General features: G+C 72.5%; 50 protein-coding genes (1 of these 50 cut by a window edge). 30 read left to right on the top strand and 20 right to left on the bottom strand.

From position 1 onward, the window contains the following. Positions 1-2520 carry the 5' portion of an FtsK/SpoIIIE domain-containing protein gene (locus AMA02S_RS08255; protein ID WP_067454230.1) on the bottom strand. 2007 nt of this gene lie to the left of the window's left edge, so only the first 2520 of its 4527 coding nucleotides appear in the window; it begins with the start codon at positions 2518-2520; the stop codon falls past the left edge of the window. Positions 2521-2623: 103 nt separating this feature from the next. Then, positions 2624-3541 (bottom strand): NAD-dependent epimerase/dehydratase family protein, encoded by a 918-nt coding sequence (locus AMA02S_RS08250; protein WP_067454226.1) that lies wholly within the window; start codon positions 3539-3541, stop codon positions 2624-2626. A gap of 125 nt (positions 3542-3666) precedes the next feature. Between AMA02S_RS08250 and AMA02S_RS08245 the strand changes: the two genes are divergently transcribed. The 11 genes from AMA02S_RS08245 (at position 3667) to AMA02S_RS08195 (ending at position 14475) form a co-directional block, all read left to right on the top strand. After that, positions 3667-4383 (top strand): TetR/AcrR family transcriptional regulator, encoded by a 717-nt coding sequence (locus AMA02S_RS08245; protein WP_067454223.1) that lies wholly within the window; start codon positions 3667-3669, stop codon positions 4381-4383. 230 nt (positions 4384-4613) lie between these two features. After that, complete coding sequence (locus AMA02S_RS08240; RefSeq protein ID WP_067454222.1) at positions 4614-5465, top strand: CpaB family protein; 852 nt, start codon at positions 4614-4616, stop codon at positions 5463-5465. Between the two features lie 2 nt (positions 5466-5467). Further along, positions 5468-6439: a hypothetical protein gene (locus tag AMA02S_RS08235; protein ID WP_067454218.1), complete on the top strand. Its 972-nt coding sequence runs from the start codon at positions 5468-5470 to the stop codon at positions 6437-6439. Further along, positions 6440-7738 (top strand): TadA family conjugal transfer-associated ATPase, encoded by a 1299-nt coding sequence (locus tag AMA02S_RS08230; RefSeq protein ID WP_067454215.1) that lies wholly within the window; start codon positions 6440-6442, stop codon positions 7736-7738. A 40-nt stretch (positions 7739-7778) separates the two neighbouring features. Then, positions 7779-8699 carry a type II secretion system F family protein gene (locus AMA02S_RS08225; RefSeq protein ID WP_067454210.1) on the top strand — a complete coding sequence of 307 codons (921 nt, stop codon included), beginning with the start codon at positions 7779-7781 and terminating at the stop codon, positions 8697-8699. Continuing rightward, positions 8696-9613 carry a type II secretion system F family protein gene (locus tag AMA02S_RS08220; protein WP_157430469.1) on the top strand — a complete coding sequence of 306 codons (918 nt, stop codon included), beginning with the start codon at positions 8696-8698 and terminating at the stop codon, positions 9611-9613. The genes AMA02S_RS08225 and AMA02S_RS08220 overlap by 4 nt, the downstream gene beginning before the upstream one ends. Positions 9614-9662: 49 nt before the next feature. Continuing rightward, entirely contained in the window at positions 9663-9884 is a 222-nt protein-coding gene (locus AMA02S_RS08215; RefSeq protein WP_067454206.1) for a hypothetical protein, read from the top strand. Between the two features lie 5 nt (positions 9885-9889). Further along, positions 9890-10348, top strand: coding sequence for a TadE/TadG family type IV pilus assembly protein (locus AMA02S_RS08210; protein WP_067454201.1), 459 nt, complete (start codon positions 9890-9892; stop codon positions 10346-10348). Next, positions 10345-10800 carry a TadE/TadG family type IV pilus assembly protein gene (locus AMA02S_RS08205; RefSeq protein WP_245667404.1) on the top strand — a complete coding sequence of 152 codons (456 nt, stop codon included), beginning with the start codon at positions 10345-10347 and terminating at the stop codon, positions 10798-10800. Before AMA02S_RS08210 ends, AMA02S_RS08205 begins: the two co-directional genes overlap by 4 nt. Further along, a complete protein-coding gene (locus tag AMA02S_RS08200; RefSeq protein WP_245667403.1) occupies positions 10797-11294 on the top strand; it encodes a TadE/TadG family type IV pilus assembly protein in 498 nt (165 codons plus the stop codon). The genes AMA02S_RS08205 and AMA02S_RS08200 overlap by 4 nt, the downstream gene beginning before the upstream one ends. Further along, entirely contained in the window at positions 11254-14475 is a 3222-nt protein-coding gene (locus tag AMA02S_RS08195) for a bacterial transcriptional activator domain-containing protein (protein ID WP_245667402.1), read from the top strand. The genes AMA02S_RS08200 and AMA02S_RS08195 overlap by 41 nt, the downstream gene beginning before the upstream one ends. A 46-nt stretch (positions 14476-14521) precedes the next feature. Here AMA02S_RS08195 and AMA02S_RS08190 read toward each other — a convergent pair whose 3' ends face one another. The 4 genes from AMA02S_RS08190 to AMA02S_RS08175 form a co-directional block, all read right to left on the bottom strand. Then, entirely contained in the window at positions 14522-15748 is a 1227-nt protein-coding gene (locus tag AMA02S_RS08190) for a YncE family protein (protein ID WP_067454196.1), read from the bottom strand. Between the two features lie 123 nt (positions 15749-15871). Further along, positions 15872-16933: an NYN domain-containing protein gene (locus AMA02S_RS08185; protein WP_067454193.1), complete on the bottom strand. Its 1062-nt coding sequence runs from the start codon at positions 16931-16933 to the stop codon at positions 15872-15874. Positions 16934-17036: 103 nt separating this feature from the next. Further along, complete coding sequence (locus tag AMA02S_RS08180) at positions 17037-17321, bottom strand: acyl-CoA carboxylase subunit epsilon (RefSeq protein WP_067454190.1); 285 nt, start codon at positions 17319-17321, stop codon at positions 17037-17039. Then, on the bottom strand, positions 17302-18894 hold the full coding sequence (locus AMA02S_RS08175) for an acyl-CoA carboxylase subunit beta (protein WP_084264869.1): 1593 nt from the start codon (positions 18892-18894) through the stop codon (positions 17302-17304). Before AMA02S_RS08175 ends, AMA02S_RS08180 begins: the two co-directional genes overlap by 20 nt. A gap of 124 nt (positions 18895-19018) precedes the next feature. Here AMA02S_RS08175 and AMA02S_RS08170 point away from each other — a divergent pair, with 124 nt between their 5' ends. Then, positions 19019-21616, top strand: a complete 2598-nt coding sequence (locus AMA02S_RS08170) for a phosphoenolpyruvate carboxylase (protein WP_067454180.1) — start codon at positions 19019-19021, stop codon at positions 21614-21616. Here AMA02S_RS08170 and AMA02S_RS08165 read toward each other — a convergent pair. After that, the gene (locus AMA02S_RS08165; RefSeq protein ID WP_067454176.1) at positions 21613-22383 is read right to left on the bottom strand and encodes an enoyl-CoA hydratase/isomerase family protein; all 771 of its coding nucleotides are present in this window, start codon (positions 22381-22383) and stop codon (positions 21613-21615) included. The two genes, AMA02S_RS08170 and AMA02S_RS08165, sit on opposite strands and share 4 nt — an antisense overlap. Before the next feature lie 339 nt (positions 22384-22722). Here AMA02S_RS08165 and AMA02S_RS08160 point away from each other — a divergent pair, with 339 nt between their 5' ends. Beyond that, the gene (locus AMA02S_RS08160; RefSeq protein WP_218004888.1) at positions 22723-23574 is read left to right on the top strand and encodes a biotin--[acetyl-CoA-carboxylase] ligase; all 852 of its coding nucleotides are present in this window, start codon (positions 22723-22725) and stop codon (positions 23572-23574) included. A gap of 108 nt (positions 23575-23682) precedes the next feature. Further along, positions 23683-24711 (top strand): adenylate/guanylate cyclase domain-containing protein, encoded by a 1029-nt coding sequence (locus tag AMA02S_RS08155; protein ID WP_067454168.1) that lies wholly within the window; start codon positions 23683-23685, stop codon positions 24709-24711. A 237-nt stretch (positions 24712-24948) separates the two neighbouring features. Here AMA02S_RS08155 and bfr read toward each other — a convergent pair whose 3' ends face one another. Together bfr and AMA02S_RS08145 are read right to left on the bottom strand one after the other, a co-directional pair. Continuing rightward, complete coding sequence (bfr, locus tag AMA02S_RS08150; protein WP_067454163.1) at positions 24949-25446, bottom strand: bacterioferritin; 498 nt, start codon at positions 25444-25446, stop codon at positions 24949-24951. A 106-nt stretch (positions 25447-25552) separates the two neighbouring features. After that, complete coding sequence (locus AMA02S_RS08145) at positions 25553-25858, bottom strand: (2Fe-2S)-binding protein (RefSeq protein WP_067454160.1); 306 nt, start codon at positions 25856-25858, stop codon at positions 25553-25555. Between the two features lie 193 nt (positions 25859-26051). On the opposite strand from AMA02S_RS08145, the gene glgX reads away from it, so the two are divergent. The 5 genes from glgX (at position 26052) to AMA02S_RS08120 (ending at position 34563) form a co-directional block, all read left to right on the top strand. After that, positions 26052-28259: a glycogen debranching protein GlgX gene (gene glgX, locus AMA02S_RS08140; RefSeq protein ID WP_067454157.1), complete on the top strand. Its 2208-nt coding sequence runs from the start codon at positions 26052-26054 to the stop codon at positions 28257-28259. A gap of 70 nt (positions 28260-28329) precedes the next feature. Continuing rightward, positions 28330-30594: a malto-oligosyltrehalose synthase gene (treY, locus tag AMA02S_RS08135; RefSeq protein WP_067454710.1), complete on the top strand. Its 2265-nt coding sequence runs from the start codon at positions 28330-28332 to the stop codon at positions 30592-30594. A gap of 2 nt (positions 30595-30596) precedes the next feature. After that, entirely contained in the window at positions 30597-32369 is a 1773-nt protein-coding gene (treZ, locus tag AMA02S_RS08130) for a malto-oligosyltrehalose trehalohydrolase (protein ID WP_067454153.1), read from the top strand. Positions 32370-32520: 151 nt separating this feature from the next. Then, positions 32521-33192, top strand: a complete 672-nt coding sequence (locus AMA02S_RS08125) for a response regulator transcription factor (protein ID WP_026402549.1) — start codon at positions 32521-32523, stop codon at positions 33190-33192. A gap of 96 nt (positions 33193-33288) precedes the next feature. Beyond that, positions 33289-34563: an ATP-binding protein gene (locus AMA02S_RS08120; RefSeq protein WP_067454150.1), complete on the top strand. Its 1275-nt coding sequence runs from the start codon at positions 33289-33291 to the stop codon at positions 34561-34563. A gap of 15 nt (positions 34564-34578) precedes the next feature. On the opposite strand, the gene AMA02S_RS08115 is transcribed toward AMA02S_RS08120, so the two are convergent. Then, complete coding sequence (locus AMA02S_RS08115) at positions 34579-35238, bottom strand: GtrA family protein (RefSeq protein WP_084264867.1); 660 nt, start codon at positions 35236-35238, stop codon at positions 34579-34581. Between the two features lie 240 nt (positions 35239-35478). Between AMA02S_RS08115 and AMA02S_RS08110 the strand changes: the two genes are divergently transcribed. The 3 genes from AMA02S_RS08110 to AMA02S_RS08100 all read left to right on the top strand — a co-directional run bounded on the left by AMA02S_RS08110 (position 35479) and on the right by AMA02S_RS08100 (position 38371). Further along, positions 35479-36627, top strand: coding sequence for a 5-(carboxyamino)imidazole ribonucleotide synthase (locus AMA02S_RS08110; protein WP_084264914.1), 1149 nt, complete (start codon positions 35479-35481; stop codon positions 36625-36627). Then, positions 36627-37118, top strand: a complete 492-nt coding sequence (gene purE, locus AMA02S_RS08105) for a 5-(carboxyamino)imidazole ribonucleotide mutase (RefSeq protein ID WP_067454147.1) — start codon at positions 36627-36629, stop codon at positions 37116-37118. The genes AMA02S_RS08110 and purE overlap by 1 nt, the downstream gene beginning before the upstream one ends. A gap of 134 nt (positions 37119-37252) precedes the next feature. Beyond that, on the top strand, positions 37253-38371 hold the full coding sequence (locus AMA02S_RS08100) for a methyltransferase domain-containing protein (RefSeq protein ID WP_245667401.1): 1119 nt from the start codon (positions 37253-37255) through the stop codon (positions 38369-38371). A 49-nt stretch (positions 38372-38420) separates the two neighbouring features. Here AMA02S_RS08100 and AMA02S_RS08095 read toward each other — a convergent pair whose 3' ends face one another. The 4 genes from AMA02S_RS08095 to AMA02S_RS08080 form a co-directional block, all read right to left on the bottom strand. Further along, positions 38421-39800 carry a UDP-glucose dehydrogenase family protein gene (locus AMA02S_RS08095; protein WP_218004887.1) on the bottom strand — a complete coding sequence of 460 codons (1380 nt, stop codon included), beginning with the start codon at positions 39798-39800 and terminating at the stop codon, positions 38421-38423. Between the two features lie 187 nt (positions 39801-39987). Further along, positions 39988-40488, bottom strand: a complete 501-nt coding sequence (locus tag AMA02S_RS43240; protein ID WP_067454138.1) for a hypothetical protein — start codon at positions 40486-40488, stop codon at positions 39988-39990. 102 nt (positions 40489-40590) lie between these two features. Then, a complete protein-coding gene (locus AMA02S_RS08085) occupies positions 40591-41379 on the bottom strand; it encodes a thioesterase family protein (RefSeq protein ID WP_218004886.1) in 789 nt (262 codons plus the stop codon). A 38-nt stretch (positions 41380-41417) separates the two neighbouring features. Beyond that, a complete protein-coding gene (locus AMA02S_RS08080) occupies positions 41418-43082 on the bottom strand; it encodes an LCP family protein (RefSeq protein ID WP_067454130.1) in 1665 nt (554 codons plus the stop codon). Between the two features lie 250 nt (positions 43083-43332). Here AMA02S_RS08080 and AMA02S_RS08075 point away from each other — a divergent pair, with 250 nt between their 5' ends. After that, the gene (locus tag AMA02S_RS08075; RefSeq protein WP_084264865.1) at positions 43333-44403 is read left to right on the top strand and encodes a glycosyltransferase family 2 protein; all 1071 of its coding nucleotides are present in this window, start codon (positions 43333-43335) and stop codon (positions 44401-44403) included. Between the two features lie 96 nt (positions 44404-44499). Then, a complete protein-coding gene (locus AMA02S_RS08070) occupies positions 44500-45324 on the top strand; it encodes a hypothetical protein (RefSeq protein WP_067454126.1) in 825 nt (274 codons plus the stop codon). 7 nt (positions 45325-45331) lie between these two features. Here AMA02S_RS08070 and AMA02S_RS08065 read toward each other — a convergent pair whose 3' ends face one another. Then, positions 45332-46084, bottom strand: coding sequence for a glycerophosphodiester phosphodiesterase (locus tag AMA02S_RS08065; protein ID WP_067454122.1), 753 nt, complete (start codon positions 46082-46084; stop codon positions 45332-45334). Further along, entirely contained in the window at positions 46081-46812 is a 732-nt protein-coding gene (ispD, locus tag AMA02S_RS08060; RefSeq protein ID WP_067454119.1) for a 2-C-methyl-D-erythritol 4-phosphate cytidylyltransferase, read from the bottom strand. The genes AMA02S_RS08065 and ispD overlap by 4 nt, the downstream gene beginning before the upstream one ends. 84 nt (positions 46813-46896) lie before the next feature. Here ispD and AMA02S_RS44005 point away from each other — a divergent pair, with 84 nt between their 5' ends. The 5 genes from AMA02S_RS44005 to AMA02S_RS08035 all read left to right on the top strand — a co-directional run bounded on the left by AMA02S_RS44005 (position 46897) and on the right by AMA02S_RS08035 (position 51199). Beyond that, positions 46897-47586, top strand: coding sequence for a DUF5941 domain-containing protein (locus AMA02S_RS44005; protein ID WP_245667400.1), 690 nt, complete (start codon positions 46897-46899; stop codon positions 47584-47586). After that, positions 47583-48326 carry a phosphocholine cytidylyltransferase family protein gene (locus tag AMA02S_RS08050; protein WP_067454117.1) on the top strand — a complete coding sequence of 248 codons (744 nt, stop codon included), beginning with the start codon at positions 47583-47585 and terminating at the stop codon, positions 48324-48326. The genes AMA02S_RS44005 and AMA02S_RS08050 overlap by 4 nt, the downstream gene beginning before the upstream one ends. Positions 48327-48400: 74 nt before the next feature. Beyond that, positions 48401-49474 carry an iron-containing alcohol dehydrogenase family protein gene (locus AMA02S_RS08045; protein WP_067454114.1) on the top strand — a complete coding sequence of 358 codons (1074 nt, stop codon included), beginning with the start codon at positions 48401-48403 and terminating at the stop codon, positions 49472-49474. After that, entirely contained in the window at positions 49464-50321 is an 858-nt protein-coding gene (locus AMA02S_RS08040) for a CDP-alcohol phosphatidyltransferase family protein (RefSeq protein WP_084264863.1), read from the top strand. The genes AMA02S_RS08045 and AMA02S_RS08040 overlap by 11 nt, the downstream gene beginning before the upstream one ends. Then, entirely contained in the window at positions 50318-51199 is an 882-nt protein-coding gene (locus tag AMA02S_RS08035) for a glycosyltransferase family 2 protein (protein ID WP_439951587.1), read from the top strand. The genes AMA02S_RS08040 and AMA02S_RS08035 overlap by 4 nt, the downstream gene beginning before the upstream one ends. A 14-nt stretch (positions 51200-51213) precedes the next feature. Here AMA02S_RS08035 and AMA02S_RS08030 read toward each other — a convergent pair whose 3' ends face one another. The 4 genes from AMA02S_RS08030 to AMA02S_RS08015 form a co-directional block, all read right to left on the bottom strand. Beyond that, entirely contained in the window at positions 51214-51864 is a 651-nt protein-coding gene (locus tag AMA02S_RS08030) for a TetR/AcrR family transcriptional regulator (protein WP_067454111.1), read from the bottom strand. 207 nt (positions 51865-52071) lie between these two features. After that, positions 52072-54525, bottom strand: a complete 2454-nt coding sequence (locus AMA02S_RS08025) for a HelD family protein (protein WP_067454108.1) — start codon at positions 54523-54525, stop codon at positions 52072-52074. Positions 54526-54910: 385 nt separating this feature from the next. Further along, positions 54911-55387: an SRPBCC family protein gene (locus AMA02S_RS08020; protein WP_067454105.1), complete on the bottom strand. Its 477-nt coding sequence runs from the start codon at positions 55385-55387 to the stop codon at positions 54911-54913. A gap of 32 nt (positions 55388-55419) precedes the next feature. Beyond that, on the bottom strand, positions 55420-56010 hold the full coding sequence (locus tag AMA02S_RS08015) for an HD domain-containing protein (protein ID WP_067454102.1): 591 nt from the start codon (positions 56008-56010) through the stop codon (positions 55420-55422). 119 nt (positions 56011-56129) lie between these two features. On the opposite strand from AMA02S_RS08015, the gene AMA02S_RS08010 reads away from it, so the two are divergent. Next, on the top strand, positions 56130-57472 hold a 1343-nt coding region (locus AMA02S_RS08010; protein ID WP_067454099.1), incomplete at its 3' end, for an outer membrane protein assembly factor BamB family protein.

Here is a 57472-nt window from a genome sequence, read left to right as displayed (position 1 = left end):
CAGGATCAGGTGGACGCCGAGGGAACGGCCGCGGCGTCCGATGTCGACCAGGCCGGTGAGGAAGTCGGGCAGGTCGGTGACCATCGCGGCGAACTCGTCGATGACGAGGACGAGCCGCGGCATCGAGGGCAGGGCCTGGTGGGGAGGGGTTGCCGCCGGTAGGTCGTGGTAGTCGTCGATGTCCTTGGCGCCGTAATGGAGGAGAACCTCCTCGCGGCGCCGCAGTTCGGCGGCGAGCGATTCGAGCGCGCGCTCTGTCGCGTGCCCGTCCAGGTCGGTGACCATACCGACGACGTGGGGGAGGCGCGCGCAGTCCTTGAACGCGGCACCGCCCTTGTAGTCGATGAGGACGAACGTCATCTCGTCCGGACGGTTCGCCACGGCCAGGGACGCGATGAGGGTCTGGAGCAGTTCGGACTTGCCCGCGCCCGTGGTTCCCGCGATGAGCCCGTGGGGTCCGTCGGCGCGCAGGTCGATCTGGTACGCCTGCTGGGAACGGCCTGGGCGGTTACCTGTGCCCAGCCCGATCGGCACCCGGGTGGCCCGGCCGTGCGTGCGCGTCCAGGATCGGATGATGTGTTCGGCGGTGGGTTCGGGCATGTCGAGCAGGTCGAGGAGCCGTACCTGAGCGGGAATCGACTCTTCGGCATCCTCGCGGGAGACGTCCCGGACGGGCGCCAGCGCGCGCGCCACCCGGTCGGTCCAGGACGGGGATACCTGGTCGGCGAGCACTGGCCCCAGGACGTCCAGCCCCTGGCCACGAAGGTGGATGTAGGAGGAGTACTGCGGATCCCAGGCGGCGACCGCGGTGCACTCCTCAGGCAGGAGCCGTTCCTCGTCGTCGACGCAGATGGCGTACAGGCCGTACTCGGATCCGCGTGAGAGCAGCATGGGCATGCCGGGGATGCGGCGTAGGGTGCGCGCGCCGTCCAGCACGATCAGGATGTTGTACGGGACGTGGTCGGCGGGCTTTCCCTGGCCGAAGAACTGGGACTGGGCCTGCGCGGCCCGGCGGCGTTCGGTCACGCGGATCGTCAGCTCGGTGACGCGGTGCGCGATCGAGTCGGGGTCGGTGCCGACGAGGGCCACGCACTCCTCGCCCTCGCGCGGCGCGCAGTGCGGCAGCCAGCGCACCCAGTTCCATTCCTCGCCCGACTCCGGGTCGGCGGACAGCACGATGATGGCCAGGTCACGGGGGCTGTGCAGGGCGGCGGCCTGGGCGACGAGCCAGCGGGCCAGGGCGCGGGACGTGCGGCGCGGGCCGGTCACGCCGAGGACGCCCAGCTCGGCCAGCGGCAGCGCCACCGGAACCTGCCGTGCCGCCGGGACGGGCACGTCCCCCGACAGTTCGATGCGGGCGGGCAGGTCGGCGAGGCCGAGCCGCAGGTGGAGCGCGTCGGGGTCGCCGCGGCGCCGCTCCCACAGGCGCCGCCGCGGGCCGGTCGCGGTGAGCAGCACCTCGGCGGGATCGGGATGCAGGGCGCGTCGTTCGGCCTGGTCCTCGCGCCGCAGCCGGTCCAGCTCGCCGTCGAACTCCCCGGTCTTGCGGTGGTACTCCTTGAGCGCCTTCTTGTACGACTTGCGTCCGTGCAGCCGGTCGCCGATCCACTCGCCGACCGTCATCACCGGCCAGGCCAGCGCGAACAGCGCCCACCACCACTGGCCCATCGCGAACGCCATGACGAGCCCGAACACCGAGAACAGGATCGCGCCGAACAGCCGGAGCCGTTCCCTCGGGTTGCGTTCGGGACGCTTGGGGACCTCCAGCCGCCGGACGTGGTGCCCGGGATTCAGCCGAGGCGGGCGGTTGAAAGCGAGACCGCCCTCGGGCAGCGGCTCCAGGTGGGTGTCGGGTGCGGCGCTCGGGGCGAGGGTGAGGACGCTGGAGCCGACCGCCAGCATTCCTCCGGACGGCCAGTCCGCCGGCGCCGTCAGCGGCTCGCCGTCCAGGGCCGCGCGTGTCATCGCGGACGCCTCGACCTGGACGCGGTCGACCCCGACCGTGATCCGCAGCGAGCGGGCGGGGACGGCCGGGTCGTCCAGCCGGACGTCCACGTCGTCCCCGAAGCCGATCGTGCTGACGCCGAGCCCCAGCCGGTGCACTGACCCGGCGGCGGGGCCGCCGACGACGCGCACCTCCACCAGTCCGGTCGGTTCCGCGCGGACGGTCGCGGCGGCGCCGCGCTGCTCGACCGCGACGATCGCGCCGTCACGCAGTTCCTTGACGGCGAGGGCCTGCGGGTCGAGCATCCGGCCGTCCACCCACAGGGCCTTGCGTGGGCCTGCCGACGTTGCAGGGGAGGCCGAGGGCGCCGACGGCGCGGCGGCTTTGGCGAAGCGCGGCGGCACTGCGGGTGGCCCTGGGGGCGGCGCTGTGTGCGGCGTTGCGGCGAGCGGTGCCCGCCCGTCGAGCGCGGCCGACAGCGACCGCGCGATCCCGTCCACGCTGACCTCGGAGTCCACGGTGACCACGACGTCGCGCGGCCCGCCGCCGGTCAGCGCCGTGAAAGAGATCCGCATCCGAACCCTCCTTGTGCGCCGCCGTCGTGGACGGCGCTGCCGTCCGTGCCAGCTTAATTACCCGGGCCCCTCAGCCCCGGCGAACGGCGCGGCCGGGCCGTTTTCAGGACGCGGCGATGATCGACTTTAGGGCCGTGTCCAGCGGTGTAGGTGCCATGCCGAACGTTGTCTCGAATGCCGTGGAGTCGAGGACGTACGGATTGTCGAACTGGTAGCGCGTCTCACGAAGTTCTCGCAACAGCGGCGAGATCGTGCCCATCGCGGTGAACAGGGGACGTGGCAGCGTGCGGATACGCGGCGCGGGGGCGCCGGCGAGCGCGCAGAGCCGCTCGGCCACCTCCCGCGTCGACACGGCGGGCCCGGTGGGGATGTGCCAGGGCCGGCCCCATGCGCGCGCGTCGGTCCCGGCGATGGCGAGGGCCTCGGCCACGTCCGGCAGGTACGTCCAGGCGTGCGGGACGGACGGGTCGCTCAGGTACGTCACCCGCTCGCCGGCCAGCAGCGGTTTCACGAACCGCACGTCGCCGATGTACGCCTGGTCGCTGCTGCCGGGGCCGTAGTAGTCGGAGCCGCGCAGTTCGGTCGCGCGCACCCGTCCCGCCTGGTGCGCGGCCAGTGCGTCCTGCCACATCTTCGCGCGGACGCGTCCCTTCGTGCCGGTCGCCGCAAGGGGAAGGTCCTCGGTCATGGGCCGGTCCACCGGCCCGTAGCCGTACAGGCAGCCCAGGGTCACCAGGACGGCGCCGGTCTGCTCCGCCGCGCCAAGGAACGAGGCCGCCATCGGCGGCCAGTCCTGTGCCCAGCGGTGCAGCTTGGGGTTGACACAGTTGTAGATGGCATCGGCGCCCCTGGCGATCGCGACGAGCCGAGCCCGGTCGGCGACGTCGGCGGCGACCCGCTCCGTCCCGTCCGGGCCCGACCCGGACCGGGACACGACGATCACGTCGTGCCCGCGCGTGGTGAGCCGTTCGGCCAGGTGCGCGCCGACCTGCCCGGCACCGACGATCACGTGCATGCCCATGGCGGGCTCCTCTCCTCCGTTGCGCAGCACAGTGCTCCGCGATGAGAGCAATGCTCTCTCTAAAGAGCAGTGTTCGTCAAGAGCAGTGCTCTCGGGTCGTCTCGGTGCTCTGCTAGCGTCGCGTCATGAACGCAGGTCGGACGGCACGGGAACGGGTACGGGCGGAGCTGGTCCGGGAGATCATCACGATCGCCCGGGGGCAGCTGGCGACCGCGGGCGCGGCGGGCCTGTCGCTGCGCGCGGTCGCCCGCGAGATGGGCATGGTCTCCTCGGCGATCTACCGCTACTTCCCCAGCCGCGACGACCTGCTCACCGCCCTGATCATCGACGCCTACAACGCGGTCGGCGAGGCCGTCGAGCGCGCCGACGCGCAGGCCCTCGCCAGGGGCGACGGGTTCCCGGAGCGGTGGCTCGGGGTGTGCCGGACCATCCGGGAATGGGCCTTGGCGCACCCGCACGAGTACGCGCTGCTGAACGGGTCGCCGGTGCCCGGGTACAAGGCGCCCCAGGACACCGTGCCCGCCGCCCTCCGCGACACGGTCGTGCTCGCGCGCATCGTGACCGATGCCCATGAGGCGGGGGCGCTGGAACCGGAAGGACCGTGCCCGGAGATGACCGATGCGCTGGCCGAGGACCTCCAGCGCGCGAGGAACGCCGTCCAGATGAATGTCCCGGACGAGGTGGTGGTGCGCGCGTTGACGGCATGGGCCGGTCTGTACGGGACGGTGAGCTTCGAATTGTTCGGGCAATTCAACAACGTGATCGACGCCCGCGCCGCCTACTTTGATCACGCCATGGTGCTTCTCGGCCGGCTCGTCGGCTTGAAGTTCACAGTTTTCTGAGAGATGTCATCTCCGTCGCGAATGTGGTCAGTGACACATGTGACTGGTGGTAAGTGGTGAAGTGACCGGGAGAGTCCCAGGTCATCGCTCTGGCGCGCGTTACGGGACCGCTTCACCTCACCGAATCCATTGACGTGGCCTCATCCGTCCCGCAAGCATGGATCGCCCGGTGATGCGGACGGCTCGCGGTGCGAGGTCCGCGGGGGCGGGAAGGAGTTCGGGGCGAGCGTATGAAGTCCAACCAGCCGACCGTCGCGGCGGGCCCATCCGGCGGCACAGCGGGGCTGGGCCGGTCCGGACTCGGCACCTCAGGCGGGCAGCGGCTTCCCACGTCCCCGCGCGAACGCAAGCCGGCCCTGGCCGCGCTCGCGGTGCTGCTCATCCTCGGCGGCGCGCTCGCCAGCGCCTACCTCGTGATGGCCAGCGGCCAGCGGGTGTCGGCGATCCGGATCGCGCAGCCGGTCGCCGCCGGGCAGCGCATCCCGGCCGGCGCACTCGAAGAAGTCCAGGTCGGCGACACCGGCATCCAGTACATCAACTGGACGGAACGGCAGAACGTCGGCAAGTACTACGCGGCCGTCCCGCTGGTCAAGGGTGCGCTGCTGACCAACTCCATGATCAGCCGGGCCGACGACGCCGCCAAGGGCCGGCTCGTCGTCGGGCTCGCGCTCAAGCCGGGGCAGTTCCCCGCCGACGGCGTCGACGTCGGCAAGCGGGTGACGCTGTACGCGGTCGGCGGCGGTACGGGCGGCGGCCCCCGCGCCGGGACGGTCCTGTCCGCGGACGCCATCGTGATCGGCATGGGCCGGGGCGGCAGCGGACGGCTGCGCTCCGACCAGACGACCGTGGACGTGGCCGTCCTGCCGGCGGACGCGCCGCTGCTCACCCAGGCCGCCTCCGCCGGGTCGGTCGCGCTCGCCCTCGTCCCGGACGGGACGAAGGTCGCCGCGCCGCCGCCCGGCGCGCAGGGCAAGCAGGGCGGCCAGTCACCGCCCGCCACCGGGGAGAGCCCACCACAGTCGCCCGTGACACCGAACCCGGGCACGGGAGGCGCGCAGAATCCCGGGACGGGCGGGAACTGACCGTGGCTCTCATCGCGCTCGCGGCCGACAAGGGGGCGCCGGGCGTCACCACCGCCGCGGTGGCCCTCGGCGCCGTGTGGCCGCGTCCCGTGCTGGTCGCCGAGTGCGACCAGGCCGGCGGCGACCTGGTGTACCGGCTGCCCGCCGCGGCGCCCGCCGACGACGCGCAGGACAAGGACGGCGGGATGCTCAACCCGTCCCGCGGGCTGCTCAGCCTCGCCGCGACCGCCCGCCGCGGGCTGCGGCCCGAGCAGGTCGCCGAGCACTGCCAGCGGCTGGTCGGCGGTCTCGACGTGCTCGTCGGGATCACCAACGCCGAGCAGGCGCAGGCCATGACGTGGCTGTGGGGGCCGCTCGGCCGCGCGTTCACCGGCCTCGGCACCGTCGACGTGATCGCCGACTGCGGTCGCCTCGGCGCCGACACACCGCTGACCGAACTGCTGCGCGAAGCGGACCTCGTCGTCCTGCTGACGCGCGCCACCCTGGAGCAGGTCGCGCACCTGCGCGAGCGGGTCGCCGCGCTGACCGCCGAGTTGCGCGGCGGGCCGCCGGTCGGCGTGCTCGTGCTGGCCGACCCGCGCGACTTCCGCGGCTCGATCGCCGAGGTCGACCGGATCGTCGCCGGCGCGGTGCACCGTGCCCAGCCGACGGACGGCGAGCCCACCGGCCCGCCGCCCGCCCCGGTCACCGTTCTCGGCGGGCTGGCGCTCGACCCGAAGGGCGCCGAGCTGCTGTCCGGGCGCTGGGGCGGCCGGCTGGACCGTTCGCTGCTGATCCGCTCCGCCCGCGAGGTCGCCGGCGACCTGGTCGGACGGCTCCGGCCCGCGCCCGCCGTCCCGTACGGCGCCGCCCCCGGGCGTCCATCCGAGACCGGACCGCAGGCGCACCCCGCCGCGCCTCCGCCGCCCGCCGGGCGGGTCGCCGGCGGCGGGCAGGTCGCGGCGGGCGGGCGGCACGAGAAGGGGGAGCGGTAGGTGGACCACGGCCTCGTCAAACGGCTCCGCCAGGAGGTCGGCGACCGGCTGGCCCAGCAGCGCCGCATGGACGCCGCGCACAACCTGCCGCCGATGACCGGCGAGGACGAGCGGCAGTTCGCCCGCGCGCTCATCGGCCAGGTGCTGGAGGAGTTCGCGCGCGGCGAGATCACCTCCGGACGCCGGCCGCCGAACGCCGAGGAGGAAGAGGCGCTCGCGGCGGGCGTGCACGCGGCGCTGTTCGGTGTCGGACGGCTCCAGCCGCTGCTGGAGGACCCCGAGATCGAGAACATCGACATCAACGGCTGCGACCGGGTGTTCATCGGCTACGCCGACGGCCGCGAGGTGATGGGCGAGCCCGTCGCCGAGAGCGACGAGGAACTGGTCGAGCTGATCCAGATCCTCGCCGCCTACAGCGGGCTGTCCTCGCGGCCCTTCGACACCGCGAACCCGCAGCTCGACCTGCGGCTGCCGGACGGATCGCGGCTCTCGGCCGTCATGGACGTGACCCTGCGCCCCGCGCTGTCCATCCGGCGGGCGCGCCTCGGCAAGGTGTTCCTCGCCGACCTGGTCGGCAACGGCACCTTCTCCCCGGAGATCGGCCAGTTCTTCCGCGCCGCCGTCAACGCCCGCAAGAACATCATGATCGCCGGGGCGACGAACGCGGGCAAGACGACGCTGCTGCGCGCCGTCGCCAACGAGATCCCGCCGCACGAACGGCTCATCACCGTCGAGCGGGCGATGGAGCTCGGCCTAGACGCCTTCCCCGAACTGCACCCGAACTGCGTGGCGTTCGAGCAGCGGCTCCCGAACTCCGAGGGGCAGGGCGCCATCTCGATGGCGGAGCTGGTGCGCCGGTCGCTGCGCATGAACCCGTCCCGGGTGATCGTCGGTGAGGTGCTCGGCGACGAGATCGTCACGATGCTGAACGCGATGACGCAGGGCAACGACGGGTCCCTGTCGACGATCCACGCCAACTCCTCGGTGGAGGTCTTCAACCGCGTCGCCACGTACGCGATCCAGTCGGAGGAGCGGCTGCCGGTCGAGGCGACGCACATGCTGATCGCGGGCGCGATCGACTTCGTGGTGTTCATCGAGAAGCGCAACGAGTACGTCTCCGGCGGGCGCCTGCGCCGCTACGTCGCGAGCATCCGGGAGGTCACGGGCGTGGACGGCCGGGTGCTGTCGTCGGAGGTGTTCGCGCTGGGCCCGGAGGGGCACGCCGTTCCCGCCGCGCCGATCGCCTGCGCCGCCGAGCTCGCCGAGTACGGCTACGACCCGTCCGGGGGTGTCTGGTGAGGCCCCCGGCAGCCGTCCACCAGGCGAGCGGAGGCCGCTGATGTACGCGCCGGACGTGCTGCTCGCCATCGTCGCGGGCGCCGTGGCCGGCGGCGGGATCCTGCTGCTGGTCCTCGCCCTGCGCGGCCTCCCGCCGCGCTCCCGGCCGGTGCGCGGGCGCAGCCGCGAGGATCTGGTCCGTACGCTCAGCACCCGCACCGCCGTCGCGATCATCGCGGGGACGGCGGTGCTGGTGGTGACCCGCTGGCCGATCGCCGCCGCCGGGTCGGGCGCGCTCGTCCTCGGCTGGAACGGCCTGGCGGGGGGCGCCGCCGAGGAGCGCCGGGGCATGGCGCGGCTGGAGGCCCTCGCCGCCTGGACGGAGTCGCTGCGCGACACCATCGCGGGCGCGGTCGGGCTGGAGCAGGCCATCCCCTCCTCGCAGCGCGCCGCTGCCCCCGCCCTCCAGCAGCCGCTGCGCGGGCTCGTCGACCGGCTGCACACCCGCGTCCCGATGCCGGAGGCGCTGCGCCGCTTCGCCGACGACCTCGACGACCCGTCCGCCGACCTGGTGATCGCCGCGCTGGTCCTGAACGCCAAGCTCCGCGGCCCCGGGCTGCGCGACATGCTCGGCGCGCTCGCGAACTCCGCCCGCGCCGAGCTGGACATGCGCCGCCGCGTCGAGGCCGACCGGCGCTCCACCCGCCGCAGCGTCCGCATCGTCGTCGGCGTCTCCGTCGGCACCGCGCTCGGCCTCGCCGTGTTCAACCACTCCTACGTCGAGCCGTACGACGACTTTCTCGGACAGCTCGTCCTGTGCGTCGTCGTCGCCCTGTACGCGGCGGCGTTCCTGTGGCTGCGGCGCCTGGCGAAGTACGAGCTGCCCGGACGGTTCCTCAGCGGGCCCCGCAAGGAGCAGCCCGGCGTGCCCGGTGAGGTGCCGAGCACGGTCGCCGGCTGGCAGGGCGGAGGCGGCTCGTGACGGGCGCGATGCTCGCGGGCGCCGTCGTCGGCGCCGGCCTCTACCTGCTCGTGCGGGCGCTGTTCCCGGCGCGTCCCGGCCTCGCCGCGCGGATGGCCGCCTTCGACGCCGCCCGCCGCCGCGACCTCGAAGAGGCGCAGGCCGGACGGGTGTCGCCGACGCTGGAGCGCGTCGGCGGGATGCGTGCGAAGGTCGGGCGGGAGCTGGTGCGGTTCTGCGAGGCGCGCGGCTGGAGGCTGCGCTCGATCCGCGCCGACCTCGCCATCACCGAGCGGTCCCTGGAGGGATTCCTCGCCACCAAGTTCCTGCTGCCCGCCGGCGCGCTGCTGTTCATTCCGCTGATCGTCGCCTGGTTCGCGCTGCTCGGCCTCGGCTCGTCCGTCCAGCTCCCGGCGTGGGTGGGGCTGCTGTTCGCCGTGCTGTTCTTCTTCTTTCCCGACCTGCAACTCCGGCAGGACGCGCAGGCCCGTCGGCAGGACTTCCGGCACGTCGTCGGCGCGTTCCTCGACCTGGTGTCGATGAACCTGGCGGGTGGGCGCGGTGTCCCCGAGGCGCTGATGACCGCCTCGAACGTCGGTGAGGGCTGGGCCATGCACCGCATCCGCGACGCGCTCGGCAACGCCCGCATCACCGGACAGACCCCCTGGCAGGCGCTTGGCCGGCTCGGCGACGAGCTGGATATCTCCGAGCTGCGCGACCTCGCCGGGGCGCTCGCCCTCGTCGCCGACGACGGCGCTCAGGTCCGCAAGTCGCTGGCCGCCCGCGCCGCGTCGATGCGCAGCCGCGAGCTGTCGGAACTGGAGGGCAAGGCCGGCGAGCGCTCCCAGTCGATGCTCGTCGCGCAGCTGTTCCTGTGCGCCGGCTTCCTGATCTTCCTGGCCTACCCGGCCCTGATGAGGGTGCTCGCCTCATGATCCGCCCCGATCCCGCCGTACCCGCCACAATCCTCCTGGAGGTGCCACGATGAGTCCGCTCAACCCCCTGAACGACCCGTCCGTCGTCTACCTGCGAGCCGTGCTCGGCGCCCGGCTGGCGCGGCTGCGCTCCGCGCAGGAGCGGAGCCGCGGCGCGTCCGCGATCGAATGGGCGATCATCACCGCGATCCTGGCGCTCATCGCGATCACGATCGGCGCGGTGATCCAGAAGAAGATCACCGAGAAGGCCGACAGCATCAAGACGGGCTGACCGGGATGCGGCCCCGCGAGCCCACCCGGCCGCCGCTGCGGAAGCGGATCCGATCCGACGCCGGGGTGTCGTCGATGGAGTGGGCGCTGCTCACGCCGATCCTCATCTTCGTCATGCTCGCCGTCGTGCAGTTCGCGATGGTCTACCACGCGCGGCACGTCGCGCTGGCCGCCGCGCAGTCGGGCGCCCGCGTCGCGCGGACCCAGCCGGTCGGCACCGGGTGGCAGGATCAGGCCGCCGCGAAGGCCACCAACGACGTCCGCAAGGTCGGCCCGAACCTGCTCGGCGGCCTCCAGGTGCGGACCGGCGAGGCCGACGACGAGCGCTGGGTGGAGGTGAGCGGCGAGGCGGTACGCGTCATACCGTTCATGACGTTCCACGTGTCGCAGCGCTCGCGCGGCCCGATCGAATGCTTCCGCCCGGACGTCGGGGACGGTATCGCCTGCCAGGAGGCGGCGCGGTGAGACTGTGCCGGGCGACGCGCGAGCGCGGCTCGATGTCGCTGGAGATGGTGCTGGTCACCCCCCTGTTCGTCGCCTTCCTGCTGTTCCTCGCCGGCGCCGGACGGATGGTGGACGCGCAGAGCCAGGTGGACGGCGCGGCCCGGGACGCGGTGCGCGCCGCGTCCATCGCCCGCAGCGCCCCGTCCGCGCAGGATCTCGCGGGCGAGGCCGCCAGAGCGGGCCTTCAGGGGCACGACTGGTGCTCGGGCGGCCCGACCGTCGTGACCGACGTCGGCGACTGGGGCCCCGGCGGGCGCGTCGAGGTGACGATCACCTGCGACGTCGACCTCGGCGACCTGTCGTTCATCGGCCTGCCCGGCACCAAGCGGCTTCAGGGGCACGCGCTCGCGCCGATCGACACCTTCACCTTCCGGGGCACCGGTCCCGGCGAGGGCGAGGACGATCCGGAATGACCCGGGGACTCCGCCACCTGCCCGCGGCCCGTCTCGGCCCGCGCCTCGCCGTGCGCCTCGCTGTGCGGCTCGCCGCGTCCGGCCGCGACCGTGGCTCCGTCGCGATGTACGTCGTGCTGTTCACCCCCGTCGTGTTCATGCTGGCGGGCCTGCTCGTGGACGGCGGCCTCGCGATCCACGCCCGGCAGCGCGCCGCCGACATGGCCGAGCAGGCCGCCCGCGCGGGCGCCAACGAGATCGACACCGACGCGCTGCGCGATACCGGCAAGCCCGTCCTCGCGCCCGACCGGGCCCGCGCCGCCGCCTGCGCCATGCTGGCCTCCTACCGCGACCAGATCGCCGGATCCGAATGCGACGCGGACGGGCAGGAGGTCGCCGTCACCGTCGAGATCCGGGTCGAGCCGCAGTTCCTCGGCATCATCCCGGGCTTCGGCGACTTTCAGATGACCTCCAGTGCCACGGCCCATCCCGTCACGGGAGGGGACGACCGATGACTCGCGTGTCTACGATTGGGGCGGCGACGTCCAGGCACCGGCGAACGGCGGGGACGCGATGGTGACACGGCATGGGCAGAGGACCCCGGTACGGGTGAAGGGGCGCCGCGGCCCGCGCGACGTGATGGCCGGCCTCGGCGCGGTCGCGGCGCTGGCCGCGCTGATCGGCGGCGTCCCGTACGCGCTGCTGACGCTCTTCGGATCACCGGTCCCCGGCGGCATCCCCGCCGCGTCCGACCTCACGCACCGGCTCGGGCCCGGGTCGCTCATCACGATCCTGGTCGCGCTGGTGTGGCTCGCCTGGGTGCAGCTCACGCTCTGCGTGATCGTCGAGGTGTACGCGGGGATCCGCGGTGTCGGGGTGCCCGCGCGGGTGCCGCTCGCGGGCGGCACGCAGTCGCTCGTCCACCGGCTCGTCGTCACGGCGTTGCTGCTGTTCACCGCCACGTCCGTGATCATGCCGGCGCTCTCGGGCGGCAAGCTGTCGCAGCACCGGCCCGTCCAGGCGCAGGCGCAGCCCATGGTGCACTCGCAGCAGTTCGTCCGGGTCCAGGACGCGCCGGTGAACCCCTCCGTCGCGGTGCCCGACACCGCGACCGAGCCGCTTACCGCGAGCCCGGCGGAGAAGGGACGCACCACCAAGATCTACCGGGTGCAGCCGCCGGAAGGCCGCCACCACGAGAGCCTGTGGGAGATCGCCGAGAAGTGCCTCGGGGACGGGCGCCGCTACAAGGAGATCCACTCCCTCAACAAGGGCCGGGTACAGCCCGACGGCAGCAAGCTCAGCATCGCCAGCCTGATCCGCCCCGGCTGGGTCCTGGAAATGCCCGCGGACGCCAAGGGCGCGAAGGTCGTGCCCGTCAAGGACCTCGACGAGTACTACCGCTACGGGCACGCCGTCCCCGACCGGGACCCCGCCCCTTCGAGGCCGGCGCCCACCAAACCCGGTCCCGCCCAGCCGGGACCTGCGCAGCCCGCTCCCTCGGCACCGGCACCCTCCCAACCCGCCCCGTCCAAGCCGGCACCGTCCAAGCCCGCGCCTTCGCCGGAACGGCCACCCGCCTCCCAGACCCCGGCGCCCCAGTCGCCCGCCCCGCGGACGCCGGCGCCCCACACTCCCGCGCCGCAGGTCCCGGCGCCGCAGCAGTCCCAGCACGAGGCCCCGCCGAACAAGCAGGAGCCCGCGCACCCGCCCGCACGCGGCGGCTCCAACGGGCCGTCCGGCGAGATGAACGGCGGCGCGAAGGACGGCGGCGCCTCCGTGCCCGGCCGCGACACCGCCGACGAGGAACAGGCCCTCCCGTTCGACTTCGGCTGGCAGCACGGGCTCGCGGCGGCATCGCTGCTCGCCGCCGGGCTGCTCACCGTGCTCGGGCGCCGCCGCCGCGCCCAGATGTGGAACCGTGCGTTCGGGCACATGATCGTCCGGCCGGAGGGCGAGGCGGCCGAGACCGAACGGGCGCTGCGGCTCGGCGCCGACGACGACGCCGCCCGCCTCCTCGACCTCGGGCTGCGGCACCTGTCGAAGTCCATGGCCGCCGGCGGCCGGGCGCTGCCCACCATCTACGGGGTGCATCTCGGCCGCGAGAGCCTCGACCTGTGGATCGCCCCCGCCGACCGGAACCCGCCCGCGCCCTGGCAGGCGTTCGACGACGGCCAGGTGTGGCGGCTCCACGCCGACGCACTGGACGGCATCGAGGCGTCCGACCCCGCCCTCGGCACGGGCGACGTCCTCGCCCCCTACCCCGGGCTCGTGTCCATCGGCACGAACGACAACGGCCGGATCCTGGTCGACCTGGAGGCCGCGCACGGCCTGATCGCGCTGCGCGGCCCCGCGGACACCCGCCGCGCCGCGCTCGCCGCGATAGCGCTGGAGCTGGCCACCAACCGCTGGTCCGACCACATGCGGATCACGCTCGTCGGGTTCGGCGCCGAGTTCGGCGAGGGGCTCGCGGAGATCGCGCCCGACCGGATCCGGGCCGTCCCGACGCTCGCGGACGCGCTGCCGGAGCTGGAGGGGCGCAGCGAGGAGGTGCGCCAGGCCCTCGCCGCCTCCGGCGTCGACTCCGTGCTCACCGGCCGCTGCCGGGGCGTGTTCGGCGAGGCGTGGATGCCGCACTACCTGATCATGGCGGACCGGCCGTCCGAACAGGAGGCCGACCGGCTGGTCGCGCTGGCGCGCACCGGCACCCGGATGGCGGCGGGCTACCTCGCCCCCGGTGAGGTGCAGGGCGCCACCTGGACGTGGGAGGTCGACGACGAGGGACGGCTGCACGCCGGTGTACTGGGCTTCCAGGTGGACGCGCAGCTCGTCGGTGAACCGCAGTACCGCGGCGTGTTCGAGCTGTTCCGGACGGCGGGCCGGCTCGATCCGGTGCCGCTGCCCGAGTCGGCGGTCAGCGCCGAGCCACCGACCGCGCAGCAGTCGTCCGCCGACATCCGGCTGCTCGGCCCGATCGAGGTCGAGGCGCCCGGCCCGATGGACGAGGGCCGCCGCGCGCTGTGCACCGAGGTGCTGGTCTACCTCGCGGCCCACCCGAACGGCGTGCACCCGACGGTGCTCGGCGGCGCGATCTGGCCCCGCGGCGTGACGGCGGGCGTCCGCGACGCCTGCGTGGCGCGCGTGTCGGACTGGCTCGGCCGGGACGCACGCGGCCGCCCGAACCTGTACTACGACGACCGGGGCCGGATCAAGCTCGGCTCGGAGGTGCGGGTCGACCTCGCGGCGTTCCGGTGGCTGATCTGGCGGTCGGCGGCCGAGCCCGCGTCCGAGGCGGCCTACCTGTCCTACGCGCTGGACCTGGTCCGCGGCCCGCTGCTGGCCGACCGGCCGCGCGGCCACTACGCGTGGCTCGCCTCGCACGAACTGGAGTACGAGGCGGCGGCACGGGTCGTGGACGTCGCGCACCGGCTCGTCGTGGTGCGGCTGGACGAGGGCGACGCCCGTGGCGCGGTCGGTGCCGCTCGCGCCGGGCTGCGGCTGGCACCCGAGGACGAGGGCCTCTGGCGCGACCTGCTCCGCGCCACCCACGCGACCGGCGACCTGGCGCAGGTCCAGGTGGTGGCAAGCGAGCTGCGAAGCCGCATCGCCCGCGACCCCCTGCTCGACCAACTCCAGCCCGAGACAGAGACCCTGATGGAGGAACTTCTCCCCGACTGGCACCAGGTAGGTTCCCGCTGACCCGAGCCCCCTTGGGCCGGGATTGCAGTAGACACAGCCGGGATGACTATCTGTACAGCCCAGTGCCGCCCAGGGAGTAGCGGCCTGGCTGGGGGTGGACGATCAGTCCGGACGGATGGCCGCCCACCCACACCTTGCGGAGGACGCGGCCGGTTCGGGTGGACAGGGCGTAGACCATCCCGGCGGCGTCGGCCAGCCACAGCGCCGTCCCATCGGAGGAGACGCCGCCGGGAACCGGCGATCCGCCGCGCGGCAGCGGCCAGTGCTCGGTGACCCGGCGCGCGCCGAACGCGACGGTGGCCACCGTGCCGCCGCCCACGACGAACAGGCGGCGCGCGTCCCTGCTGATCGCGAGGCCCCGCGCCCCCGGCGAGGTCGGCACGAAGCCGGGCCGGGCGGAGCGCCGCGCGTTCACGACCCACACTCCGCCCCGGACCGGGTCGGCCACGAAGAACACGGTGCCGTCGGGCGACAGCCGCAGGTCACCGGGACGGGAGCCCCGGGGCAGCCGGAGCGTTCCGGCGACGCGTCGTCTCGCCACGTCCACGCGGACGAGCCGCCCGGCCGGGCCGCAGCTCGCCACCAGGAACGCCCCGTCGGGGGAGAAGTCGGCGTGTTCCGCGGCGCACGGTAGCGGCACCGACGCGCGGGGCAGCATCGTACGCGGGTCGCGGACGTCGAGGCGGCGCTCCCGGCCGGCGAGGAGCAGCGCGTCCCGCCCGTCCGGGGTGAAGTAGAGCCCCTCCGGGCCGGTGACGCCGAGCGGGCGCCCCCGCCGGCCGCTGCGCGGGCCGACCGGTACGAGTGTCCCGTGCAGGGGGTCGGCCGCCCACAGCCGCCGCAGGTCCCAGGACGGGACGACCCGGGACGCCGCCGGTCCCGTGCTGAGCCGGCGCACGACCCGCGCCGTTCGCGGGTCGATGACGTCGATGACCCGCCCGTTCGCGACGTACAGCCGCGCGGGTATGCCCCGTGCCACCGGCGCGATCATTCCCGCCCCCGTCGCGGCGTAGACGGGCCCGTCCGCCGGCGTCACCGTCGGTTCGCCGCCGCCCGGTGGCGGCGCGGGCACCTGCGGGTTCAGCGAGGGCGCCGCTCCGGCGGGCGGGCGCGGGCTGAAGTAGGGTGCGGCCCCGCCCAGCCCCGCCACCGGCTCGTCCGCGGATCCCTCCCCGGGCGGGTGGAACGGGACGGGCGACTCGCACCCGGTCAGCGTCAGGGCCAGGGCGAGCGGGATCGCGGTGGCACCTGCCCGTCGTCCACGAGGTCGCATGCGCGGTCTCCCCCCATCACGGCGGGGACTGTACCGACAGTCGACTCCACGTGTCCGCGGCATTGCAAAACGTGTCAACGCACTAGACCTGGGGCAGGTGCGGCGCCGAGCGCGCCCGTGCGGTCAGTCGGACTTGCCGATGCCGATGCCGAACTCGCGGTAGACGCGCTCCCAGAAGCCGTCCCGCAGCCAGGTTCGGGCCTCCTGGTAGGGGCGCAGTGAGCCGCCGAGCTCCTTCTCGGCCTCGATCAGCAGCTCCTTGTCGATCACCGGCGGCAGTATCGGTCCGGGCAGCAGGTCGCGGATGTTGTCCCGGCCCCGCTCGAAGATCCACTTTTGGGCGACGTGCTCGCCGATCTCCAGCATGTGGTTGCGGTCGGGGCCGAGCTTGCCGTCGGAGGTGGCGGCCGCCGCGGAGTTCATCGAGGCGGCCACGGTCGCGGGCGTGACCTGCCCGCCGCCGACGGGGACGGCGGTGCGGACGGTGGCGGGCGCCGGCGTCGGCTTGACCGGCGGCTTGCCCGCGAACACCTGCGACGGGGACGGGACAGGACTCGCCCGGTGCGCGGCGGCGGCGTCGCGGACGGCGGCGGCGGTGCCCGGAGCGGGGACGGGCAGCACCTTGGCCTTGGTGAAGTAGGGGCGCAGGAAGTCGGCGGGCAGCACCTCGACCGTGTCGGACTCCCAGACCAGCCATTCGGCCTGGTTGGAGCCGTGCGTCGGCTCCACCCCCCACAGGTGCACGCGGACGCCGTACCGTTGCGCGGCCTCGACGGCGGGCAGCATGTCCTCGTCGCCGGCCAGCAGCACCGCGTCGGTGATCGCGCGGTGCCGGGCGAGGGCCTCAAGATCGGCGCGCAGTTGGGCGTCCACGCCCTTCTGCTGGCCCTGCGCGTTCAGGTTCCCCAGCCGCAGTTTCACCAGCGGCAGGTTGGCGATCACACGCTGGTCCACCGTCGGCTGCCGCTTGGGCGCCGCGTCGAACCAGTAGACGCGGAGCAGCTCACCGAGCAATTGGTCGTCCGCGTGGCTGGTCAGCGCCTTGATCAGCTTTTCGGCGGCGACACGGTACTCCCGCCGGGAACCACAGCCCAGCAGCAGCGCCCCAGAAGCCGCGTAAAGGTATCCCGCGTCGACGAATATGGCGTATCGCGCGGGCTGTGGGACGAACTCCGAGGTGGCCATGGCCTTTCACCTTATTCGTGCAGAGCCCTCTGCTGGGCGCGAACCACGGTTAGATGTCCCTCGGTGCGTCCCTCTGGCACCCCTCGGCGGTGCCCTGAGCAGGTCAGCGGGGGAGGCCACCGGCGCGCCAGGCGCCGGGTCCGCGCGGGCGGATCGTGTCCGACGCGGCGTGCCGGACGAGCCGGGAGCGGTCGGCCCACCGCGACGTTCTCGGCGTGTCGGCGCCCTCGCGGGCCGCGGCGGCCGCGCGGGCCCGCGCGGTCAGCACCGCGACGAGCGCCGCGATCTCCTCGGGCGCCGGGTCGCCCCGCACGACCTCAAGGAATGGCTTCTTCTCGGTCACCAGCGTTCCTCCTGGGAGGGCCCGGTCAGAGCGGGATGTTCCCATGCTTCTTGGGTGGCAGGGTCGTGCGCTTCTCCCGCAGCGCCCGCAGCGCCCGGACGATCTGGCCGCGTGTCTCGGACGGCTTGATCACGTTGTCGATGTAGCCGCGCTCGGCCGCGATGTAGGGGTTGGCGAGGGTGTCCTCGTACTCGGTGATCAGTTCGGCGCGGCGGGCGTCGGCGTCGTCCGCGGCGGCGAGCTCGCGCCGGTACAGGATGTTGACGGCGCCCTGCGCGCCCATCACCGCGATCTGCGCGGTCGGCCACGCCAGGTTGATGTCGGCGCCGAGGTGCTTGGAGCCCATGACGTCGTACGCGCCGCCGTACGCCTTCCGTGTGATCACGGTGACGAGCGGGACGGTCGCCTCCGCGTAGGCGTACAGGAGTTTCGCGCCGCGCCGGATGATCCCGTTCCACTCCTGGTCGGTGCCGGGCAGGAAGCCGGGCACGTCCACGAAGGTCAGCACGGGGACGTTGAAGGCGTCGCAGGTCCGGACGAACCGGGCGGCCTTCTCGGACGCGTCGATGTCGAGCGTCCCGGCGTACTGCATCGGCTGGTTCGCCACGACACCGACCGAATGGCCCTCGACCCGCCCGAACCCGACGATGATGTTGGGCGCGAACTGCTCCTGGACCTCCAGGAACTCGCCGTCGTCCAGCACGTGCTCGATGGCGGTGTGCATGTCGTACGGCTGGTTCGGCGAGTCGGGGATGAGGGAGTCGAGCTCCTCGTCCAGCTCGGACGGGTCCGCCGGCGTGCCGAACGCGGGCGCGTCGGACAGGTTGTTGGACGGCAGGTACGACAGCAGCGCCTTGACGTACTCGATCGCGTCGTCCTCGTCCGAGCCCTGGTAGTGGGCCACGCCGGACTTGGAGTTGTGCGAGTGCGCGCCGCCCAGTTCCTCCATGGTCACCTCCTCGCCGGTGACCGTCTTGATGACGTCCGGCCCGGTGATGAACATGTGGGACGTCTGGTCGACCATGACGATGAAGTCGGTGATCGCCGGGGAGTACACGGCGCCGCCCGCGCAGGGCCCCATGACCAGGGAGATCTGCGGGATCACACCGGACGCGTGCACGTTGCGCTTGAAGATCTCGGCGTACAGGCCGAGCGCGACCACGCCCTCCTGGATCCGTGCGCCGCCGGAGTCGTTGATGCCGACGACCGGGCAGCCGGTCTTCAGTGCGTGGTCCATGACCTTGCAGATCTTCTCGCCGAAGACCTCGCCGAGCGAGCCCCCCGAGACGGTGAAGTCCTGGCTGAACACCGCGACCGGACGCCCGTCGACCGTGCCGTGGCCGGTGACCACGCCGTCGCCGTACGGGCGGCTCTTCTCCATCCCGAAGTTGGTGGAGCGGTGCCGCGCCAGCTCGTCGAACTCGACGAACGAGCCGGGGTCCAGCAGCGCGTCGATCCGCTCCCGGGCCGTCATCTTGCCCTTGGCGTGCTGCTTCTCGACCGCGCGGGCGGATCCGGCGTGCACGGCCTCGTACCGGCGCCGCTCCAGGTCCGCGATCTTTCCCGCCGTGGTGTGGACGTCGTAGTCCACGGCGGGCTCAGGGGCTTCCATCGCCATGCGGGTCAGGGTAACCGCCCGCTGATGGCGGACACGCGGCCGGGGTCCGCCCTGACCGGCACGGTTGCCTGCTCACTACGCTGGGCGCGTGGCTACGAAGACGCGTGACACCTTCCGGCAGGACATGCCCGAACCGCTCCGCCGCGACGTGCGCCTGCTGGGCGCGATGCTCGGCGACGGACTGGTGGAGTACGGCGGCAAGGAACTGCTGGACGACGTCGAGCGGCTCCGCCGCGCGGTGATCGCCGCGCGCCGGGGCGAGACGGGCATCGAGGAGGTCGCCGCGCTCGTCGACGGCTGGAGCCTGGAACGTGCCGGCCAGGTCGCGCGGGCGTTCACCGTGTACTTCCACCTGACGAACCTCGCCGAGGAACACCACCGCATCCGGACCTTGCGGGAACGTGACACCGGCGGCACCGTCCCCGGCTCGGTCGCCGAGGCCGTGGCGGAGGTCCGCGCCTCGGTGGACGGTCCGGACGGCGACGGGCGGCTCGACGACGTCATCGAGGGCCTGGAGTTCCGGCCCGTCTTCACCGCGCACCCCACCGAGGCCCGCCGCCGCGCCGTCGTCACCGCCATCCAGCGGATCAGCGACCTGCTCGCCGACCTGGACGCGGAGCCCGGCGCGGGCGAGCGCGAGGAGATCGAGCGGTGCCTCCGCGAGGAGATCGACCTGCTGTGGCGGACGGCCCTGCGCCGCGACGCCCAGATGGACCCCCTGGACGAGGTCCGCACCGCGATGGCCGCGTTCGACGAGACGATCTTCCGGGTCGTCCCGCACATCTACCGTGCCCTGGACCGCGCGCTGGACGGCGACGACACCGGCACCCGCCCGCCGAAGGCCCGCCCCTACCTGCGGTTCGGGAGCTGGATCGGCGGTGACCGGGACGGCAATCCCTACGTCACCGCGCAGGTCACCCGCGACGCGATCATGATCCAGGCCGACCACGTGCTGCGCGCCCTGGAGACGACCTGCGCCCGGATCGGGCGGGAGCTGACCGTCCACGAGAGCACGACTCCCGCCTCGTCCGCCCTGCGCGACGCCCTCGCCGCCGCCCGCACCGCCCAGCCCGACCGCATCGGTGAGCTGGCCAAGCGGTCACCGGGCGAACCGCACCGCCAGCTCCTCCTGCTCGCCGCCACCCGGATCGCCGCGACCCGCGAGCGCGACGCCGACCTGGCGTACGCCTCCCCGGACGAACTGCTGACCGACCTGCGCACCGTCCAGGAGTCCCTCGCGGAGGCCGGCGCCGTCCGCCAGGCGTACGGACGCGTCCAGCAACTCATCTGGCAGGTCGAGACGTTCGGCTTCCACCTCGCCGAACTGGAGATCCGCCAGCACTCGGACCTGCACGCCAAGGCCCTGGCCGAACTGGACACCGAGCACAGCGAAACGACCCAGGAGATCCTCGAAACCCTCCGCGTCGTCGCCTGGATCCAGCGGCGCTTCGGCGTCCGGGCCTGCCACCGCTACATCGTCTCCTTCACCCGCTCCGCCGACGACATCGCCAACGTGCACGCCCTGGCGGCCTCCCTCGGCGACGGCGCACCCGTCCTGGACGTCATCCCCCTGTTCGAGACCGGCGAGGACCTGGAACATGCCCCGCACGTCCTCGAAGGGATGCTGGAGATCCCGGCCGTCCAGCGCCGCCTGGACGACACCGGCCGCCGCCTGGAGGTCATGCTCGGCTACTCCGACTCCGCCAAGCAGCTCGGCCCGGCCAGCGCCACCTTGCGCCTGTACGACACGCAAGAGGCCCTCGCCTCGTGGGCCGCGCACCACGACATCAAGCTGACCCTCTTCCACGGGCGCGGCGGCTCCCTCGGCCGCGGCGGCGGCCCCGCCAACCGCGCGATCCTCGCGCAGGCCCCCGGCTCGGTCGCGGGCCGCTTCAAGGTCACCGAACAGGGCGAGGTCATCTTCGCCCGCTACGGCCACCCCGAGATCGCCCGCCGGCACGTCGAGCAGGTCACCAGCGCCGTCCTGCTCGCCTCCACCGGCCCCGTCCAGGACCGCGCCCGCAAGGCCGCCGCACGCTTCCGTCCCCTCGCGGACAAGATCGGCGAGGCGGCGAAGGCCGCCTTCCGCGCCCTCATCGAATCCGACGGCTTCGCCGCCTGGTTCGCCCGGGTCAGCCCCCTGGAAGAGATCGCCGAACTGCGCATCGGCTCCCGTCCGGCCCGCCGCAAGGCCGCGCGCGGCCTGGAGGACCTGCGCGCCATCCCCTGGGTGTTCGCCTGGACCCAGACCCGCGTCAACCTCCCCGGCTGGTACGGCCTGGGAAGCGGCCTCGCCGCCGTCTCCGACGACGGCAAGGACCTGACCGAGCTACGCCGCGCCTACGAGACCTGGCCGCTGTTCAACACCCTCCTCGACAACGCCGAGATGAGCCTAGCCAAGTCCGACCGCGCCATCGCCGAACGCTACCTGGCCCTGGGCGAACGCCCCGAGCTGTCCGACAGCGTCCTCGCCGAGTACGACCGCACCCGCTCCCTCGTCCTGGCCGTCACGGGCCACGACCGCCTCCTGGAGAACCGTCGCGTCCTCTCCCTCGCCGTGGAACTCCGCAACCCCTACGTGGACGCCCTCTCCCTCCTCCAGCTACGAGCCCTGACCGCCCTACGCTCCGGCGTGACGGACGAGACCGAACGCGACCACCTGGAAGCCCTCCTACTCCTCTCAGTCAACGGAGTAGCAGCCGGCCTCCAGAACACCGGCTAAGCCCAGTTGGGCTTGCGCTTGTCGTTGAAGGCGGCGATGCCCTCGCGGCGGTCGGGGGAGAAGGCCGCGGTGCGCCAGGCGTTCTCTTCGAGATCGAGGGCGGCGTCCAGGCCGACGCCGGCGCCCTGGCGCATGGCCTTCTTGGCGGCGCGGACGGCGACCGGGGAGTTCTTCGCGATCAGACCGGCGATCGTGAGGGCCTCCTCGCGGGCCGTCCCGGCGGACACCACACGGTCGGCCAAGCCGTAGGACAGGGCCTCCTCGACACCCAGCCGGCGGCCGGTGAACACCAGATCAGCGGCCTTGCCGGGACCGAGGCGCCGCAGCGCCAGCTGCGTCCCCCCGCCACCCGGGACGAGCCCCACACCGACCTCCGGAAGCCCGAACACCGCGGTCTCGTCCGCGACGATCATGTCGGCGGACAGCGCGAACTCGCAGCCGCCGCCGAGCGCGTACCCGTGCACGGCCGCGATCACCGGCTGCGGCAGCCCCAGCACCCCACCGAACGCGGCACGGAACACCGGCCGCTGCGCGAGGATCTCCTCGTCCGTCATCCGATTGCGTTCCTTGAGGTCGGCCCCCACACAGAACGCCTTCTCACCTGCCGCCGCCAGCACCACCGCCCGGACGGACGAGTCCGCCCCGACCTCGGCGCACACCGAGGCCAGCCGCCGCGCCATGGCCGTGGACAGCGCGTTCAGAGCCTCAGGCCGATCCAGAACGATCTCCGCGACATGCCCGTCCCGCTCAACCCTCACACCATCCATGAGGGGCACTCTAATTGTTTGCAGTGCCCGCCGAAGGGAGGCGCTGGAGCGCCTTCCTTCGGCGGGCACTGCGGCGATCGCTGCATCGCTTTCGACTCGCCCTGGAGGGCTCGCTTCGCGATCAGGTTCTCGCTTCGCTCGCACCTGGCTTCGCACGCGATCGCAACGGTTTCGGTCGTTGGGGGCTGGGGTTCGGACGCGCGGACGCAACGGTTTCGTTGGTTCGCGGTTGGGGGCGGGTGTGTGATCGCAGCGTTTTGGGTGCAGTTGGCGTGCTGTGGTTGGTGTCGGCTGGGGTTGTGGCTGCTGGTGGTGAGGCGGCACTGCAAGATGGACACTGTGAGCTTTTCGCCGTATGGGGATCTTGATCGTCCGCCGTTGCACGAGGGGGCGTTGCGCCGGGCGCTCGTCCGGCCAGGTGGGTTGTGGCGTGAGGTGCGGGTGGTGGCCGAGACGGGGTCGACCAACGCCGATCTCGCGGGACCCGCCGCGGAGGGGGCGCCGGAGGGGACGGTGCTCGTGACCGAGTCGCAGACCGCCGGGCGCGGCAGGCTCGGGCGGCCCTGGGCGGCGCCGCCGCGGTCGGGGCTGATGTTCTCGATGCTGCTGCGGCCCGCTGTGCCGGTGCCGCTGCTCGGCTGGATGCCGCTGCTGGCGGGGGTGGCGGTGGTGACCGCCGTCCGGAGGATGACCGCCTGGTCGCAGGGCGAGGACGTGCCGGGCGGCGACGTCGCCGTGGACGCGCGGCTCAAGTGGCCGAACGATCTGCTGGTCGGGGACCGGAAGCTCGCGGGGATCCTCGTGGAGAAGATCGACGATGCGCTCGTGGTCGGGGTCGGGCTGAACGTGGGGCTGCGGGAGGCGGAACTGCCGGTGCCGACGGCGACGTCCCTGGCGATCGAGGGTGCCCCGCTGAGCGACCGGGCGCCGCTGCTGCGGGCGATCCTGCGCGAGTTCGAGACCTGGTACCGGGAGTGGACGGCGCTTGGCGGGGACCCGGAGTCCAGCGGGCTGCGTACCGCCTACAAGGACCTGTGCGCCACGCTCGGCCGTCCGGTGCGGGTCGAGCTGCCGGGGGGCGAGGTCATGACCGGGACGGCGCGGGACGTGGACGGGGCGGGGAGGCTGGTCGTCGCCGGGGCCCGGGGGGATAGCGCGATCAGTGCTGGCGATGTGGTGCACGTCCGGTGAACAGCCCGGGTGCAACTACCGAACGGCGTCGGATCTGCGACGATATGTCGTGGTACGCAACCACAAAGCCGCAGGCGGGGCCCACGGCGGCGGACTGAGAGGCGGCAGATGGCAGCCGGATCGCCGGATCCGAAGGAGATCGAGGAGCTCCTCCTCGGTGGCGAGCTGCGCTACACGCGCGTGGACGCCGTCCGGCTCTCGGGCGTGAGCCGGGAGTTCTCCGGCCGGCTGTGGCGCGCGTTCGGCTACCCGTCGATGCCGGACGAGGCGGTCGCCTACACCGAGGGGGACATCGCCGCGCTGGACCGCATCCGCCGTCTGATGGACGAGGGGGTGCTGGACGAGGACGGGATGATCCGGCTCGTCCGGGCGTTCGGGCAGACGATGACGCGGCTCGCCGAGTGGCAGGTCAACCTGCTGCGCGGGATGCTCGGGCAGGACGCGAACGAGCAGCCGTTCCCGGATGCCATGGACACGATCGCCGACATCGCCGAGAAGCACATCGGCGAGTTCGAGCCGCTGGTCGTGCACGCGTGGCGGCGCCAGCTCGCGGCGGCCGGGACGCGGGCGATGGCGGCGGCGGCCACCCGGGAGAACGGCGATCCCGCCGGGCGGCCGATGACCACCGTCGGGTTCGCGGACATGGTGTCGTTCACCCAGGTCAGCCGGGAGCTGGAGGAGATCGAGCTTGCCCGGGTGGTGGAGTGGTTCGAGGAGACCGCCGCCGACATCATCGCCTCGTGCGGCGGGCGGCTGGTCAAGACGCTGGGCGACGAGGTGCTGTTCAGCGCCGAGACCCCGGAGATCGGCGCGGAGATCGCGCTGACCGTCGCGGCGGCGATCCAGGACGAGACGGAGGTCCCCGACGTGCGGGTCGGTGTGGCGCACGGGCCCGTCCTGCCGCTGATGGGGGACGTGTTCGGCACGACGGTGAACCTCGCGGCCCGGCTGACCTCGCTGGCCCGCCCCGGCGCGGTGGTGATCGACACCGAGTTGGCGGCGCGGCTGGAGGGGAACCCGGTCTATGAGGTGACCCGGATCGTCCGGCGCCCGGTACGGGGTCTCGGGATCATCCAGCCGTACGTCCTCCGACGCCACCCCAAGCCCTCCGACACGGGCGGCGACGCTTCCGCCTGAATTCTCGATCCCCCGGTTTCCGCGGGTTCGTCAAGTGCTTCAAGCGTCGCGCGAGCGCGTAACTGCCCCGGGGAGGCGAAGCCGGAGGCGAGCCTCACCGGGGCAGATCGCGAAGTGGTGTCGCCCATGGACGGTCAGGTGCGAGCCGTCAGGCGAGCATCTGAGCCGGGATAGCGGTAAGCGCAGTCGCGCTCGCCCAAGCGGGGGCAGGGGCGAGTCCCTGGGCCGGGATTGAGATCAGACAGGGCTTGGGCCGTCTTCGCCGGGGGACGCGGTCAGCCGCTGGAGGTAGTTCTGCTCGCCCAAGGCCTGGACCAGGCCGATCTCGGTTTCCAGGTAGTCGATGTGCTCTTCCTCGTCGGCGAGGATCTCCTCGAAGATCCGGGCCGAGGTGACGTCGCCGCGTGAGCGCATGAGGTCGATGCCGGGGCGCAGGCGCGCCACGGCCTCCAGTTCGACCTGGAGGTCGGCCTCCAGTTGCTCGAAGACGGTCTGGCCGATGCGGAGGGTGCCGATCTTCTGGTAGTTCGGCAGGCCCTCCAGGAACAGGATGCGGTCGGTCAGCCGCTCGGCGTGCCGCATCTCGTCGATCGACTCGTGGCGGGTGTGCCGCGCCATCCGCGTGTAGCCCCAGTTCTCCTGCATCTTGGCATGCAGGAAGTACTGGTTGATCGCGGTCAATTCGGCAGTGAGCTGTTCGTTCAGCAGCGCGATGATGTCCTTGTCGCCTTCCATATCGCCCCATGCTTCCACGGTCTGCCAGTTGTGGACAGCACTGACCCCCGTACGGCGCGTGTCCGCCCTGGTGCGGCGGGCCGTACGGGTGCCGGAAGTACAGAGCTCAGGCGGCTGTCGGCGGTGCGGTTCCCCTCTCGGTGTTCTGTGTCACGTTCGGCTCGGAGACGGTCGCCGGGGCGCTCGGCTCCGGAACGGCCGTGAGGGGGAGCGAGCCACCGGTGAGGGCGTCCGCCAGTTCGCTCGCCGTGCGGTATTCGCTGACCAGGGCGTGGATGCGCTTGGTGCAGGAACCGCAGCCGGGCAGCATGCCGCAGGCCGTCTTGACCTCCTTGGCGGTGGTGCAGGCACCACTCGCCATGCAGCCGTGAACGTCGTCCTCCGTGACGGCGTTGCAGACGCAGACGTACATGCGGTGAGGGACCCTCTCCGTGTGGGCTACGGTCAGGCAGACGCCCTTGACCTGCGGGTTTAGGGCATCCTCAATAAGGTAAGGCTCCCCTAAGGTAACTCACCGTCGTCCGTCTGGCCAGTGCTCCCGTGTCCGGTGTGAGCCAACCCTCACGGGGAAGGGCTTTCGTCGCATTGGGACGGGAGGCGGGACATTGGCTCAGGTTTGGCCTGGTGATGCTTATCCACTCGGTGCCCGGTTCGACGGCGCGGGCACGAACTTCGCCGTCTTCTCCGAGGCGGCCGAGCGTGTGGAGTTGTGTTTGTTCGATGGGCCCGGGGGTGAGGAGACGCGGCTGACGCTCCCCGAGGTGGACGCGTTCGTGTGGCACGGCTACCTCCCCGGGGTCATGCCGGGACGGCGGTACGGATATCGGGTGCACGGGCCGTACGAGCCGCAGCGAGGCCATCGGTGTAATCCGGCCAAGCTGCTGCTCGACCCTTACGCCCAGGCGGTGGAGGGGACCGTCGACTGGGACGAGTCGTGCTTCGGCTACCACTTCGGCGATCCGTGGTCGCTGAACGACCAGGACTCGGCGGGGCACACGATGCGCTCGGTGGTGGTCAGCCCGTACTTCGACTGGGGCGACGACCGGCCGCCGCGGATCCCCTACCACGAGACGGTGATCTACGAGGCGCACGTCAAGGGCCTCACCGCGCGGCATCCGGACATCCCGCCCGGCCTGCGCGGGACCTACGCGGGGCTCGGCCATCCGGTGATCACCGATCATCTGCGGTCGCTGGGCGTGACGGCGGTGGAGCTGATGCCCGTCCACCAGTTCGTCCACGACGACGCGCTGACCCGGCGGGGGCTGCGCAACTACTGGGGCTACAACACCATCGGCTTCTTCGCGCCGCACGCCGAGTACTCCTCGTCGGGACACCAGGGTGAGCAGGTGCTGGAGTTCAAGGCGATGGTGAAGGCGTTGCACGAGGCGGGCATCGAGGTGATCCTGGACGTCGTCTACAACCACACGGCCGAGGGCAATCACCTGGGCCCGACACTGTCGTTCCGGGGGATCGACAACGCCTCGTACTACCGGCTGACCGAGGGCGACGCGCGGTACTACATGGACACGACGGGCACCGGGAACAGCCTGCTGATGCGCAGCCCGCACGTCCTCCAGCTGATCATGGACTCGCTGCGGTACTGGGTGACCGAGATGCACGTGGACGGGTTCCGCTTCGACCTCGCGGCGACGCTGGCGCGGGAACTGCACGAGGTTGACCGGCTGTCGGCGTTCTTCGACCTCGTCCAGCAGGATCCGGTGGTCTCGCAGGTCAAGCTGATCGCCGAGCCGTGGGACGTGGGCGAGGGCGGCTACCAGGTCGGCAACTTCCCGCCGCTGTGGACGGAGTGGAACGGCAAGTACCGCGACACCATGCGCGACTTCTGGCGCGGGCAGCCGGGGACGTTGCCGGAGTTCGGGTCCCGGCTGACCGGCTCGTCCGACCTGTACGCCGACGACGGTCGCCGCCCGATCGCCTCGGTCAACTTCGTGACCTGCCATGACGGGTTCACCCTGCACGACCTCGTGTCGTACGACGGTAAGCACAACGAGGCCAACGGCGAGGGCAACCGGGACGGCAGCGACGACAACCGGTCGTGGAACTGCGGCTACGAGGGCCCGGTGGACGACCTGGACGTGATCGCCCTGCGCGAGCTCCAGAAGCGCAACTTCCTGACCACGCTGTTCCTGTCGCAGGGCGTTCCGATGCTCTCGCACGGAGACGAACTGGGCCGGACCCAGAGCGGCAACAACAACGCCTACTGCCAGGACAACGAGCTGTCGTGGGTCGACTGGACGGGCCTGCGCGACGACACGTTCTTCGACGAGCGGGGACCGCTGCTGGACTTCGTCCGGCGCCTGTCGAAGCTGCGCACCGAGCATCCGGTGTTCCGGCGGCGGCGCTTCTTCCTTGGCGACCAGCGCAAGAGCGACCAGCGGACGGCCAGGGGCGACCAGCGGCCCCATCGGAGACGCGGTGTGCGCGCGGGCACGGGCCCGTCCATCGAAGATCTCCCCGACCTGGTGTGGTTCACCCCCGGCGGCCACGAGATGGCCGTCAAGGACTGGTCGGCGGGGTTCAACAAGTCACTGAACGTGTTCCTGAACGGTGACGCGATCGGGGAGCCCGATTCGCGCGGACGGCAGATCCGCGACGACTCGTTCCTGCTGCTGATCAACGCGCACGACGGCGACCTGCCGTTCGTGCTGCCCCCCGTCTCCTACGGCCAGATGTGGATCAAGGTGCTCGACACCGCCGACCCGCTGCTGGCCGAGGAGGAGTCGCCGGTGGTGAAGCACCGCGAGACCGTCCCGGTCGGCGCGCGTTCCATCCAGGTGCTCCGCCGTGCTTGACGAGCCTGCGCTTGACGATGCCGCGTCCATCGAGGAACCGCTCCCCGACGATGAACCCCCCGAGGAAACTGTGTCCGAGGAACACACGGCCGAAGAGGCCGTACCGGCGGAGGGCGACTTCGCCGCACCCCCATCCGGGACCTACCGGCTCCAGCTTCGCGGTACGCCGGACGGTCATTTCGGGTTCGCCGAGGCCGCCGCCCTTGCGCCGTACCTCGCGAGCCTTGGCGTGTCGCACGTCTACCTGTCGCCGATCTTGCAGGCCGCGCCCGGGTCCACGCACGGCTACGACGTCGTGGAGCACTCCCGGCTGGCGGACGAGCTGGGCGGCCCGGAGGCGTTCGGTGCGATGGCGGCCCGGTTCCGCGCGCACGGGCTGCGCCTGCTCGTGGACGTCGTGCCCAACCACATGGCGATCCCGGAGCAGCGCCACCGGAACCTGCCGCTGGCGGCGGTGCTCGCGGACGGCCCGTCCTCCCCGTACGCCCGATGGTTCGACGTCGACTGGGACGCGGGCGGCGGGCGGCTCGTCCCGCCGGGCGAGGGCGAGCCGAACTACCGGCGGTTTTTCGACATCTCCGGTCTGATCGGTCTGCGCCAGGAGGAGGCGGAGGTCTTCGACCGCACGCACGGACTGCTGCTGCGTCTGGTCGAGGAGGGGCATGTGGACGCCCTGCGCATCGATCACCCCGACGGGCTCGCCGATCCGCGCGGTTACCTGCGCCGGCTGGCCGACGCGGCACCGGGCTGTTGGGTCCTCGTCGAGAAGATCACCGAGGGTGACGAGCGGCTCCCGGTGGACTGGCCCTGCGCGGGCACCACCGGCTACGACTCGCTCGGCATGGTCGGCGGGCTGTTCGCCGATCCGGACGGGGAGAAGCCGCTCACCGACCTCTACGTTTCGCTGACCGGCGGCCCGGACGGGTTCGAGGAGGTCGAGCGTGGCGGGCGCCTGCACGCCGCCGCACACGGTCTGAGACCGGAGATCGACCGGCTGCTGCGCGTCCTGCACCGGGTCACCGGGACGGATCGTCCGGGCCTTGGGCGCGCGCTCGTGGAACTGCTGGTGGCGATGCCCGTCTACCGCGCCTACGTCGTCCCGGGCGAGGACGCGCCGCCGCAGGCCGTCCAGGTCTTGGCCGAGGCCGCGCGGCGGGCGCGCGCACACCTGCCTGAGGAATTCCATCCCGACCTGGAAATCGTCCTGGAGCTGGCCCTGGGACGCGGCGAGAACACCGACGCCGAGTTCATCGTCCGGTTCCAGCAGACGTCGGCGCCGCTGGCGGCCAAGGGCGTGGAGGACACGGCGTTCTACCGGTGGAACCGCATGGCCGCGCTGAACGAGGTGGGCGGCGATCCGAGCCGGTTCTCCGTCGGCCCGGTCGACTTCCACTCGCACTGCATCCGGCTGGCCCGCGACTGGCCGTCGACCATGACGACGCTGTCCACACACGACACGAAACGCGAGGAGGACGTACGCGCCTGGCTGGCAGTCCTCACGGAGGTCCCAGGGGAGTGGTCTCAGGCCATCGACAGGTGGTGGAACTGGTTTGGGCCTAGCGCGTCGCCCCTGGAACCGGATCTGGAGTACCTGCTGTGGCAGACGCTGGTCGGCGCGTGGCCGCTCACCCCCGACCGGCTGGAGGAGTTCCTCCTCAAGGCGATGCGTGAGGCCAAGACCCGCACGTCCTGGACGGACGAGGACGCCGGCTACGAGGAGGCCGTGCTCGCCTACGCGCGGCGCGTCCTGGCCGATCCCGACCTCGTCACCGACATGACCTCGTTCGTGCGGCGGCTGGCCCCGTACGCGCGGGTGAACACCCTCGGGCAGAAGCTCGTCCAGCTCGCCATGCCGGGCGTCCCGGACGTCTACCAGGGCTGCGAGCTGACCGGTCTGGCGCTCGTCGACCCCGACAACCGGCGGCCGGTGGACTACGGGCGCCGCCGCGAGCGGCTCCTCCGGCTCGACACCGGCCGGCGGCCGAAGGAGGTCGACGACGAGAAACTGATGGTCACCTCGCGGACGCTGCGGTTGCGCCGGTCGCGTCCCGAGTGGTTCGGGCCCGGCGCCGGGCATGAGCCCGTGGCCGCGCACGGGCCCGCGGCCGGGCATGTCGTGGCCTTCGCCCGCGGCGGCGCGATCGCGGTCGCGACCCGTCTGCCGGTGGGGCTGGAGCGCCGCGGCGGCTGGGCCGGGACGACGGTGGACGTCGGCCGGCAGGGCTGGCGGGACGTCCTGACCGGCGCGACGCTGTGGGGCCCGGACCTCGACGCCGCCCGCCTCTTCGCCCACCTGCCCGTCGCGCTTCTGGTCCCGAGGGAGATCGACCGGTGAGCATGCGCTTCGCGGTGTGGGCGCCGGACGCCGGACGCGTCGAGGTGATGGCGGACGGTACCCCGCACCCCATGAGCGCTCTGGACCGACGTCCCGGCTGGTGGTCCGTCGACGTTCCGGCCGCCCAGCACGGCACGGACTACGGCTTCGTCCTGGACGGGGCAGACGAGGTCTTGCCGGATCCTCGTTCCCCCTGGCAGCCGCAGGGTGTGCACGGTCAGAGCCGGGTGTACGACCATGACCGGTTCGTCTGGACCGACGACCGTTGGCATGGGCGGCCGCTCCCCGGCAGCGTCCTCTACGAACTGCACGTCGGCACGTTCACGCCTGAGGGGACGTTCGACGCGGCCGCCGAACGCCTCCCCCACCTGGTCTCCCTGGGGATCGACGTAGTCGAGTTGCTGCCCGTCGCCTCGTTCCCCGGTCACCACGGTTGGGGATACGACGGCGTCCACTTGTGGGCGCCGCACGAGCCCTACGGGGGGCCTGACGGGCTGAAGCGCTTCGTCAATGCCGCGCACGCGCACGGCCTCGGCGTGGTCCTGGACGTCGTCTACAACCATCTGGGGCCCGACGGGAACCGTCTTGCCTCCTACGGGCCGTACTTCACCCGTGCCCACACGACGCCCTGGGGTGATGCGGTGAATTTCGACCAGGAAGGCTCGGACGAGGTTCGCGCGTTCGTCGTGCAGAACGCGCTGATGTGGCTGCGGGACTACCACCTGGACGGGCTGCGGCTGGACGCCGTCCATGCCATCACCGATCACCGGGCGGTGCACGTCCTGGAGGAGCTGGCGGGTGCGGTGACGGCGCTGTCCGCCCATCTGGGCCGCGACCTGTTCCTCATCGCCGAGTCCGACTTGAACGACCCCCGGCTGGTGACCTCACGCGAGGCGGGCGGCTACGGGCTCGACGCGCAGTGGAACGACGACTTCCATCACGCCCTGCATGCGGCGCTGACCGGTGAGACACAGGGGTACTACTGTGATTTCGGGACACTGGAGACACTGAAAAAGGCCCTGACGAAGGTATTCGTCCACGACGGTGCGATGTCGTCTTATCGGGGGCGGTGCCACGGTCGTCCGGTGGACGTGCACATCACCCCCGCACACCGCTTTCTGAGTTTTCTGCAGAACCATGATCAGGTCGGAAATCGCGCGTCCGGCGACCGGATCGGCGCGACGCTTTCGCCGGACCGGCTCAAGATCGGTGCGGCGCTGCTGCTGCTCGCTCCGTTCACGCCGATGCTCTTTATGGGGGAGGAGTGGGGCGCGTCCACCCCCTGGTGCTACTTCACCGATCACGTGGACCCGCGGCTGGCGCGCGCGGTGAGCGAGGGCCGCCGCCGGGAGTTCGCCCGTCACGGCTGGACGGGCGGCGTCCCCGATCCACAGGCTGTGGACACCTTCCGGCGTTCGGTGCTCGACTGGGCCGAACCCGGCCGTGACCCCCATCGTGACCTGCTCGATTGGCATCGCGCCCTGATCGGGCTCCGGCGCGCGCGGCCGGAGCTGACCGACCCGCGGCTGACCGCGGCGACCGTGGAGGTCGTGGAGAACGGCGAGGACGAACGGCTGCTGACGATGCGGCGCGGTGGTCTGTGCGTCGCGGCGAATCTGGGCGGCGGTCCGGTCCGGCTGGACGGGATCGGGCCCTCGGGAGCCCGCCTGCTACTTTCCTCGAATCCGGCGATCGCCATGGAAAAGGAAGTCAACGGCGATTCTCGGGCCGCCGCGCTGTCGCTTCCCGCCGCGTCCGTCGCGGTTCTGGGCTGACCAAGGGAGTCACCACGCGGGTGACATGGACGTTTACATCGGAAAACTACCCGAAATGGTGGTGTTCGAGGATGTACTACGAGTGGCAAACCGCAGGTCAAGAGCGCGGCGGCGGCGGGGCAATGTTCAAGAATGGTCATACGATCGGTCCATGACCTCAGTACTGCTCGCCGAGGACGACACGTCCATCTCCGAGCCTCTCGCCCGCGCGCTCCGTCGCGAGGGGTACACCGTCGAAGTCAGCCCGGACGGACCGCAGGCCCTGGAGCGGGCGCTCGGCGGCGGTGTGGACCTCATCGTCCTCGACCTTGGACTGCCCGAACTGGACGGTCTCGAAGTGGCCCGCCGAGTGCGCGCCGAGGGGCACGGCGTCCCCATACTGATCCTGACCGCCCGCGCCGACGAGGTCGACACCGTCGTCGGCCTCGACGCGGGCGCCGACGACTACGTGACCAAGCCGTTCCGGCTCGCCGAACTGCTCGCCCGGGTGCGGGCGCTGCTGCGCCGGGGCAGCACCGAGACCCCGATCGTCCAGGGGGTGCGGATCGACGCCGAGTCGCGCCGCGCCTGGATGGGCGAGCAGGAGCTCCAGCTCACCACCAAGGAGTTCGACCTGCTGCGCGTCCTCGTCCGCGACGCGGGCAAGGTCGTCACCCGCGAGCAGATCATGCGCGAGGTGTGGGACACCAACTGGTGGGGTTCCACCAAGACGCTCGACATGCACATTTCCTGGCTGCGCCGCAAACTCGGCGACGACGCCGGCAGCCCCCGCTACATCACGACGGTGCGGGGCGTCGGCTTCCGGTTCGAGCGCGGCGACTAGCCCCGGCCGCCATGGTCAGGCGGACCGTCCCCGGGCCTTCCCGAGAGGCCCGGGGAAACGCCGCGCGGCCGTGGCCACACCCTCCAAGGAGCCCTGATGAGGCGCCGACTCCTCCTGTCGACGCTCGCGGTGGCGGTCGTCGCGATACTGCTGCTCGGCATACCCCTCGCCTTCGCCACCCACAAGCTCATCTACGAGCAGGCCGCGCAGGCGCTCGACCGGGAGGCGTCCGCCATCGTCGGCGGCGTCGGCTACAGCCTCCAGACCCGCCAGCCCCTGATCGGTGACAAGATCGCCCAGGAGTATCCCGGCCGGCATATCGTCGTCACCCTGCCGGACGGCCGGACGATCCTCGCCGGCGGGCGACCGGGCCGGGAGCGGATGCTCACGGCCGGCGCGTCCGGGGGCGGGGTGACGGTGCGCGTGTCCAGACCGGCCGCCGAGGTCCAGGACGGCGCGCTCCGGCTGCTCGTCCTGATCGGCAGCCTCGCCCTGTTCGGCGTGGCCGTCACCGTCGGCCTCGCGATGTTCCAGGCCCGCAAGCTGACGCTCCCGTTGATCGACCTCGCCGAGACCGCCGACCGGCTCGGCACCGGCAACGCCCGTCCGCGTCGTCGCCGTTACGGCATCCCCGAAGTGGACCGGGTCGCCGAGGTGCTCGACCGCAGCGCCGTCCGGATCGCCGACCTGCTGGCCGCGAGCCGGGAGTTCGCCTCCGACGCCAGCCACCAGCTCCGCACCCCGCTCACCGCCCTGTCGATGCGGCTGGAGGAGATGATCGAGGCCGCCGACTATCCCGACGTCGTCCGGGAGGAGGGCGCGGCGGCGGTCGCGCAGACCGAACGGCTCGTCGCGGTCGTCGAGCAGCTCCTCGCCCGCGCCCGGCACGACCGCACCGGCGGCGCGGTCGCCTCACCGGTCGACGACATCATCGCCCAGCAGGTCGAGGAGTGGCGGCCCATTTTCCGCCGGGACGGCCGGGACGTCCAGATGGTCGGCGCGCAGGGGCTCGTCGGCATGACCAACCCGGAGGGCCTCTCGCAGATCGTCGCCACGCTGCTGGACAACTCGCTCATGCACGGTTCCGGCACCGTCACGATCAACACCAAGCCCGGTGCCGGCTCGGTCGTGGTCGAGGTCGGCGACGAGGGGGGCGGCATCCCGCCCGAGCTGGAGCCCCGGATCTTCGAGCGCAGCGTCAGCGGCGGCAAGGGCACCGGGCTCGGGCTCTACCTGGCCCGCTCGCTCGCCGTGGTCGATGGCGGGCGGCTGGAGCTCGTCCAGGCCCGTCCGGCCGTCTTCGGGATCTTCCTCCGCCAGGCCGCGGACGCGCGCCTGGCCTCAGAGCGGGTGGTGCTCGGGCCCGCCTAGTGGTTCCGGGTGGATCTAGTGGGACCGGGTGGACTGGGCGTAGTCCTCGGTGGGGTGCGCGCCGAGGGGGTGGCCGAGGCGGTGGGACGGGACGGCGCGGCCGTTCGCCCGGTGCACGCCCGGCGGGTCGCCGACGGGCTCGCCCTCCGGCTCAGGCCGGCCGTGCGGCTCGTGCCCGCCGTGCGGCTCCTGCGGCTCGCGGGGCGCCTCGGGCAGGCCGGACGCCGGGTCCACGTGCGGCGCGGTCGTGGGCAGGAACACCCACTTCTTGTACGACCAGAAACGGAACAGCGTCGCGACCCCGGTGCCGATGATCAGCGAGACGTTGTAGGAGATCGCGTCGGCCAGCCCCAGCACGTAGTGGGTGAACCCGATGAACAGCTCGGTGATCACCAGCCCGACGCCGTTCAGCGCGAAGAACAGCACGTACTCGCGGCCGAGCCCGGTGCGGTCGCGGTGCCGGAACGTCCAGTAGCGGTTGGCCAGGTAGGAGAACGTCGTGGCGACCACCGTGGCGATGCCGTTGGAGGTCAGCGGACCCATGCCGAGGCCGGTGTGCATCCCGTTACCGAGCGCGACCGTGATCACGAACGCGATGGCGCCGACGCTGCCGAACTTCGCGAGCTCGCGTACCAGGTGCGCGAACTGCCGTTGGAGATTGGCGACCAGGCTCACGAAGGGGAACCGTCCTTCCGGACTTCGGCTACGGGCGCCGCGGCGGTGGCGCGGCTGCTGCGGAGGTATGACGAGGATAGACGTACGTGGCCGCAGGGGCGTCGGAACATGAACGTTTCCGGCCGTCCGTGCCGTTCCCTCCCCGCTGTCGAGCGCCCCACACACGTTGGACGCGGGGGACGGCCGATTCGTTCGCCCTCGACCGGCCGGTAGCCTTCTGACGTGACGAATCCTGTGGACATGCCCGTCGTGGGGATGGCGGGCGGGGGCCAGCTGGCCCGGATGACCCAGCAGGCCGCCATCGCGCTCGGCGTGCCGTTGCGCGTGCTGGCCGGTTCCGCGAACGACTCGGCGGCCAAGGTCGTCGCCGACGTCCGGATCGGCGACGACCGGTCGTTGGACGACCTGCTGGCGTTCGCCAAGGGCTGCGACGTGATCACGTTCGACCACGAGCACGTTCCCGGGGCGCACATCCATGAGCTGGAGGAGTCGGGCGTGCCGTGCCGTCCGGGTTCGGCCGCTCTGGTGCACGCGCAGGACAAACTCGTCATGCGCGATCGGCTCAGCGGGCTCGGCGTGCCGTGCCCCGCCTACTCGCACGTGCCGCCCGCCGCGCCGCTGGCGTTCCTGGAGTCGTTCGCCCGCGAACACGGCTGGCCGCTCGTCCTCAAGGCCACCCGGGGCGGCTACGACGGCAAGGGCGTGTGGATCCTGGAGAACCTCGACCGCGCGACGGCGGAGCAGGTCGGCAGGCTGCTCTCCGAGAACGTCGACCTGATGGTCGAACAGCACGTCCCGTTCAGGCGGGAGCTGGCCGCCCTCGTCGCGCGCTCCCCGTACGGGCAGGGCGCCGCGTACCCGATCGTGGAGACCGTCCAGGAGGGCGGGATCTGCACCGAGGTGCTCTCCCCGGCACCGGGCCTGAGCAAGGACGCGGCCGCCGAGGCACAGCGCCTCGCGCTCAGCGTGGCCGAGAGTCTCGGCGTCACCGGCCTGCTCGCGGTCGAGCTGTTCGAGACCTCTGACGGGCTGCTGGTCAACGAGTTGGCCATGCGCCCGCACAACTCCGGGCACTGGACGATCGAGGGCGCCCGCACGTCCCAGTTCGAGCAGCACCTGCGGGCCGTCCTGGACCTCCCCCTGGGCTCCACCGAGCCCACGGCCCCCTACACGGTCATGGCGAACGTGCTGGGCGGCGACGATCCGGACGTCTACCGCCGCTACATCCACGTGATGGCGCACGATCCCTCCGTCAAGGTGCACCTCTACGGCAAGGACGTGCGGCCGGGACGCAAGATCGGCCACGTCACCGCACTGGGCGGCGACCTGGACGAGGTCCGCGAGCGCGCGCGCCACGCGGCCGACTACCTGCGCTGGGGGGAGAAGTGATGACGCCGCTGGTGGGCGTGGTGATGGGCAGCGACTCGGACTGGCCGGTCATGGAGGCCGCCGCCGAGGCGCTGGCGGAGTTCGGCGTCGCCTTCGAAGCCGACGTCGTGTCCGCGCACCGGATGCCGCACGACATGATCGCCTACGGGGAGGAGGCCGCCGGGCGCGGCCTGCGCGTGATCATCGCCGGGGCGGGCGGCGCCGCGCACCTGCCCGGGATGCTCGCCTCGGTGACGCCGCTGCCGGTGATCGGCGTGCCCGTGCCGCTGAAATACCTGGACGGCATGGATTCGCTGCTGTCCATCGTCCAGATGCCCGCAGGGGTCCCGGTCGCGACGGTCGCCGTGGGCGCGGCCCGCAACGCCGGACTGCTCGCGGTCCGGATCCTCGCCGCGTCCGATGACGACCTCCAGGCGAAGATGAGGGTCTTCCAGCAGGACCTCTACGGCCAGGCGAAGGCGAAGGGCGCGCGCCTGCGAGAGAAGCTCTGAGAGTCGCTCAGCCGCTACCCCGAAGTGATCTCGCGCGTCAGGTGACCGTGATCGTTCCCGCTGCAAGGGACGGCAATGATTACCTGTCGTACATGACCCACTCCACAGAGTGAATCTCTGGTTACCCTCGTGCCGTGGACAGCGACGTCAGCGGGCGAATCAGTGCATTGTGCGATATGTATGCGGCCCAGGGAGTCCTCACCGATCCGGCGTGGCGCGCGGCGTTCGCTGAGGTGCCACGGCACTGGTTCGTGCCCGTCCGAACCTGGGCCGTGCGTTCCGGTGGCGGCCCCGCCCACCCGGTCGACCGCGACCGCGATCCGGCGACCTGGTGGGACGCGGTGTACTCCGACACGGCGATGGCCTCGTGCGGCGCTCCCCGCGCCGTCCTGAACGCCCTCCAGACGCTCGGCCCGCGCGACCACGACCGGGTCCTGGAGATCGGCACCGGCACCGGATGGACGGCGGCGCTGCTGTCATGGCGGGTCGGTGAGACGAACGTGACCTCGGTCGAGCCCGACGATCAGGTCTCGGCGCAGGCCGCCGCCAACCTCGCCGAGGCCGGGCACGGGCCGCACCTGTTCGTGGGTCATGCGGAGGCGGGGTTCCCCGAGAACGCCCCTTACGATCGTGTGCACGTCACCTGTGGCGTCTCCGGGATCGCGGGCGCGTGGCTGGAGCAGACGCGGCCGGGCGGCGTCATCGTGTGCCCCTGGACGCCCGCCTACGGCAGCGGCCACCTCGCCCACCTCACCGTCGACGGTGAGGGCCGGGCCGTCGGGCGGTTTCCGCACCTCGCCGGCGAAACGATGGTGCGGCCGCCACGGTCGTCTCCCTCGGTGGCCGAATACGTAGGCGGCACCGAGCACGAGACGGAGCGCGGCACGACACGACTGGACCCTCGCAGCGTCGCCTGGGACTCCTACGGCGCCGACCTCGCGATCGGCGCGCTGGTGCCCCGCACGCGCAAGCACCTGTGCGCGTCCGGCGACTCCGGGGATCTGACGCTGTGGCTGCTGGAGACCGGGGCGCCCGGCGGATCATGGGCCAGCGTCGACTACGAGCCGGGGGCCGACCTGTTCGCGGTCGAGCAGTACGGCCCGCGCCGGCTGTGGGACGAGGTGTCCCGCGCCTACCTGCACTGGGTCGGATGGGGGCGTCCGGGCCGCGAGCGCTTCGGCCTCACCGCCCGTCCCGGCTGCCACGACCTCTGGCTGGACGATCCCCGCAACGTCATCGGCGGCGGACCGTGACGGGTGACACGGACGGGTCGGAGAGAGCGAGCGGCGGCGGACGGCGCGGTCAGGGGCGGCCGAGGGCGCGGTAGTTCCAGCCGGCCGCGCGCCAGCGTTCGGGATCGAGGGCGTTGCGGCCGTCGACGATGTTGCGCTCCGCGACGGCCTCGGCGAGCGCGTCGGGGTCCATGTCGCGGAACTCGGCCCACTCGGTGAGCAGCAGGACGACGTGCGCGCCGCGGGCGGCGGTCAGCGCCGAGTCACCGAAGTCCAGCGACGGCTGGGCGCGGCGGGCGTTGGGCATGGCCTGCGGGTCGTACACCGTGACCTTGCCGCCCTGCGAGCGGATGGACGCGGCCACGTCCAGCGCGGGGGAGTCGCGGACGTCGTCGGAGTTCGGCTTGAACGCCGCACCGAGGACGCCGACCGTCCGGCCGATGAACGAGCCGCCGAGGAGTTGCCGGGCGAGGTCCACCATCCGGATCCGGCGCCGGATGTTGATCTCGTCGACCTCGCGCAGGAAGGTGAGCGCCTGGTCGGCGCCGAGTTCCCCGGCGCGGGCCATGAAGGCGCGGATGTCCTTGGGCAGGCACCCGCCGCCGAAGCCGAGGCCGGGGCCGAGGAACCGGCCGCCGATCCGGTCGTCGTAGGAGAGGGCCTCTGAGAGCTTCGTCACATCGGCGTGCGCGGCCTCGCAGACCTCCGCCATCGCGTTGATGAAGGAGATCTTCGTGGCGAGGAACGCGTTCGCGGACACCTTCACGAGCTCGGCCGTCGGGAGGTCCGCGACGACGAAGGGGGTGCCCGCGGCGAGCATCGTGGAGTAGACCTCGCGCAGCACCTTCTCGGCGTGCTCGGCGGCGCCCTGCTCGACCGGCAGGCCCACCACGATGCGGTCCGGGCGCATGGTGTCCTGGACGGCGAACCCCTCGCGGAGGAACTCGGGATTCCACGCGAGAACGGCGTCGCCGCCCGCCGGGGCGCGCCGGGCCAGCGTTTCGGCGAGCTGCGCCGCCGTCCCGACCGGGACGGTCGACTTGCCGACCACCAGGCACGGCCGTTGCAGCAACGGGGCCAGGGCGTCCACGGCGGCGTTCACGTACGTCAGGTCGGCCGCGTACTCGCCCGCCTTCTGCGGGGTGCCGACGCAGAGGAAGTGCACGTCCCCGAACGCGGCCGCCTCCGCGTAGGACGTGGTGAACCGCAGCCGCCGGCTCTCCAGGCCGCGGCGCAAGACCGGCTCGAGCCCGGGTTCGTAGAACGGCAGGTCACCGGCCGACAAACGGGCGATTCTCTCCTCGTCCACGTCCAGACCGAGGACCTCGAACCCCAGGTCGGCCATGCACGCCGCGTGCGTGGCCCCGAGGTAACCGGTCCCGATGACCGTCAGCCGGTAGGCCAAGGCGGGCTCCTCTCTCGGATCGCTGTCGCCGACTCTAGAGACCATGTGCCCGGTAGGAGCCGGCAGCCCGCATCGTCCGGCGGTGTCTACCTGCCGGTAGTGCGCAGGGTACGACACCTGCCCCGTCCCGGGCGGGCGCCGTTCGGGGAGGCACGGCGGCCCACGTGGCGCGCGGGTACGCCAGAGACCCCGCCCGGGTACATCCCCCGGGCGGGGCCCCGCGTCACGCGCTTCAGTTGTGGGAGATGTTGAGGACCAGCTTGCCGCCCTCGGCCAGCCGTGGCTGGAACGTCAGGTCGTTGAAGGTCGACGTCGAATAGGGCGAGTTCGCGTCCAGCGCGGCGACCATCTTGGCGCCCCCGCGGCGGACGGTGAGGGTCACGCGCGATCCGTTGCGCTTGACCAGGACCGAATCGGCGCCGTACTTCTTGTCGAGCTGGATCTCCTGGCCGCTCTCGACCTCGACGTCGCATTCGGCGTCCAGACAGGCCGACAGGTCGGTGCCGTCCTTCGCGGGCGACTTGCCGCTCTTGGGAGCCGCGGCCGGTGCTGGCGCCGGTGCTGGCTTCGGCGCCTCCGCGTCCGCCCCGTCGGGCGGATCCGCGGCCGCCGGGGCGTCCACCTTGGGCGGTGACGGCGCCTCCGCGGCGAGACTCGTGTCGCTGCCGCAGCCCGTGAGGGCAGTCGCGGCGAGCGCGGTCGTGGTGAACAGAACGAGAATCCTTGCCGGCATGCTGTGGACTCCTGACGATCGCAGGTGACTTCTCTCTGTCTGCCTATCACTACAGAGAGTAGTCAAGCAAGGACCGTGGGTGAGGACGTGCGCGAATGTCGATCAGCCGGTCGGCGGCTCGTCCACGAGGAGCGTCTGGAGGACGCGCCCGAAGTCGCCGGTACCGTCGCCGAGTGTCGCCTCGCACAGCGCGCTGCCCTGCGGGCTCGCGTGGAGCGCGGCGCCCATGCACAGCCACTCGCCGACGGGGTCGCGGTGCAGCGCGACCGTCAGGTCCGTATTGATGATCAGCCACGTGGTGAGGTCGAGTTGGCTGCCGATGCCGGACGCGCTGTCGGCCAGGACGAGCGCGCGCACGAGCGGCGTGTCGGCCTCCCCGGCCACGAGCGGGACGCGCGCCCGCGCCCACGTCACGCCGGGCCCCGGCTGCCCGAAGGCGCCCTGCACGACGCGCCACTCCATCGCCGACAGGTAGCCGTCCGCGTGCGCGGACGCCCAGGTCATGAGCGGCGGGGTCGAGTCCGGGAGGGGCGGCGGCGCCGGGGTGTGCGAGACGGCCGGGAGTCGCTCGGGCGCGGCGAGGATCCGCCACCCGGTGGCGCGGGCGACCGGACGTCCCTCATGGGTCATCTCGGCCTCCAGCAGCGCGACCCGCCGGCCCGGCCGGACGATGCGCGCGGTGACCGCCAGCGTGGCCACCGGGACGGGGCCGAGGATCTCCACCGTCACCCGCGCCACCCGCGTGCCGGGGACGGGGTCGTGCCGTTCGAGCGCCCGCCCGAGCAGGCCCGCGACCGGCCCGCCGTGCTGGGCGTCCGGCGACCACGCGCCCGCCGTCGCCGGGGTGCTGGCGAACACGCCGTCGCCGAGCGGCCGGTAGAACTGCGCCACGGGACCTCCCTCGATGCTAGAACAGCATTCTAGGGTGATCAGCCGCAGAGCTTCTGGGTGGCGGTGCCCGTCTCCAGCGCCGGGCCGCCGGCCGGGGACGCGGTCGGCGCGGCACCCGCGACCTTGACCTTCTTGGCGCCGTCCCAGTTCGCGCCGACCATCACCTGCACCCGCGGGCCGAGCGAGCGGACCTCCTTCAGCCGCGCGCCCGGGATCGCGGCGGCCAGTGTCCGCGCGGAGTCCTCGCGGCCGGGGCCGTACTGGATCTGGGTCGTCTGGAGGCCGCGGCGTGCCACGCCCGGGACGACGGAGGCGTGGAACCCCGCCTTGTCCAGCTCCCCGCCCGCACGTGTCGCGAGCCCGCGCGTGCCGATCGCGTTGAGGACCCGAACCTGGATCTCATCCGGCGCCACCGTCAGTTCGTTCGCCGGCTTCTTCGTCGGCGACGCGCTCGGCTTCGGCGTCTCCTTGACCAGCGGCTGGTCGCGCCGGATCCGGGTGAACAGGTCGTTCGCGCGGTGCAGGTCCCACTGGACGGTCGACTGCGGCCCGGGGGCGTTCCACAGGACGGTGTTGAAGTCGGGATTGGCCAACGGCACCTTCGCGAACGTGAGGCTGTCGGTGGACAGGTCCTTCATCTGGTTGGTCAGCTTGGGCAGGTCCTTGGCGAGCTTCGGATCGACGCGCAGCGAGTTCAGCGCGGCCTTCAGGAACTTCGCCGACTTCACCGGGTCGCTGAGCGTCCTGCTGGACAGCGCCTGCTTCATCATCGACGCCATGAACTGCTGCTGCCGGTCGATGCGCCCGAGGTCGCTGCCGCCGGTCAGCGTGTAGCGGGCCCGGGCGAAGCCGAGCGCCTTCAGCCCGTCCACGTGCGACTTGCCGGCCGGGAGCCGCAGTCCGCTCTTGACGTCGTCGATCGGCTGCTCGGTGCACACGTCCACGCCGCCGAGCGCGTCCACCATGTTGACGAACCCGTAGAAGTTCACCTCGACGTAGTGGTCGATGGACACGCCGGTCGCCCGCTTGATCGTGTCGACCGTGAGGTCCGGCCCGCCGAACTGGTAGGCCCACGTCAGCTTGCCCGGACGGGACGGGACGTGCGCCCCCTTCGCGCCCTCCGAGCCGTTCGACTTGTGCGAGGGGATCGTCACGTAGGAGTCGCGCGGCAGGTTCACGATCGACACGCGGTCGTGGTCGCGGGAGACGTGCAGCAGCAGCATCGTGTCGGACCGCTCGCCCGGCTCGTGGCCCAGCCTCGCCGCCCGCTGCTGCTCCCTGGTCAGACCCTCGCGGCGGTCGACCCCCGCCACCAGGATCGTCATCGCGCCCTTCGGCGCGTCCTTGCCCTTGCCGAGGCCGCCGACCGAGACCTTGTCGATCGCACCGGTCACGTAGTTCTGGAACGCCCATGCGCCACCCGAGGTGAGCAGCACGAACGCCGACATCGTCCCGGTGACCATCAGGAAGCGCCGCTGCCGCCGGGCGCTGATCGCCGCCCGCGGGCTGAGCCCCGGGCCCGGACGACGCGGGCCGCGCGGCCCCTCCACCGGCACCCGCGGCGCGGGCATCCCCTCGATGGTCACACCCTCGATGTCCCCGTCCGGCGCCGCGCCCTCCGGCGCACCGCCCGAGGGACGCGGCCGGAAGTAGTGCTCCAGCGGGTCGGCGTCGCCTCGACCTGAGTCGTGCCCGTCTGCCATGCCGACCGCCGCCTCCCCAAGGACCTCATCTGGCTCGTACTGACGCGAGTCCCCACCACTCTAAAGTGGGAGACACCCGTCCGATGGGTACCTGGACTTCGTGTCCTTGCAGTAACGTGGCGCCGTCTTGACCACACCCCGGCGGCCCGCACGCGAACCTGGGTGGCGTGGGCTGCGTCAGACAAGCCAGCAAGAGAGAGGAAGGGGGGCCTCCTCAGGCCGCCAGGCCGAGGTGCGTCCGCGAGCCCACATGAATCCGTCTCCCCACGCCCGGCATGCCCAGCAGCCCGGCGCGCAGTCCCGTCCCGTCCCCGGCGAGCGCACCTGGCCGGCCGTGTCGGTGGTGATGCCGGTGCTCAACGAGCAGCGGCACCTGACCGACGCCGTCGGCCGCATCCTGACCCAGGACTATCCGGGCGAACTGGAGCTCGTCCTGGCGATCGGGCCGTCCCGTGACCGCACCGAGGAGATCGCGCGCAAGCTCGCCGGCGAGGACCCCCGGATCGTCGTCGTGGCCAACCCGACCGGGCGCACCCCCCAGGGCCTCAACATCGCGATCAAGGCGTCGCAGTACTCGATCATCGTCCGGGTGGACGGGCATTCGCTGCTCCCGCCCGACTACGTGCGCGCCGCGGTCGAGACGATGGAGGAGTCCGGTGCCGACAACGTCGGCGGCATCATGGCCGCCGAGGGCGTCACCGCGTTCGAGAAGGCCGTCGCGCGCGCGATGACGTCCAAGATCGGCGTCGGCAACGCCCGCTTCCACACCGGCGGCGAGGCCGGCGAGGTCGAGACCGTCTACCTGGGCACGTTCCGCCGCAGCGCGCTGGAGCGCGTCGGCGGCTACGACGAGACGTTCACCCGCGCGCAGGACTGGGAGATGAACCACCGCATCAGGCAGAGCGGCGGCCGGATCTTCTTCACGCCGCGGATGCGCGTCACCTACCGTCCGCGGCCCAACCTGCGGGCCCTCGCCAAGCAGTACTTCCACACCGGGCGGTGGCGCCGCGTCGTCGGCCGCGAGCACCAGGGCACGCTCAACCTGCGCTACCTCGCACCGCCGATCGCCGTGCTGGCCATCACCGCCGGGACGGTCGCCGGCATCCTCGGGTTCTGGCCGGCCTGGATCCTGCCCGGCGGCTACGCGGCCGCGATCGTGGGCGGCGCGGCCGTCGAGGGACGCGGCCTGCCGGTGTCGGCCTGGCTGCGGCTGCCGCTCGTCTTCGCCACGATGCATCTCACCTGGGGCGTCGGTTTCCTGACCAGCCCGCCCGGCCTCGGCCAGCCGACGCCCGCCAAACCCGGCGAGGCCGTCCAGTAGCGGGCAGATGGAACCTTCCGTGAACCCGCGTGCTTTCGGGTACGTCTCAGGGTTAGGTTGGCGGGATCGTGCCGCCGGCCGAGGAGGGGGTGGCCCATGTCCAACGGTGCCCGCCACGCGATGGGCGTGGTGATCGGCCTGATCGTGACCCCGGTGGTCGCCGGGCTGCTGATGTACGGCACGCAGCGGATGGGCCGTGCCGTCCGGAGCGCCGCGGTCATCGGCTCGTCCGGTCAGGGCGGCGACAAGTGGATCGGCGCGGTGCTCCTCCTCGCGGTCGCCGTCGTGCTCGGCCTGCTGGTGGGTTCCCGCCTCTCGCCGCTGGCCTCCCTCGTCCCGGGCGCCGCGTTCACCGTCGTCGGCGCCCTGTGGGTGCTGGCACCACGCTGGACGGTGGTGCACACGGCGAAGGACCCGTTCCCGGACCGGATCGTGGTCGGGTATCTCAGCCTTGGTCCCAACGGCGTCTTCCTGGTGCTGGGGGTCTTGCTCGTCGTGGCGTCGATAGTGCCGTCGCGTTGGCAGGCGCGTACCGCGGTAGGTGCCGCGCCCCGGTACGGTGGTCCGTCGCCCGCGCCGATGGGGCTGCCCGCGGGCGGCCCTGCGGGCGCACCGCATCACATGGGGGCGCCTGGCGCCCCTGGTCAGGCCCTTCCCCCTGCGCCGGGGCAGAACGTCCCGTGGCAACCGCCGGTCCAGTACGGACAGCCCGCTCCAGGTGCGCCGGGTTCGCCGGGTGCTTCGCCGAGCCCGTTCGCGCCGCCGTCGCCTCCCGCCAGCCCGCCTGCGAGTCCGCCGGCGGGCTCGGACAGGCCTGGCCAGACGCCGCGGAGCGGCTCCGGCACCGACGAGGGCGTCGGTGAATGGACGCAGATGTACGGCGGCGACGAGCTGCGCGGCGGAAGCGGCGGAAGTTCCTGACCCGCTGCTAGCGGACGGCGGCCAGCACGCCGGGGACGTCGTTGACCACCATCGCGTCGAACCCGGCGGCCGCGTAGTCCGGTGCGCGCTCGGCGGACGGGCACCAGGCGATGACGTCCAGACCCGCCTTGTGCGCGATGTCCACGCAATGCTCCAGCGGGCGCAGCCGCGTGTCGGGATGCTCGAAGCCGCAGGAGCCGGTGTGCACGGCGACGGCCTGGAGGTCCAGCCCCGCCGCGGCGGGGACGGCATGCCACAGCGGGAACCGCAGCCAGGTCAGCAGGCCGAGCGGGACACCCGGCAGTTCGTCGCGCAGGAAGACCAGCAGCGACGGGTCGAACGAGGTCACCAGCAGCCGGCGGCGGCGCGCCTCGCGCTTGAGTACCGGAAGCAGCAGCGCCCCGGTCCGCCGGGACGGCTCGTCGACCGCGTCGTCCAGGACGGTCTTGACATCGACGTCCACGGCGACGTCGGTGGGCAGCTCGGCGAACACCTCCTGGAGCCGCGGCAGCCCGCTGGCGGTGGCGGGCAGGTCCACCACGTGGTCGCCCTCGGGGATCGTGGGGTCGTGCCGCAGGACGAGTTCGTCGTCGGCGGTGCGCGTCACGTCGACCTCGACCCACGACAGGCCGGCCTCGACGGCGGCGAGCAGGGACGGCAGCGTGTTCTCGGCGACCGCCGAACCGGACCCCGGCGGGATCGGGTCGCCGGCGCCGTAGCCGCGGTGGCCGATGACGGCGGGGGTGTCCTCGAAGATCACGTGAGGTCCTCGGTGCTCGGGTCGCCGGCGGCGGGATCGCCGGTGGCCAGATGTTCGGCGATGACGACGTCCAGCGGCCGGGTGACCTTGAGGTTGCGCTCGTCGCCCGCGACCACCCGGATCGGCACGTCCGGCAGGTAACGGTGCACGACGCCGCAGTCGTCGGTCGCGCGCAGGCCCGGGTCGGCGAGCGCCAGCTCGTAGGCCTTGCGGACGGTCCCGAGCCGGAACCCCTGCGGGGTCTGGAACCGGCTCATCGTCTCGCGGGGCGGCATCGAGACGACGAGGCCGTCCTCGACCACCACCATCGTGTCGGACGCGGGGACGCCCACCGCGACGGCCTCGTGCCCGTCCAGCGCGTCCACGACCCGGTCGATCACCGCGGCGCCGACGAACGGGCGGGCGGCGTCGTGGAACAGCACACGGACCTCGTCCGCCTGCCCCTCCAGGGCGCGCAGCGCGGCGACCGTCGAGGCGGTGCGGGTGTCGCCGCCCGCCACGACGGCGCTGACCCGGCGGAACGGTGCGGCGACGGCCGCGGCCTCCCGCAGGTGCGCCGCCGCCATCACGACGATCACCTCGTCCACGGCGGGATGCGCGTCGAACGCCGCGACCGCACGCGCCAGGATGGTGCGCCCGCCCACCTCGACGAGCTGCTTGGGACGGCCGGCGCCCAGCCGCGCGCCGACACCGCCCGCGAGCACCACCGCCACCGTCCGCGTCGCCATCTCTGCCCGTTCTCCACTACCCAATGTCATCGAACCACTACGCTGTGCGGGTCCGCACTGCTCCGACCAGGCCCGGAGGCGCCGATGATCAGGGTGCTGATCATCGCGACCGGGCGGACCGCGGACGCCGGCCCCACGGCCGCCCTGCCCTACGGCGGTGGCCGGGAGGCGCCCAGCCTGCTGACCCGCCTGTGCCAACGGCTGGACACGCTCAACGTACCGGACCGGCACGTCGTCACCCGGCCGGAACTCGCCCCTCCGCTGCGTAAGAACGCCCGTGGCGCGGAGCGGCTGGTCGCGCGCGCCGCGGCCGGCACCGGCGGCACGCCCGCCCCGGCGCTGTACGCTCCGGTCGTCGTCCTGCTTCTGGCGGCGCCCGCCGCGCACCCGCACGCCAGACCAATGGACTGGCTCGTACCGCCCATAATCCGCGGGATCGAGTATGGTTACCTCGCCGTGTTGGGGTTTGCGCAGGGGGTTTCGGCACCGCTCGTCTACGTGCTGATCGCGGTCCTGGCGTTGCACCACCACGACACCGTGTACCGCTCCCGCCTGGGACTCCGTCCGCAGGCGTGGGCCCTCCGCGCCGGGCTCGGCTGGGAGGGCCGGATGCTCCTTGCGGCCCTCGCGGGCCTCTGCGGGCTCCTCCCGTTCGCGTACGCTGCGCTCGCCGCCTACCTTGGCGTGTTGTTCGCGGGCGAGAGCGTCACCACATGGGCGCGGACCGGACACGACAGCGGCGTGATGGTCGACCTGGAGGAAGAGGAAGCATGATCGGCATGGTGCTGGCGGCGGGCGCGGGCCGGAGGCTGCGGCCGTACACCGACACCCTCCCCAAGGCCCTGGTCCCCGTGAGCGAGACCGCTGACGGCGAGACCACGATCCTGGACATCGCCCTCGGCAACATGGCCGAGGTCGGGCTGACCGACGTGGTGATCGTCGTCGGTTACCGCGCGGAGGCGGTCGAGGAACGCAAGGCCGCACTTGAGGAGCGGTATGGCGTGTCGCTCACGCTCGTCCACAACGACAAGGCCGAGGAGTGGAACAACGCCTACTCCATGTGGCTGGCTCGGGAGCACTTCTCCAAGGGCGTCCTCATGGTCAACGGCGACACGGTCCACCCGGTGGGTGTCGAGAAGACCCTATTGTCCGCTCGTGGGCCGGACATCCTCCTGGCCGTGGACAACGTGAAAACTCTCGCCGACGAGGAGATGAAGGTCACCCTCGACGGTGCGGGCGACCTGAAGAGCATCACCAAGCTGATGGACCCGTCCACCGCGTACGGGGAGTACATCGGCGCGACCCTGATCGAACCGGCCGCCGCCGAGCCGCTGGCCGACGCCCTGAAGGCCACCTGGGAGGGGAACCCGGACCTCTACTACGAGGACGGGTACCAGGAACTCGTCAACCGGGGCGGCCGCATCGCCGTCGCGCCGATCGGCGAGGTCGACTGGGTCGAGGTCGACAACCACGACGACCTGGAGAAGGCCCGCCGGATCGCCAAGGGCTACTAGACCGGACGCGGCGCCGGGCAGGTCCCGGCGCCCACGGACAGCCGAGCGACCGACGAGCCCGAGCGAGGAGGCCCATGCCCCTGCTGACGCGGATGCTGACCGCGCCACTGTCCATCGACGTCAGGCGCGGCGCCATCGCGGCCCTCGGCGAACTGCTGGCCGACAAGCGGATCGTCACCGAGGGCCGGGTGGCCATCGCCGTCGGTCCCGGCCAGGGCGACCAGATAGCCGAGCATGTCCGGCCGTCCCTCACGGCCTGCGAGGTGTTCCAGGTCGAGGGCGGCACCGTGGACGCGGCCGTCAGCCTGGCCGGCAAGCTGCGCGCCGGATCGTACGAGGCCGTCGTCGGCATCGGCGGCGGCCGCACGATCGACGCGACCAAGTACGCGGCGACGCTGTCGGGCATCCCCATGGTGTCGGTCGCCACGAACCTCTCCCACGACGGTATCTGCTCCCCGGTCGCCTCCCTCGTCCACGAGAAGGGCAAGGGCTCGTTCGGCGTGGTCATGCCGCTGGCGATGGTCGTCGATCTCGACTACGTCCGGGCGGCGCCGGACCGTCTCGTCCGCGCCGGGATCGGCGACGTGGTGAGCAACTTCTCCGCCGTGGCGGACTGGCTGCTCGCCGCGGACGAGTGCGGCGAGCGCGTCGACCGGCTGGCCCTCACCGTCGCCCGCACCGCCGCCGAGGCGCTGCTGCACCAGCCGGAGTCGATCGAGTCCGACCGGTTCCTCACCGTCCTCGCCGAGGGGCTCGTCCTGTCGGGGATGGCGATGTCGTTCGCCGGGGACTCCCGTCCCGCCAGCGGCGGCGACCACGAGATCCTGCACGCCGTCGACCAGCTCTACCCGGGCACCGCCAACCACGGCGAGCTCGCCGGTATCGGTGCGGCGTTCTGCTACCACCTGCGCGCGACCAGGCTCGGCGAGGGCGAGGACCGGCTGGCCGAGATCCTCACCTGCCTCGGCCGGCACGGCCTGCCGCGGTTCCCCGCCGACGTCGGCCTGTCGGTCGAGCAGTTCGCCGAGGCCGTCCAGTACGCCCCGCAGACCCGGCCCGGCCGCTATACGATCTTGGAACACCTCAGCCTCGACCAGGGCGCGACCCTCAAGGCGGTGGAAGAGTATGTCCAGGTACATGGAGGCTGAGCTCCCCGGGCCGCAGGCCCCCGTCCCGCCGGACGACCAGCGCCCCGACCGCAAGGGCGCGACGGTCGCCGACATCCGCCGGTACGGCCAGCCACCGGGCCTGAAGGACCGGCGCAACGAGGAGCACTGGGCGGGCCGCCTCTACATGCGCGACCTGTCCCCGTACTTCGCGTGGATCGCCCTGCGCCTCGGGTTCAGCCCCAACCAGCTCACCTACCTGATGATGCTCAGCGGCATCCTCGCCGGCGTCGTGGTCTCGCTGCCCGCGTCCGGCACCGCCGCGCTGTGGACGGCGCTCGGCGGCGCCGTCCTCATCCAGGTCTACCTCCTGCTCGACTGCGTGGACGGCGAGGTCGCCCGCTACCTGAAGCGGACCTCCGTGGCCGGCGTCTTCCTCGACCGCATCGGCCACTACCTGTCGGAGGTCTCCCTCCTCATCGGCCTCGGCTTCGCCGCGCAGGGCGGCTGGCGGAACGGCGGCTGGGCCGAACTCGGCCTCGTCGCCGCGCTCGGCGCCGCACTGATCAAGGCCGAGACGGACAACGTCGTCGTCGCCCGCGCCAAGTCCGGGCTGCCCGCCGACCCGACCGGCGGCGACCGCGCGCTGCGCCCCCGCTCCACCGGCATCGCGCTGGCCCGGCAGGCCGCGTCCATGCTCCGCTTCCACCGGATCATCGGCGCGGTCGAGCTGTCCCTGCTGATCCTCGCCGCCGCCGCCCTCGACGCCGTGCTCGGCACCGACACCCCCGCCGCGACCCGCGTCCTCATGGTCGCGGTCGCCGCCGTCGCCGTCCTGCAGACCCTGCTGCACCTGGTCAGCATCCTGGCCTCCCGGAGGCTGAAGTGAAGTTGAGCGTCGTCATCCTCACCATGGGCAACCGCCCGGAGGAACTGGCACGCGCCGTCCGCAGCGCGCTCGAACAGGAGCACGTGGACGTGGAGGTCGTCCTCGTCGGCAACGGCGTGGACCCGGTGGGCGACCGCGCGGGTACCGCCCCGTTCGACGACGAGCGCGTCAAGCCCCTCACCCTCCCGAAGAACCTCGGCATCCCCGGCGGCCGCAACCGGGGCGTGGAGGCGTCCTGCGGCGACGTCGTCCTGTTCCTGGACGACGACGGCTGGTACCGCTCGTCCCGCCTCGGCACCCACCTGCGCGACCGCTTCTCCGCCGAACCCGACCTCGGCGTCGTGTCGTTCCGCGTCCGCGACCCGGAGGGCGGCCGCGGCGAGCGCCGCCACGTCCCCCGCCTGCGCGCCGGCGACCCCGAGCGCTCGTCCCCGGTCACCACCTTCCTCGGGGGCGCCTGCGCGATCCGCCGCACCGCGTTCGACGCCGGCGGCGGCCTCCCGGAGGACTTCTTCTACGCACACGAGGAGACGGACCTCGCCTGGCAGATCATCAACGCCGGCTACCGCATCGTCTACGACGCCTCCGCCGTGATGTTCCACCCGGCCGTCCTGCCCACCCGGCACGACATGTTCTACCGCTACAACGCCCGCAATCGCGTCTGGCTGGCCCGCCGTAACCTCCCGTGGCTGCTGGGCCTGACCTACCTCGCCGTATGGGTAGGCATGACCATCCTGCGCGAACGCAAGCCCAGCGCCCTCAAACCCTGGTTCAAGGGTTTCGCCGAAGGCTGGCGCAAACCCGCAGGCCCCCGCCGCCCCATCTCCTGGCGCACCGCCTGGCGCATGACCAGAACCGGAAGACCACCAGTCATCTGACCGCCGGCTGAGGTTCAATCCTGCCGGGGTGCGGTGGTGATGGCGGCGAGGATCAGGTGTGTCAGTTCGGCGGTGATGTCGTCCAGGGGAATGTCCTGGCCGCGGGCCGACCAGTGGTGGACGAGGTTGTTCACGGCGCCGATGATCGCGATCACCGTGAGCTGGTAGTCGCGGTCGGCGGCCTCGCCGCGGGCGACCGCCTCGCGCGTGATGCCGAGGAGGGTCTCGGCCCACTGGGAGCGCCAGCCGAGACGGAGCCGCTCCAGGTCGGTGCTGACGCCGATGACCTCGACGAACGCGATGCGGGCCCAGCGGGGGTCGCTTGCGGTGACGGTGACGAAGGCGCGGACGGCGCGTTCGACCAGGGCCGCGAGGTCGACGTCCCCGGCGCCCTCGAACGCCTCGGCGAGGGCTTCGCGGGCGCGCTCGTTGATGTCGCGGTGCAACGCGGTGAGGAGTTCCTCCCGGCCGGAGAACTCCTCGTAGAAGTTGCGGGTGGACACGCTCGCCGTCGCGCACAACCGTTCGATGGACGTCGCCGCGTAGCCGCGCGTCCCGAACATCTCCAGCCCGGCGGCCAGCAGCCGTGCCCGTCGCTCGGCGCGGCGCTCCTCGGCGGAGCGGCCACCGTAACTTCGCCGGGGGGCGGGGTTTCGGCCGCTCATCGGTCTCCGTCCACGTAGCGGGGGGCTCGCGCCAGCCTAACCCCGCGGAGCCCGTCCGGCGCCTGTCCGCGAGGGCTGTGAAGACGGGCGCGCGCGCCTCGTTCACCGCGACGTCGAGCGGCCGACCTGCCGGAAGGCCTCGGCGGTGCGGGGCGCCGAACCGGGGACGCTGGAGTCGTCAGGGTCAGCTTGGCGGAGCGTCCCCTTTCAGCCCGTCAGGGTGTGCTCCCAGTCCGGGTCGGCGGTGAGGACGGTCAGTCGCTGGGTGGCGCGGGACACCGCGACGTACAGCACCCGCAGGCCGCGCGGCGACTGGGCGGCGACGGTCTCGGGCGCCACGATCACGGCGGCGTCGAACTCCAGGCCCTTGGCCTCCAGGACGTCCAGCACCTGCACGCGCTCGGGCAGCCCCGCGCCGAGCCGGTCGCGGGCGGCGGCGTCCCAGACGGCGGCGGAGGGGGGCTCGACGGCGTCCAGGGAGAGCTGCCCGCCGGTCTCCTCCTCCAGCGCCAGCGGGACGATCAGCCCGATCGTGCCCTCGACCTGGCCGAGCAACTCCTCGGCGGCCTTCCGCGCCGTGCCGGCGAGGTCCGCCTCCGGGACGACGCGCACGATCGGGTCGATGCCGGACGTGCGGACGGCGCGGGCCGGGCGCGCATCGGGCAGCGCCACCGCCAGCACCCGGGCGGACACCGCGGCGATCTCGGTGGAGTTGCGGTAGTTGGTGGTGAGCTCGTACTCGTGCCGGACGCGGCGCGGCGCGGGCTTGCGATTCCGCCGCGACCGGCCGCGGGCGGACGGCTGCTCCCCGCCGAGCGCGGACTCCATCGCCCGCCGGGCGGCGTCGAGGTCCTCCCATGCGCTCTGCGCGGGATCCTCCACGATCGTCCAGCTCGCCTGGCGGCCCCGGCGGCCGAGCATCCGCCACTGCATGGGGGACAGGTCCTGCGCCTCGTCCACGACGATGTGCGCGTACTCCGGGCGCTCCTCGACCACGCCGTCGTCGACGCGCCGCGACCGCTCCAGCCGTTCGATGGACGTGGAAAGCTCCTGCATCTCCGGTTCCCACGTCTCGTCGGCCACCTCCTCCCCGGTCAGGATGTTGACGCCGTCCACCACGAAGGGGTCGCCTTCGGCGGGCGCGCCACGGCGGGACGGGCGGGGAGGTGGACCGAGCAGCGCGTCGATCTCGTCGAGCAGCGCGACGTCCTGATAGCTGAGCGGGGCACCGTCCCCGGCCCAGGACGCGGCGAGGGGCGTGATGTCGGGGCGTTCGAGGTCGCGTCCGGCCGCCCGCAGGAGCCGGTCGGGGTCGCCGAGGGAGCGCAGCACCTCCAGCGGGCGGCGGAGCGGCCACCAGGCGACGAGGAAGCCGGCGAAGGCGGACTGCTCGCGGACCTTCGCGTCGAACTGGGCGCGCTTCGGGTCGCCGTTGCCCCGGGAGCCGCGCTCGGGCTCGTCGTCGAGCGAGGCCAGCCCGTCCGCGGCGAGGATCGCGTTCCACAGACCCGCCTCGGCGCCCTCGGCCGCCTCGGCCGCCTCCGGGCCCCCGAGATCGTTGAACCGCTCCCAGAGGGCGTCCAGTAGCGCCTCGGCGGCGCGCCCGCGGGCGGCGTTCACGGCGCCCCGGCTGCGGCGGTGGAGGTCGCCCCGGATCCGGTCGAGCCGTGCCCGCTCCAGCGTCACCACGACGCCCTTGAACACCACCCGCAGCGTGTCGGGGGCGCCGGGCGCCTGGTCGGCGATGGCGCGGCGCAGCACGCCCGCCATCGCGTCCGATCCCTTGAGCCGCGCGAGGCGAGGCCTGTCGTGGACGGTGGCGGTCGCGCCGTCCACCAGGTCGCCGAGGGAGCGCAGCGTCGCCGAGCCCTCGCCGAGGGACGGCAGCACCCGCTCGATGTAGGCGGTGAACCTGCGGTTCGGGCCGATCACCAGGACGCCGCGCGAGCCGAACCGGCGGCGGTGCCGGAACAGCAGGTAGGCGACCCGGTGCAGGGCGACGGCGGTCTTACCGGTGCCGGGGGCGCCGCGTACCAGGACCGTGCCCTCGGCGGGCGCGCGGATCACCTCGTCCTGCTCCCGCTGGATCGTCGCGACGATGTCGCGCATCGCGCCCTCGCGGGTGCGCGCCAGCGACGCCAGGAACGCGCCGTCGCCGACGACCGTCATCCCGTCGGCGGCACCGGGGTCGAGCAGGTCGTCCTCCAGGTCGATGACGGTGTGCCCGCGCGAGTGCAGGACGCGGCGCCGGACCACGCCCCGCGGGTCCTCGGGGGTGGCGCGGTAGAAGTCCTCGGCGGCGGGGGCGCGCCAGTCGATGACGAGGGAGTCGTGGTCGCGGGTGCGCACGCCGACGCGGCCGACATAGCGGATCTCGCGGGACGCGAGGTCGAGCCGGCCGAACACCAGGCCGTCATCGGCGACGTCGAGCGCCTGCGCGCGCAGCGCCGCCTGATGCACCATCGCGTCCCGGTCGACCAGCGAGCCCTTGGTGCCGGCGAGCGACTGCCGGTACCCCTCGCGGATCATGGCCTGCGCGTCCGCCCGCATCTCCTCCAGCCGCACGTACGCGACGTCGACGTAGCGCTGCTCGGCGGCGATCTCTTGGTCCTTGACCGTGCCGCCGGTACTGGACGGACGTCCGGTGACCTGGGACGACATGCAGGCTGCTCCTCGCGACTTCGCTGCCGGAGACCTCCCCCGGCGCCCCCGCAGGGGCGAAAGGGACAGCTTATTCGCTCCCCCCGACCTTCAGCGCGGACCGGAACCAACGCCCCGCAAACGACGGGCCGGAACGACCCGACAAGCGACCTCGACCGTCACACGAGCGCGCGACCTGCCTGGCGGGGCGAAGCCGGAGGCGACCCCTTGGGCCGGGATCGCAAGAAACACAACGACCTCAGCCGTCACGCGAGCGCGCTACCTGACCGGCGGGGGCAAAGCCGAAGGCGAGCCCCCGCCGGGAAGATCGCGAAGCGATGTCGCACTCGCCCAAGCGCGGTCGAGGGACGAGCCGCCAGGCGAGTTCCTCGGGCCGAGATTGCATTTACACAGCCGCTTTGATGCGGTCGAGGGTGGCGCGCATGCCCGTGCGGTTGACGGCGGCGCGCTGCTCCGCCGGGACGCCGGTGAAGATCTTGCCGATCAGCGACACGAGCACCGCGCTGCGCCCGTCCCGGCGGAGGTCCTCCCAGTACTCGGTGAGCCGGGTGGAGCCGCCGCCGATGTCCTCGACGCGGTAGCCCCACAGGGCGACGGGCATGCCGAAGGTCGACACCCGGAACGCGAACGCCTGCCCTGGCACGGCGGACGTCACCTGGCAGGTGGTGAACCAGAGGCGCCAGCCGATCCGGTTGAACCCGACGAACTTCACTCCCGGGACGATCTTGCGGCCGCGGACCCAGGTCGCGAAGACCTCCGGGCTCCAGTCGCGCATCCGCCGGACGTCGGCGATCGCCGCGTACACCGCCCTGGGGGCGGCCTCGATCGCGATGCTCTCCTCGACCACCCATTCGCGTTCCATGGCCGCATCATCCCGCATAGGCGACCGCCCGGTCATCTCAGGTGGGAGAACCGTTCCCGCCAGGAGGCGAACCATCCCGCGAACCACGGCTCCGCCTGGGCGAACGGCAGGATGTAGGTCACCGTCTCGGCGTAGTAGCGGCGCTGGAAGTCGGGTGCCATCTGGTCCAGGCGCTGGACGTTGCTGACCCGGTCGGCCAGCTTCACCACGATCGCCTCGCGTGGCGCGTCACGCAGGCGCCGCAGGTAGGCGGCCCTGGCGGCGCGTCTGGCCTGCCGTCCCGGGCCCCCGGCGGGCGGCTCGGTGACCCAGTCCACCAGCTCTGCCACCTCGTCCCCGAACTCCGCCTCGACGTCGGCGACGGTGGCGGGGGTGTCCTCCACGACGTCGTGCAGCAGCGCCGCGTCCAGGATCGCGGGGTCGGTCACGCCCGCGCCGCGGACCAGCACCTCCAGTGCCTCCAGCAGATGCTCGACGTAGGGGGCGCCGGTCGGGCGCCGCTGGTCGCCGTGCCATCGCCGCGCCGCCACGGCCGCGCGTTCGAGCCGGTCACGGTCGATCCCGGACGCCGTGAGGCCGGCACGGGCCGCCTCCCACGTCGGCCAATGGGTGTAGAGCTCCACTGTTCCGCGCCCCAATCTGCACCGGCCGTGTCGCGCGGGCGCTCGTCACACGGCATGGTTGGAGTCGTCCAGATGCACAGTACGGGCAAGCACGGTACAGAAGAGGAGGCGGCGCGGTCGTGGTCGGGAGCCGGCAGCGGCCCGAAGGCCGGTCCGGGCCCGCGGGCAAGATCCGCGTCGCGCTCGGCCTCGTCTCGGGCGCGGTGGCGGTCGCGCTGTGCACCGTGCTGACCGACCGGTTCGTCCTGCACGCCGAGTGGTGGCAGGTGCGGCACACCGTCACCGCCGACCCGGTCGCACCGCAGAGCGAGATCGGCCCGCCGCCGGGTCCGCTCACGGCGAGCTGGGAACGCACCACCGCGATGCACCACGGGCCGGTCGCCGGGTACGACAGCATCGCCTACGACGTGGCGCAGGGACAGGTCGTGGTCGCCTCCGGGCGCGGCCTTGAGGTGCGGGACGCGCGGACCGGCGCGGGCCGCTGGAGCTACCGCCGTTCCGGCTGGACATTGCTCGGCTGGGCGTCCACCCGGTCCCGGCTGATCGCCTACTTCGAGCGGGACGGGCATCGCGGCGAGCGGATGCTCGCCGGTTTCGACGCGCTGTCGGGCGGGCTGCTGTGGCGGCGCGACGGCGATCGGCCGGCGGCGGCGTCCAGGACGACGCTGCGCTTCCCCGCCGGTGCCGGGGTGGTGCTCGCGACCGATGAGGAGCGCCGGACCCTGTCCGGGAGGTCCGCGGCGACCGGTGCGCGGCTGTGGGAGCGGCGGCTGCCGGGCGGCTGCCGGCTGTTCGAGGGCGCCGCGCACCCGTCCGACGCGCGGGAGACGCTCGCCGCGCTCGCCCTGGACTGCCCTGGTCGCAGCCGGTTGCTGGCGGTCGACCCGGCGACGGGCCGGAACCGCTGGAACCGCGTGCTCGGCTCCGCGGAGTCGCCCGAGGTGTCGATGCTGGACGGGGTGGCCCTGGTCTCGGACGGGACGGCGCTCCGCGCGTTCGGCCCGGACGGCGCCCAGCTCGGCGCCTGGGAGGGCGACACGGTGTGCGGCGACGAGACCTGCCCGGGGGTCCTCGTCGGGGGGCGGCTGGTCGTGGTGTTCCATCCGGAGAGGGAGCGCGACGGCGCCACCCGGATGGAGGCGGTGAACGTGGCGTCGGGCCGCGTCGAGTGGGGGCGCGACGTCCCCGCCTACGCGGCCCTTGCCCGAGCCGGAGACCGGATCTACGCGCTGCGGCCGCGGCTGTCGGAGGCGTTGCTGCCCGCCGGCGTCGACATCATCGATCCCGCGAGCGGTGCCACGACGACGGCGCCCGCGCCGTTCGCGGTCGATCCCGAGCTGCCCGGCGTCCGGCCCTGGATGGCCGCGGCGGGCGGGCTGCTCTATGTGGCCTACGCCGAGTCCCCGCCGCGCCCCGAGGGCAGGGCGCGGCTGGTCGCGCTGCGCGGCGGCGCGGCGGGCAC

The sequence above is a fragment of the Actinomadura macra NBRC 14102 genome (genome assembly GCF_001552215.1).
Classification (GTDB): Bacteria; Actinomycetota; Actinomycetes; order Streptosporangiales; family Streptosporangiaceae; genus Spirillospora; species Spirillospora macra.
The sequence above is the reverse complement of the archived record's forward strand: the minus strand, read 5'-3'. Positions and strand labels throughout refer to the sequence as shown.

Bases quoted from the DNA above. Each gene is read 5' to 3' on its own strand.
- AMA02S_RS08250 (WP_067454226.1), bottom strand. From the start codon at position 3,541: ATGGGCATGCACGTGATCGTCGGTGCCGGGCAGGTCGGCGCGCACCTG.
- AMA02S_RS08245 (WP_067454223.1), top strand. From the start codon at position 3,667: ATGAACGCAGGTCGGACGGCACGGGAACGGGTACGGGCGGAGCTGGTC.
- AMA02S_RS08240 (WP_067454222.1), top strand. From the start codon at position 4,614: ATGAAGTCCAACCAGCCGACCGTCGCGGCGGGCCCATCCGGCGGCACA.
- AMA02S_RS08225 (WP_067454210.1), top strand. From the start codon at position 7,779: ATGTACGCGCCGGACGTGCTGCTCGCCATCGTCGCGGGCGCCGTGGCC.
- AMA02S_RS08215 (WP_067454206.1), top strand. From the start codon at position 9,663: ATGAGTCCGCTCAACCCCCTGAACGACCCGTCCGTCGTCTACCTGCGA.
- AMA02S_RS08210 (WP_067454201.1), top strand. From the start codon at position 9,890: ATGCGGCCCCGCGAGCCCACCCGGCCGCCGCTGCGGAAGCGGATCCGA.
- AMA02S_RS08200 (WP_245667403.1), top strand. From the start codon at position 10,797: ATGACCCGGGGACTCCGCCACCTGCCCGCGGCCCGTCTCGGCCCGCGC.
- AMA02S_RS08190 (WP_067454196.1), bottom strand. From the start codon at position 15,748: ATGCGACCTCGTGGACGACGGGCAGGTGCCACCGCGATCCCGCTCGCC.
- AMA02S_RS08185 (WP_067454193.1), bottom strand. From the start codon at position 16,933: ATGGCCACCTCGGAGTTCGTCCCACAGCCCGCGCGATACGCCATATTC.
- AMA02S_RS08180 (WP_067454190.1), bottom strand. From the start codon at position 17,321: ATGGGAACATCCCGCTCTGACCGGGCCCTCCCAGGAGGAACGCTGGTG.
- AMA02S_RS08175 (WP_084264869.1), bottom strand. From the start codon at position 18,894: ATGGCGATGGAAGCCCCTGAGCCCGCCGTGGACTACGACGTCCACACC.
- AMA02S_RS08170 (WP_067454180.1), top strand. From the start codon at position 19,019: ATGCCCGAACCGCTCCGCCGCGACGTGCGCCTGCTGGGCGCGATGCTC.
- AMA02S_RS08165 (WP_067454176.1), bottom strand. From the start codon at position 22,383: ATGGATGGTGTGAGGGTTGAGCGGGACGGGCATGTCGCGGAGATCGTT.
- AMA02S_RS08155 (WP_067454168.1), top strand. From the start codon at position 23,683: ATGGCAGCCGGATCGCCGGATCCGAAGGAGATCGAGGAGCTCCTCCTC.
- bfr (WP_067454163.1), bottom strand. From the start codon at position 25,446: ATGGAAGGCGACAAGGACATCATCGCGCTGCTGAACGAACAGCTCACT.
- AMA02S_RS08145 (WP_067454160.1), bottom strand. From the start codon at position 25,858: ATGTACGTCTGCGTCTGCAACGCCGTCACGGAGGACGACGTTCACGGC.
- treZ (WP_067454153.1), top strand. From the start codon at position 30,597: ATGCGCTTCGCGGTGTGGGCGCCGGACGCCGGACGCGTCGAGGTGATG.
- AMA02S_RS08125 (WP_026402549.1), top strand. From the start codon at position 32,521: ATGACCTCAGTACTGCTCGCCGAGGACGACACGTCCATCTCCGAGCCT.
- AMA02S_RS08120 (WP_067454150.1), top strand. From the start codon at position 33,289: ATGAGGCGCCGACTCCTCCTGTCGACGCTCGCGGTGGCGGTCGTCGCG.
- AMA02S_RS08110 (WP_084264914.1), top strand. From the start codon at position 35,479: ATGCCCGTCGTGGGGATGGCGGGCGGGGGCCAGCTGGCCCGGATGACC.
- purE (WP_067454147.1), top strand. From the start codon at position 36,627: ATGACGCCGCTGGTGGGCGTGGTGATGGGCAGCGACTCGGACTGGCCG.
- AMA02S_RS08095 (WP_218004887.1), bottom strand. From the start codon at position 39,800: ATGGTCTCTAGAGTCGGCGACAGCGATCCGAGAGAGGAGCCCGCCTTG.
- AMA02S_RS43240 (WP_067454138.1), bottom strand. From the start codon at position 40,488: ATGCCGGCAAGGATTCTCGTTCTGTTCACCACGACCGCGCTCGCCGCG.
- AMA02S_RS08080 (WP_067454130.1), bottom strand. From the start codon at position 43,082: ATGGCAGACGGGCACGACTCAGGTCGAGGCGACGCCGACCCGCTGGAG.
- AMA02S_RS08075 (WP_084264865.1), top strand. From the start codon at position 43,333: ATGAATCCGTCTCCCCACGCCCGGCATGCCCAGCAGCCCGGCGCGCAG.
- AMA02S_RS08070 (WP_067454126.1), top strand. From the start codon at position 44,500: ATGTCCAACGGTGCCCGCCACGCGATGGGCGTGGTGATCGGCCTGATC.
- ispD (WP_067454119.1), bottom strand. From the start codon at position 46,812: ATGGCGACGCGGACGGTGGCGGTGGTGCTCGCGGGCGGTGTCGGCGCG.
- AMA02S_RS44005 (WP_245667400.1), top strand. From the start codon at position 46,897: ATGATCAGGGTGCTGATCATCGCGACCGGGCGGACCGCGGACGCCGGC.
- AMA02S_RS08050 (WP_067454117.1), top strand. From the start codon at position 47,583: ATGATCGGCATGGTGCTGGCGGCGGGCGCGGGCCGGAGGCTGCGGCCG.
- AMA02S_RS08045 (WP_067454114.1), top strand. From the start codon at position 48,401: ATGCCCCTGCTGACGCGGATGCTGACCGCGCCACTGTCCATCGACGTC.
- AMA02S_RS08040 (WP_084264863.1), top strand. From the start codon at position 49,464: ATGGAGGCTGAGCTCCCCGGGCCGCAGGCCCCCGTCCCGCCGGACGAC.
- AMA02S_RS08030 (WP_067454111.1), bottom strand. From the start codon at position 51,864: ATGAGCGGCCGAAACCCCGCCCCCCGGCGAAGTTACGGTGGCCGCTCC.
- AMA02S_RS08025 (WP_067454108.1), bottom strand. From the start codon at position 54,525: ATGTCGTCCCAGGTCACCGGACGTCCGTCCAGTACCGGCGGCACGGTC.
- AMA02S_RS08020 (WP_067454105.1), bottom strand. From the start codon at position 55,387: ATGGAACGCGAATGGGTGGTCGAGGAGAGCATCGCGATCGAGGCCGCC.